The organism is Mycobacterium sp. NPDC051804 (assembly GCF_044452905.1).
Classification (GTDB): Bacteria; Actinomycetota; Actinomycetes; order Mycobacteriales; family Mycobacteriaceae; genus Mycobacterium.
Map to the genome: position 1 here is coordinate 513,166 of NZ_JBITCD010000005.1, position 55,849 is coordinate 569,014.

The window sequence follows — 55,849 nt, forward strand, 5'->3', positions numbered from 1 at the left end:
GCCGAGGCGACCGCGGCCATCGTCGACTATGAGATCCCTGGTCTGGCCGACGCCATCCGTCGCGCAGGTGAAGACAAGGTGCCCACCTCAGTGCTCTCACGGGGCGTCTGCGGCGTCAGGGGGCGTACGTTGATCGTGAACCTGCCCGGCTCGACCGGCGGCGTCAAAGACGGTCTCGCGGTGCTGGACAAGGTGCTCGAGCATGCGCTGGATCAGCTTGCGGGAGGGGACCATCCACGATGACCGTCGTCCTGCGCGCCGAGCTCACCGAGCATTTGATCGAGCTGACCGAACACGAAGCGCTCGTGGCACATGAAGCCGCGGGTGCGGTGGTGGGCTTCGCAGGGGTCGTCCGCGACCACGACGGTGGGCGTGGCGTGACAAGGCTCGAGTACTCGGCGCATCCCACGGCGCAGCAGACACTCGCCGAGGTGGCCGCCGAGATCGCCGCCGACAGTCGGGGAGTGCGGGCCATCGCGGTCAGCCACCGCGTCGGCGTCCTCCACATCGGCGATGCCGCACTCGTCGCAGCCGTGGCCGCAGACCATCGTGGCGCGGCATTCGAAACCTGCCAGCGGTTGGTGGACACCGTCAAGGAACGGCTACCGGTATGGAAGCACCAGTTCTTCTCCGACGGCTCCGAAGAGTGGGTCGGATCGGCCTAGGAGCCGCCCCGGCGGCGACATCGGGCTAGAGCCTGGTCTCAGGCCGGCGGTAGCGGTGCCGGAGGCGGCGGCAGGGGAGCGCCGGGTGGCGGAGGTGCCGCGGGAGCGGGCAGTCCCGGTGCCGGAGGTGGCGGAGGCGCGAGCGCCGGATCCGGCGGGACCTGGCCAGGCAGGTTCGGCGCCTGACCGGTGGCGCGGTCCGGGGTCGTCAGCGGACGCTGAGTCAATGCCAGCAGCGCATCCTTGCCCGTGACGTCCTGGGTCTGGATCGCGTGCCAGATTTCCTTCAGGTACGAGACATTCGGGCTGTCAGTCGTGACGGCGCCACGGTCGGTCGTCGTTCCCGGATTCAGGTTCTCCGGGCTCGACAGGTGCGGAACCTCGGCAGGCACGGGGAGTTCACCGGACACGGCCTGATTGGCCGCGTCCATCGCCGGCTGCGGCAGGCTGACGGGGGCCAGCGGATCCGGCGCGGGGGCCGGGGGAACCGGCGGGGCGGGTTGGAGCGGGGCATCCGCATGCAGCGCCCACACCTGAGGCTGGTCGCCGGGCACGATGCCCTCGGCGACATCCCAGTTGGCCACGGGCTGTACGACGTCGGCAGGCGCCGGAGGCACGGGGGCGGCCAGCGCGTCGATCGGTGCCGGCGGCGGGGGTGCCATCGGGTCGGCGGGCGGCGCCGGAGGCACGGGGGCGGCCAGCGCGTCGATCGGTGCGGGCGGCAGGGGTGCCATCGGGTCGGTAGGCGGTGGAGGCACGGGGGCGGCCAGCGCGTCGATTGGTGGCGGCGGCGGAGCTATCGGGTCGACCGGGGGCGGCGGCGGCACGGGGGCGGCCAGCGCGTCGACGGGAGGCGGTGGAGGTGGCAGCGGGGCAGCCGGGGGCGGCGGCGGAGGCACGGGAGCGGCCAGCGCGTCGGCCGGGGGCGGCGGAGGTGGCAACGGGGCAGCCGGGGGCGGCGGCGGAGGCACGGGAGCGGCCATGGCGTCGACCGGAGCCGGCGGCGGTGGCGGAGCCATGGGGTCGACCGGCGGAGGAACCGGGGCGGCCAGCGCATCGAACGGCGCGGGAGGCGGAGGCGGCGGAGGCGGAGCGAACGGGTTCGGCGGTGGAGGCGGCAGCAGGTTGTTGAGGTTGGCGATTGCGTCGTCGACGACGTTGCGCGGAGTGGGTCCCGACAGTCCGGTGCCGCAGGTCGGCCAGGCGCCCTTGCCCTGGCCCGCGAGCACGCGCTCGGCGACGGCTATCTGCTCTTCCTTGGTGGCGAGGTATGCGGCAGGCGCATATTCGCCGCCGCCGTGGCCCGACCAGGTGCTGGGGGAGAACTGAAGTCCACCGTGATATCCGTTGCCGGTGTTGATCGCCCAGTTACCGCCAGATTCGCAGCTGGCGACCTGATCCCATTCGCCGTCGGTGGCGGCGTTGGCTTGTCCGGCGAGGGCCATGCCCCCGGTGCCGATCACTGCGCCTGTGAAGGCGATCTTCGCGACGTTTACGGCCGATGCAGTGGGCTTACGATGCCGTCCACTCATAGGTGCGCTGGTGTCCTCTCTTCGGCGCCCGCGAGGTCAGCTGTCGGGTTCGGGCTGGAGAGGTTGCCCGGCCGGCGGCGTCGAGACGACGCCGGCTTCACCCCAAGGAGCCGAAATCGGCTCCAGGTCCTTGATGTTCGGTGGACCGGTGGGTCCCCCGCCTCCGTCCAAAGTTGTTCGTTGTTGGCTGGGTCCCGACTGGACGGAGCTCGGCGCGATCGGGGCACAGCGGGTCACCCGATTGAGGTCGAGGGACTTGGAAAGTGACGGTAATGGGTATGCCCGTAGGCGTCATCTTTTGCGGGTAACGGCGTTTTCGCCGCGGGCAAATCCTAAAAGAGCTCTAAACCCGCAGGAGATGCGGCCGTTCTTGCAGGTGTTTGCGACGCTCCACCTGCCCGTAGCCAGTCTGTGACCATTTCGTTATGTGATGCAAATCACCATTACCCGCCGGCGAAGGGCGGAAGAACATCTACGGTCTGGGCGTTGATCAGCGCCACGTCGGCATCCCGCACCGCGATGCCGTCGCGCAGAAACGAGCAGCGCATCAACACTTTTGCGAGATTCTCGTCGCGCGCGCTGAGTTGAGCGACCAGTTCGGCGAGCGTCGTGTCCGGACGAAGCCGGATCGTCTCCACTTCGTTACCGGCGGCTGCCCTCGCGGCGGCGAAAAACCGAACTGTCACCTCGATAGTGGCGGTCTTGGAAGGAGAGGCCATACCTACCCGCCGATTGCGCTCATCGGGCGGTCCGGCTGGACGAAATCGGGGTCGTTGATGCCATGTCCAGCTGCTTTGGCCCACATCGCGGCGCGCCAGGCGGCTTCGAGGGTGTCGTCATCGGCGCCCGTGCGCATCAGGTGGCGCAGATCCGTCTCCTGCGTCGCGAACAGGCAGTTGCGCACCTGGCCGTCGGCGGTCAGACGGGTGCGGTCGCATGCCGCGCAAAACGCGTGCGAGACCGAGGCAATGATGCCCACCAAGCCGCGGTCACCGTCGACCCGCCACAGTTCGGCGGGCGCCGACCCGCGCGGCGCCGTGTTCGGCGTGAGGTCGAAATGCTGGCGCAGGACGGCGAGGACGTCATCGGCACCGACGGCTTTACCGCGCTGCCACTGATGGTCCGCGTCGAGCGGCATCTGCTCGATGATGCGCAGCTGGTAACCGTGCTCGACGCAGAACCGCAACAGTTCTACGGCATCGTCCAGACCTGTCACCGGGTCGAGCACCGCGTTCACCTTGACCGGATTCAGCCCGGCGGCCTTGGCGGCTGCCAGACCCTCGAGCACATCGTTGAGTCGGTCGCGACGGGTGATACGGCTGAACCGCGCGGCGTCGACAGTGTCCAGGGACACGTTGATCCGATCGAGACCGGCGTCCTTCAGCTTCACCGCGCGTTTCGCGAGCCCAACGCCGTTGGTGGTCAACGTTATTTCGGGCCGTGGGCGCAGCCCGGCGGTGGCCGCGACGATGTCGTCGAGGTTCTTGGCGACCAACGGTTCGCCGCCGGTGAAGCGCACGCTGGTGATGCCCAGCCGGGTCACCGCGATGCGCAGCAGCCGGATCAGTTCGGCCGGCGTCAGCAGTTGTTCGCCGGGCAGCCAGTCCAGCCCCTCGGCGGGCATGCAGTAGGTACAGCGCAGGTTGCACCGGTCGGTCAGCGACACTCGCAGGTCGGTAGCGATGCGGCCGAAGGTGTCGACGAGCGGACCGTCCGCGGGTGCCGGATGCACCGGTCCCAGCGACGGCACACCCAGGTCGATGACCGTCATGCCGCGGCCCCGATGGATCGGTTCACTTGATCGACCGGGACGATCTCCTTACCCAAGGGCAGCAACGAGATCGGGATCATCTTGAGGTTGGCCAGCGCCAGCGGAATGCCGATGATCGTGACCGCCATCGCGACCGCAGTGACGACATGGCCGATGGCGAGCCAGATGCCGAACAGGATCACCCAGATGATGTTTCCGATCAGCGCGCCCGGCCGCGTTCCCGGCATATCGACGACGGTACGACCGAACGGCCACAGTGCATAAGACGCGATGCGCAACGACGCGAAGCCGAACGGGATCGTGATGATGAGGATGAAGCAGATCAGCGCGGCCAGCAGATAGCCCAGCGCCAGCCAGAGGCCGCCGAAGACCAACCATATGACGTTCAGGATCAGGCGCATCTTCCCTCCAGCGGTCGTTCCAGCCTACCGAGTAAAGGGGGTGAGGGAGGTTCGAGGGCCGAGTAGGATCACCCGAGACGCGTCCCGACGCACGGGACGCTTTCCTTATGTTGAGCGCATTAGAAGACAAGCAGGTGAGACCAGTGCCGACCGGCCGGGTTAAGTGGTACGACGCCGAGAAGGGCTTCGGCTTTCTATCGCAGGAGGAGGGCGAGGACGTCTACGTCCGGTCCTCCGCGCTGCCGTCGGGTGTCGAGGGACTCAAGGCCGGGCAGAAGGTCGAGTTCGGCATGGCCGCAGGTCGCCGCGGCCCACAGGCGTTGAGTGTGAAGATCCTCGACGCGCCGCCGAGCCTGACGCGCACCCGCCGTGAGGCGGCCGCCGCCGAGCACAAGCACACACCGGACGAACTGCACGGCATGGTCGAGGACATGATCACGCTGCTGGAAGGTGCCGTTCAGCCCGAGCTGCGCAAGGGTCGCTATCCCGACCGTAAGGTCGCGCGACGCGTATCCGAAGTGGTGCGCGCGGTCGCAAGTGAGCTCGACGCTTAAATGGCTTCTGCCGCCGAAACTGAACTTGTGCTCGAAAATTCGACGAAATCTCGTGCATAAGTTCAGGTTCGGGGCCTAGAGCAGGGCACCTGTGGCATGCAGGGCGGCGGCGACACGCTCAACGATGGTGTGGGGTCTGTAGCGGAGTATGTCAGCGCTGACGCGCACGATGCGCCAGCCCAGTGCTTCGAGTTCGGCTTGACGGTCGACGTCTCGCGTGCGGATCTTGGGGTCTGTCCAGTGTTGTTCGCCGTCGTACTCCACGCCGACCCGCCATTCCGGCCAGCCCATATCAATGCGGCCGATGTGATCGCCGGAATCCGCGAACACGTTGATCTGGGTCTGCGTCGGCCGTAGGCCCGCATCGGTGAGCACCAGTCGGGTTCGTGTCTCTTGAGGCGACTCCGCGCCCTCATCAGCGAGCGCGATCACTTCGCGCAGTTGCACGATGCCGCGAGCCCCGCGATGCCGGTCGACCAGTGACTCGACGTCGCAGAGTTTGAGGTTGGTGGCCTGCAACAGCGCGTCGACACGAATGACGCCGAGTGTGCGCCCGTAGCGGCGGCCGAGGTCGAAGGCCGTTCGCGCGGGTGTCGTAACGGGGACGCCGCGCAGCATCATTTTCTCGTCGCCGAGCAGAGCATCACTGTGGAGCACGATCCCTCTCGTCTTGTGCTGACTCCGTTGATTGAGTTCGGCAGGCAATCGGGCGTCGATCCAGCGGCAACCATGCATCGCCGCAGCGGAGACGCTGGCAACAGTCGCTTTTCGGTCAGACCACAGCCACGCGGCAACGGCCTTCTGCACTGGGGTGAGCACATGCCCGCGGGGTACATACACATTGCGGTGTACGGCCTCATATCTGGTGGTAAGCCGATATCGGTTGACAGTCCCGGCTGCGATCGCCTCGGTGCCGATGAACGGTTCGGGTTCCATGGCCGATAAGACGGTGATCGCGCGGCGGCAGTTCCATGCCGAAACTGAAGATATTTTCGAGGATTTGCAGAAATCTCGCGCATATCTTCAGATTCGACGATCAGGCATGCTGGAGACATGAGCTATGTCGCCAGCGGTGGCGATTTCAACCGCGACACGAACTACATCACCACGCGAATCACCGCCGACGGTCGCGACGGGTATCCCGTCGAGGCCGGCCGGTACCGACTGGTGGTCGCGCGCGCCTGCCCGTGGGCCAACCGGACGATCATCGTCCGTCGGCTGCTGGGACTGGAAGACGTTCTGTCCATTGGCTTTTGCGGGCCGACACACGATGAGGACAGCTGGACGTTCGATCTGGACCCCGGCGGCGTCGACCCGGTGTTGAAGATCCCGCGCCTCAAGGATGCCTTCCTCAAGCGGTTCCCCGACTACGAGAAGGGCATCACGGTGCCCTCGATCGTCGACGTGCCGACCGGTGAGGTGGTGACCAACGACTTCGCCCAGATCACGCTGGACTTCTCCACGGAGTGGACGAAGTACCACCGCGAAGGTGCGCCGCAGTTGTATCCCGAAGAACTGCGCGACGAGATCGACGATGTCGCCAAGCGCATCTACACCGAGGTGAACAACGGGGTGTACCGCTGCGGATTCGCCGGCTCGCAGGACGCGTACGACAAGGCCTACGACCGGTTGTTCACCGCGCTGGACTGGCTGTCCGAACGGCTCGAGAATCAGCGATATCTGGTCGGCGACACCTTCACCGAGGCAGACGTGCGATTGTTCACGACGCTGGCCCGCTTCGACCCCGTCTACCACGGCCACTTCAAATGCAACCGGAACAAACTCGCTGAGTCACCGGTCTTGTGGGCCTACGCCCGCGACCTGTTCCAGACGCCCGGCTTCGGTGACACCACCGATTTCGTGCAGATCAAGCAGCACTATTACATCGTGCACAAAGACATCAACCCGACACAGATCGTGCCGAAGGGCCCGGACCTATCCAACTGGTTGACCCCGCACGGCCGGGAGGTGTTGGGTGGCAGGCCGTTTGGCGATGGCACGGCCCCCGGCCCGACGCTCGAAGGCGAGCGAGTTCCGGCCGGTCACGGAGCGGACTGAGGCCAGACGGTCCGTACCGACCACTCCGCGTGCGGGAACGGGAACTCGTTGCCTTCCTGGTCGCGCACCAATGTCGGCAGTTGTACCGCCAGGCCGAACAGGCGGCCCTGGTGCGGATCGAAGGTCGGAATGGTCACCGCAAGCGTGGTGTCCGGCCGGAAGGTCTCGACGACATCGCCGTCCTCGTAGGAGCGCACCAATGCCCACAGTCCGCGCGATATCGCGGGGGGAACCGACAGCTGCACCGGATGATCACGGTCGACGACGAGTTCGCCGTCAGTCTGCGGGGATTCGCACTCGGTCGGGTTGAGGACGTTGCAGTACCGGTACGGCCCGATGCGCACCAGCTGGCCGTCCGTGTACGCGCTGATCTCCGGATGCTTGGACGCCGGATGCTGGGCCAGCCGCCAGATCAATATCCCGGTTGCGGCGGACGCGATGACCACCACGACCGCCAGGATGGCGAGGACGCGTTTCACTCCGGCGCCACCGCCGCATTGTCAGGGCGACGCCCACCCTCCTGCTCGGCCAGTACCGGACGGTTGCCGCCGAGGCCGGGGATCAGAGAGTCGCCGCGATAGCTGACCAACGTTTGGGCCAGACCGAGGATCAGGACCGCGCTGACACCGGTGAAGCCCACCCACAACTCGGTGTAGATCAGCACGCCGATCGCGCCGCCGGCGACCCACGCCAGTTGCAACAACGACTCTGAACGTCCGAAGGCCGATGCGCGTGACCGTTCAGGCAGGTCGTCCTGCAACGACGCGTCGAGCGACGCCTTGGCGATCGCGCTTGCGCCGGATGTGATCAGGGTGGCGATCGCGGCCACCAGAAGATTGCCCGCGACGGCGGTGGCCAGCGCGCTCACGGTGACCGCGATGGTGCAGCGCACGACCATCTGTGCCGGATGGCCGAGTTTCATGCGCGCGCTGGAGAGATTGCCGATGAAGTTACCGATCGCCGCAGCCGCGCCGATCACCCCGAGGATGCGCAACTGTTCCCAACCGCTGGCGTCGTGCGACTTGGCAACGAATGCCGGGTAGAGGAAGAGGAAGCCCACCATCACCTTGATGGTGCAATTGCCCCATAGCGCGGTGATGGTGTTGCGGCCCAACGGTTGTCGGGCGGGTGCCGACTTGCGTGGTTCGGGCTCGCGGCGCAGTTCACCGGTGCGGCCGTGGTAACTCAGTGTCGCGGGCACCTCGCCCGCGGTCACCTCGACCCATTTGGGGATCCGCATCGCCAGTGCCGCGCCGGCAACCGAGACGGCGACGACGACGTACAGCGCGCCGGGCAGTTCCAGTACCCGGAAGGAATACTGCGCCGCCGCGGCCACGGCGCCACCGACCATGGTTCCGCCGAGCAGGCCGAACATCGTCAGCCGCGAGTTCACCCGGACCAGGTCGATCGTCGGCGGCAGCACCCGGGGAGTCACCGCGCTGCGCAAAACGCTGAATGACTTGGACAGCACCATCATTCCCAATGCACATGGGTAGAGCACCCACGGCGGAAAGCTGCCGGTGGCGCCGTCGAAGTTGGCGATCAGCACCACCACCAGCGCTGTGCGCAGGACGAACGACGTCGCAAGGGCGAGGCGGCGACCGTGCTGTAGCCGGTCCAGCGCGGGCCCGATCAGCGGGGCGATAACGGCGAACGGTGCGATGGTGATGAGCAGGTACAGCGCGACCTTGCCCTTGCTTTCGCCGGAGGCCGCCGCGAAGAACAGGGTGTCGGCCAGCGCGACGGCCATTGCGGCGTCGACCGCGAAGTTGGCGACCACCGGCCACGTCAGCGCGGTCAGGCCCGACTTGTCGGCGCCGTCGGCCGTGGCGGCGCGGTGCACCAGGCCGTACATCTTGGAGCCCATCTCGCGGCTGCGTTGCGCGGCCGCTCTGGTCACCGCGACGCGTTCGCCCGCCGCGGCGCCGGCAGAACGCGGCGGCGGTCCGGAGGCACGCGACCGCGCTGAATCGTCGAGCGGCGGCAGCCACCGGTTGGCGCTGGGCGTGGGGTTGGATCGCGTCCGGCGGTAACCGCCACCATGGTCACCGCCGGGGTTTGTGGGGTAATTCGCCATCCCCGGGTGTTCCTGGCCGCCCCCGGCGGGAGGGCGCGGCGGAAAATAGCCGGGCGGGTTGGGCGGGAGACCGCCGGACTCACGCGAACCTGCCGAATCCCTGTCGTCTCGACGCGGTCCGGTCACAGAAAAGATTCTCCCCTATCAAGGCGACAGCGCACGTGCAGCCGACCGGTGTGGCTACTTGCACGCGGCTACGGCAAAATCAGTAGCGATGGACAGCGTGACGGAATCTGCCGAGAACGGCGTGGGGTCCCCCGGAGGGGATGCCGCGCCCCGGCCTGACCTGGAGACGGTGCTGCTTGGCTCCGTCGACGACGCGCGCGCGGCGATCGTCGAGTTCAGTGGTGAGGACACCGTCGGGGAGTACCTCGGCGCCGGCCTCGACGATCCGACCGCGGCCACCCACCGATTCCTCGCCGACATGCCCGGCTACCGCGGCTGGCAGTGGGCCGTCGTCATGGCCGCGTGCCCAGGCGCCGATCACGCGACCATCAGCGAAGTCGTCCTGGTGCCAGGTCCGACGGCGTTGCTCGCGCCGAAGTGGGTGCCGTGGACTGAGCGAGTCAAGCCCGGCGACCTGAGCCCTGGCGATCTGCTCGCCCCATCCGCCGATGACCCTCGGCTCGTACCGGGCTTCATGTCCAGCGGGGACCCCGAGGTCGACGAGGTAGCCGCCGAGGTGGGTTTCGGGCGTAAGCAGGTGCTCGGTCCGTGGGGCCGCGCCGACGCCGCGCAACGTTGGCACGACGGTGAGTACGGTCCCGGTTCGGCGATGGCGCGGTCGACGCGCCGGGTCTGCCGCGACTGCGGGTTCTATCTTCCGGTGTCAGGTTCGCTCGGACTGATGTTCGGCGTGTGCGCCAATGAGATGTCGGCCGACGGTCACGTCGTCGACGCCGAATACGGCTGCGGCGCGCATTCGGACACCCCGCAGCCGCCCGGCAGCGGCTCGCCGCTGTTCGATCCCTACGACGACGGCGTACTCGAACTCACTGAACCCGCCGACTAGTTTTCGGCCTAGTTTTCGGCCGCGGCCTTGATCCGCGACAGCGACTCGTTCATTCCCTCGACGAGTTCGCGTTCGAAACTGGGCACTCCACCCATCAACGCGTTCACCGTGATGTTGGATATGGCCGTAGTGCCGTTCTCGGCGTGGCGGCTTTCTGTCAGCCGGGTGCCGGTCGCGGTCGGTTCGAGTTCGTAGCTCCAGATTGTCCGATTCAAATCGACCTTGAAGGCCAGCTTCTTGTCGGGGATGAACTCGGTGATGCGGCTGGTGGTCGGCCACACGAGGAACTTGCGCCGGTTGAGGTTGATCGTCCGGCTACCCTGGCGCAGCGGACCGCCGAGTGTCTTCATCAGCCGGCACTGCGGGCTCCACTGCGGCATCCGGCTCAGGTCGGAGACCAACGACCAGACTTTCGTCACCGGGGCGTCGATCTCGATCTGTGCTTGCAACAGAGGCTCTGCCATCGCTACCTCCTTGGTATACGGGCGAATTCAGTCGAGTCCGCTCTGGGCGCCGCGCGATCCGCGACGCACCGCCCGACGCTGCCACAGAAAGATCGATGTGCCAAGCACGCCGACCCCCAGACCGGCGATCGCGAACGGCCGGTAGCCGTGCAAGGCGGGCACCGTGAAAGCCAACAACGTCGCGACTAGCCAGCCCGCTGTGATCACGGCGATCACCGGCCACGGCTTGAGTAAGCCGGGCGGAAGGGCCGGGGGTTGCGGAGTCATCAAATGAGAACCTAATCCATACCCTTCCGTTTGTTCACTCCTGCTCTGTACTCTTTGCCTCGTGAAAGAACCCGACGGTCGCTTGGCGAGCGATTTGTCGCTCGCCGTCATCCGCCTGGCCCGTCAATTGCGCTTCCGACGTCACGATTCGCACGTATCGCTCTCTCAGCTGTCGGCGCTGTCGACACTCGCCAAGGAGGGCGCTATGACACCGGGCGTGTTAGCCGAGAGGGAACGCGTACGTCCTCCTTCTATGACGCGGGTGATCGGCTCGCTGTGCGAATTGGGTCTCGTCGTGCGCATGGCACACCCGGATGACCGTCGTCAGGTCCTGGTGTCGGTGTCACCGGCAGGTGTCGAACTGCTCGACGCCGAACGCCGCGCGAGCCAGGAATGGCTGTCGCAACGGCTGGCCAAACTCGATCCCGAGCAACGCGAGGCCCTCCTGACCGCCGCTGACCTGATGTCGGCGATAGTCGACGAAAGCGCGTGACAGAAGTACTCGACGTCTCCGACCCCGCAGACCCGCGGCTGGACGACTTCCGCGATCTCAACAGCGTGGACCGCAGGCCTGACCTGCCGACCGGCAAGGGCCTGGTCATCGCCGAGGGCGTATTGGTGGTGCAGCGCATGCTGATATCGCGGTTCACGCCACGAGCCCTGATGGGCACGGACCGTCGCCTGGCAGAGCTCGCCGGCGACCTGGATGGCGTCGCCGCGCCCTACTATCGCGTGGCCCCCGACGTGATGGCCGACGTCGTGGGTTTTCATCTGAACCGCGGAGTCCTGGCTTCGGCATCGCGCCCACGCGAACTGACGGTGCCACAGGTGATCGAGACCGCCAGGACAATCGCCGTCTTGGAAGGCGTCAACGATCACGAGAACCTCGGATCGATCTTCCGCAATGCCGCAGGCCTCGATGTCGACGCGATCGTATTCGGCAGTGGATGCGCGGATCCGCTGTACCGGCGCGCGGTCCGGGTGTCGATGGGCCACGCCCTGCTGGTGCCCTACGCATGGGCGGCCGACTGGCCCGGTGACTTGGAGATGCTGCGGGACAGTCGCTTTCGTCTGCTGGCGATGACGCCCGACCCGGCGGCCCGCACTCTTGCCGACGCGATGACCGACGTGGCCGATCAACGGCTGGCGGTGCTCGTCGGCGCTGAGGGCCCCGGGCTGTCCGAACGTGTGATGCGGGCCAGCGACATGCGGGTGCGCATCGCGATGTCGCGAGGCACCGACTCGCTCAACGTCGCCACCGCTGCGGCGCTTGCCTTCTACGAACGGGCTAGGTTGAACGGGTGACCGACGAATCCACCCCGTGGGCGATGGGCCTGACGGTTTCCGGCTTCGTCGCCGCGGTCGTCGGCGCCGCCATCGTCGTGCTGAGCGTGGGACTGATGAAGGTGCACCCCATGTTGGCCGTCGGACTCAATCTGGTCGCCGTCGGCGGTTTGGCTCCGACCGTATGGGAGTGGCGTAAGCGGCCGGTGTGGCGCTGGTTTGTGTTGGGCGCCGCCGTTGGCGTGGCCTGCGCATGGCTCGCCGTCATCGGCATCGCCATTGCGGGATAACCAAGACGGCACGCCTCGACACCTGCGCTCACGACCGATATTCGCTATTGGTAGCAAGGCTTCTCAAGGTTGTAGTCCTTCGCGGTCGGTCCCGTGAAGAACGGCTCCAGCTGGCTTATCCCTGACGGCGCTGCCTCGTCGGGCCGCTGGATCTCGCTCTGTCTGAACACGTTCTCGTTCGGGGTGCCGCTGTAGTTGCCTGCCCCCTCCGGCAGCATGCCCTCGTAGTCCACGGACGTCAGTGAGTTCGCCGCCGCCAAGAGGCCGGCGCGGGTGAGATCCTTGTTCTCCGCCGCTTTCTCCAAGGCAGCTTTCAACGGGTACGACAGCACCCAACCCCCGGTGTGCCCCTCGTTGGGTTGCACATTGCCGAGCGCGGCGCGCATCGCTTCGTGACCGGGCGTGTTCGCGCCGAAAGGCGCGACCGGCGCAGACCGCAGGTACTGCGACAGGATCGCCGATTTTGCCGGGCCTTCGAGCAGCCCGGGGTTCCAGGTCGGGTTGGTGCCGATGAACGTGCCCTGGTATCCCCGTGCACTCGTCTGGCCGATGATCACGGCTGCGTCGGTCGGGCCGTTGGTCAGGATCACCACGTCTGGTTTGCCGCTAACGATCGCCTCGATCGCACCCGCCTGATTGTCCTGTCCGGACGCTGTTTTCACATCGGTGAACTGCAGTCCCCTTTTCTCCGCGGCGGTCCTGGCACCGGCCGCCGCGTCGTCACCGTAGTCGCCGGGCAGATGCACAGCCATGACGCTCTTCGCGCCGAGCTTGTCGGCCGCGTAGTCGACCGAATTCATCGCCTCCAAGCAGTACGGCGTTCCTGACTCGACCACCACGTCCTCGAACGCCCATAACGACGTCCATGAGGCGGGTGCCGCAACGATTTTGCTGGTCTCGAGATCCGGCAGGATGGCCGCTGTCTGCGGCGAGCCCAGCGTCTGCGCGAGTGCCACGATCTTCGGCTTGATCTCCTGATACACCTGATTTTGGATTTGCGGGTTGTACTTGTTGTCCTTGACATAGGTCGACACGTCGATTTCGTAACCGCCGATGCCGCCCTGCTCGTTCACCCGGCGCCAAAAGGCTGCCTGCGCTTCGGTAATCGGCACCCCGAGCGTCTTGAAGGGACCTTCGGTGAGATCCGAAATCGTGCCGAGGTAGATGCAGCCCTTGCTGGTGTCGATCGCTTTTGGGCAGGGCTCAGCGGTGACGCCGAAATCCACCTTGTTGCCCTCCTTGTCCGTCTGCGTCGTGGTGGACTCCTGGGACCGGCAGCCACCGGCCAACAAGGCCGCCACAGATGCGACCGTCAGCACGGCTGTTGCTGCTCGCCGAATTGTCATGGAACCCTCGCTTTCCGGCTGCCTCAGTGCGAGAACGGCCACGTCTTCCAGTAATTGCGCACCCGAATCCATATGCCGAATAACCCTTTCGGCTCGAAGAGCAGAAACACGATGATCAGCAGGCCGTACAAGATCGATTCGACCTGAACCACGGTGATCCCCCCACCGGTTGCCTTGGTGCTGATGAAGGGCAGTACGGCGGGCAGCTCGGCGGTGATACGCGGCAACAGTGTGATGAAGAATGCGCCCATGATCGCGCCGGAAATCGTTGCCACTCCGCCGATCAGAATCATCGCGATGAACTGGATGGACATCAGCAGATTGAAGTTGCCTGCGGTGAACGTCTGCGGGATGACATACAACAGCGCTCCGGCAACGCCGGCATAGAACGAGGACACCGCGAAAGCGATGACCTTGTACCTCGTCAGGTTCACCCCGATCACCGCGGCGGCGATGTCTCGGTCGCGGACCGCTGCGAACGCACGGCCGATGCGCGAGCGCACCAGGTTTCGGGCAAGCAGTGCGAAGATGACCAGGAGCGCGAGCATCAACAGATACAGGTGCTGAATACGGGTCATCGACGGGCCGTCGACATCAATGCGGGCACCGAACAGCGTGGCGATCGGGGCAGGGCGTCCGATGTCCGGTGGGCCCGCCATCTCGGTCCATTCGCGAAACACGTACTGCCCAATGAAGACCAGACCAAGCGTGACGATCGCCAGGTACAGCCCCCGCAGGCGGACCGCCAACGGCGCCACCAGCGCGCCTGCCAGCGCCGAAACCCCGCCCGCGGCAAGCAACCAGACCGGTACTTCGGTGATGCCGAAACCCAGCACCTGACCGTCGGGATCACCCGACAACACCGCTGCGGTGTACGCACCGATTGCCACGAAGAAGGCGTGGCCCAAAGACACCTGGCCGGCGTAGCCGGTGACGATGTTCAAGCCGATGGCCCCGATCGCTGCCGCGCAGGCCGTCGCCAGTAGCTGCAGCATCCCGTCGTCGACCGAAAATGTCATGGCCAGAGCCAGCAGCAGCATCACGGCGACGAACACCTTCTTCGAGGTGGTGTTCAACAGCGCCATGTCCTGCGCGTAAGACGTGTACAACTCGGGCCGCCCGAACCGGGTTCGCATTGAGGTCATATCCGCACCACCTCGCGGGTACCGAACAACCCGTACGGGCGGACAAGTAGCACGACCATCATCACCAGATACGGTGTTACAAGTGCGAATTCGCCGCCCAGCCAGGGCGCCAGATCGGACCCATACGTCGCCACCAGCGACTCGATGACGCCGATCGTCAGACCGGCGATCACCGCGCCGCCCAACGAGTCCAGTCCGCCCAGGATGATCACCGGCAGCGCCTTCAATGCGATGAGCCACAACTGCTGATCGACTCCGGCGCCGGTCGATACGAAAACCCCGGCAACGGCGGCGAGGGCGCCGGCGATCGCCCACGAGAGAGTGAACACCAGTCCGACGGAAATCCCCTGCGCGAGTGAGACTTCCTGATCGAAGGCCACTGCCCTCATCGCCAGACCCATCCGGGAGTACCGGAAGAAGGCGAACAGTATGGCGACGAGGACCATCGTGGTGAGAAACATGACGAGGTGACGTTGCTGCACTTCGATACCGAGCACGCGCGACGTCGCCAGTCCCCACGGCGCGCCCACCGGGCGCACGTCGAGGCCGATGTAGGCGTTGACGACCACCCTGATGACGATGTCGACGCCGAGCGTGATGATCGAGATGACGAACACGGGCTTGCCGATCATGGGGCGCAACACCGTCCGCTCCACGCCCATCGCCAACAGCGCCACCGCCGCGGCGGCCACCAGCACCGCAAGGTAGAAGTTCATGGTCGAGACCAGATATGTCACCAGTACCGCACCTGCCATCATCAACGATGGCTGAGCGAAGCTGATCACGCCCATCGACTTGTAGATGATGACGAAGCCGAACGCCAACAACGCGTAGACCGACCCGTCGCCCAATCCGCGCACCAGACATTGCACCAGTTCGGTCATCGGTACATATCCTCGACCAAGTCGGCAAACATCGTTGCGATCGCCTTGCGCTTCACCTTCTGAGTTGCGGTGAGCTCGCCGTCTTCATGGTCCAATTCCTTTGGCAGCATGGTGAATTTCTTCAACTGCTCGACGCGGGCGAATCGTTCGTTGACGTCGTCCACAATGGACTGGACCAGCGCGAGGACCTCTTTCTTCTCGCCGAGATCCCGGTACGTCGTATATGGCAGCTTGCGCGACTGAGCCCAGTGACCGACCGTATCCAGCTCGATCCCGATCAGGGCGGTGAGGTACGGTCGCCGGTCGCCGATCACGATGGCTTCCTTGATGTATGGCGAGGCCTTCAGCGAGTTCTCGATCTCCGACGGAGCCAGGTTCTTGCCGCCCGCGGTGATCATGATGTCCTTCATCCGGTCGGTGATCTTCACGTAGGTGCCGTCCGCCCACTCGCCGACGTCGCCGGTGTGCAGCCAGCCGTCGGGATCGATGGTGTCGGCCGTGGCTTCTGGGTTCTTCCAGTACCCGGCGAAAGTGCCTGGGTGCCTGGTGAGAATTTCGCCGGTGTCCTCATCGATGCGCAGTTCGATGCCGGCACGCGGCTCGCCCACTGTGCCGAGCTTCACCCTGCCCGGCCGGTTCGCGGTCGCGATCGCGGTGTTCTCGGTCATCCCGTACAGCTCGTGCATCGGCAGGCCGATGCCCATGAAGAACCGCAACACTTCGGGCGCGATTGGCGCGGAACCCGCTGAGGCGTAACGGACTTTGCGCATACCGATCCGGTCCCGTAACGCGCGGTAGAAGCACAGCCAACCGACCGCATAGCGCACCCGAGTGCCCATCGTGTGGCTGCCACCGTTGCGGACGAGATCGTCGGCGATGCCCTCGGCCACCCGCAACCAGAAGCGGCCAAACAGACGCTTCAACCAAGAGGCCTGGTCGATCCGGATCCGCACTGCTGCGAGCATTTTCTCCCAGATGCGCGGCACGCCAAAGAAAATCGTCGGCTGAACCTCGCGCAGATTCGCCTGGACAGTCTCGATCGACTCGGCGAAATGAACCTGGATGCCGGCGCATGCCGAGAACCAGGTGGTGAAAATACGCTCCGCGACGTGGCACAGCGGCAAGTAGGACAGCGTGACGTCGGCGGGTGACGGTGGCGGGTTACTGAACCCGCCGTCCTCGACCAAAACCTTGAGGCAGAACTCGACATTCGACACGGACAGCATGGCGCCCTTGGGCGGCCCGGTGGTGCCCGAGGTGTAAACGAGCGTCAGTATGTCGCGCGCGGTGGCCTCGGCCATCCGCCGGTTCACCGCGTCCGGGTCGGAATCGCGATGTTGGGCGCCGAGCGAGAGGAAGTCTTCCCAGGACATCAGCTTCGGATCGCTGTAGCGATACCGGATTCCCCGCGGCTCCAGATAGATGATCTTTTCGAGGTCCGGTACTTGGTCGAGCACCTCGAGCGCCTTGTCCACCTGCTCCTGGTCCTCGGCGATCAGCACCCGGGCGCCGGAGTGGGAAAGCAGGTAGGCCACCTCGGCAGGCGGATTCGTCGGATACAGGCCGACAGTGGTGGCCCGCACCGACATTGCGCCGACGTCGGTGTAGAGCCATTCGCGGCGATTCTCAGAATGCACCGCTACGCGATCGCCCGGTTCGATGCCGAGTGCAAGAAGCGCGTGTCCGACCAACTCGGCGCTGTCCCAGTAGTTGGCCCAGCTTACTTCTTGCCAGATGCCGAAGTCTTTCTCCCGCATCGCGATTCGCGCGGGCATCTGGCGGCTGTGCTCGCGGACCCGGCTCGCGATCGTTGTGACCTTGGTGCTGGTGTGTTGGACTACAGCCGTCACGTCGCACCCCCGGATGTTCGGTGTTCCTGTCCCAGGTACGCCCGGATCACGTCCGGGTTGGTCGAGACCTCATGCGGGGTGCCGGTGCAGATCGGCTTGCCGAAGTCAACGACGAGCACTCGGTCGGCGAGATCCATCACCAGTCCCATGTCGTGTTCGACCATGACGATCGGAAGGTGCAGTTCATCGCACACGTCGAGGATGAAGCGCGCCGTGTCCTCGGTCTCTTCGAGGTTCATGCCGGCTACCGGTTCATCGAGCAGCAAGAGCTTGGGCTCCATGGCCAGTGCGCGGCCAAGCTCCACACGCTTTTGCACGCCGTAGGGCAGTTGGCCCACGAGAGATCGCCGCCACTGCTCCAGTTCGAGAAAGTCGATGATGTCCTCGACGGCTGCCCGATTGAGCAGCTCGCTGCGGCGGGCCTTGCCGAGCCAGACCAGCGACGACATCACGCCGTATCCATGATGGTGGTGGCGACCCAACATGAGGTTGTCCAGCACGGTCAGATTGGCGAACAACTCGATGTTTTGAAAGGTGCGCGCGACGCCGAGTTGGGCGATCTCGTCGGGCCGCCGGCCTAGTAAATCGTTACCGCCGAAGGTGACCCGGCCGGACTGCGGGCGGTACACCCCGGACAGCACGTTGAAGATCGAGGTCTTGCCTGCGCCGTTGGGGCCGATGATGGCAAACAGTTCGCTTCCGCCGACAGTGAACGAGACCCCGTCGATCGCCTTCACCCCGGCGAAGGACAACACCACATCGGTGAATTCGAGCATCGGTGTCTCGGACGACGCCTGCGCATCTGCGCGCTCCTGTGTCACGGTCATGACAGCCACCTCTTGCGGCGCTTGTAATGCTTTACGTCGCGGAAGGATTTGGCAGCACCTTCGGCTCCCAGTCCGAGGTAGAACTCGCGAATATCGGAGTCCTGCAGGAGCTCGGTCGCGGGCTTGTCCATCACGATCTTCCCGTTTTCCATGACGTACCCGTGGTCGGCGATCGACAGCGCCATCGTCGCGTTTTGCTCGACCAGCAACACAGTCATCCCGCTGGCATTGATCTCGACGATGAGATCCCTGATCTGTTGCACGATGAGCGGAGCGAGACCGAGGCTGGGCTCGTCGAGAAGCAGACAGCGCGGCCGCGACATCAGCGCGCGACCCATCGCCAGCATCTGCTGTTCACCGCCCGACAGATAGCCGGCGATGCGCTTTCCGCGCTGCGCGAGCACCGGGAATGTGCTGTAGGCCTGTTCGAGGTTGTCGCGCAACTCTTTTCGTGCCACGTGCCCTCCGACGCGGAGGTTTTCCTCGACGGTCAGTTCGGCGAAGATGCGCCGCCCCTCAAGCACCTGTTTGATTCCCAGTGCAACGATTTTGTTCGGGGACAGGGAGTGGATGGGCCGCCCGCCGAACTCCACTGAGCCCTTCGTGATTTCGCCGTCGTGTACGTCGAGCAGACCAGTGATCGCGCGCAGCAGCGTGGTTTTACCCGCTCCATTGGCACCGAGCAATGCGACTATTTTGCCTTCTGGCACAACCAAGCTGACGCCGCTGAGCACTTGGATCACGTCGTCGTAGACGACCTCGACGTTGTTCACCGACAAAATAGGGCAGGTATCGTCCACACCGGAATGCATGGCGGCTCCCCCTTGCGCGAACCGGATGCGGATGATGATTCCACTCGATCGCGAGCAGATGGGGGAAACGCCCTATTTGCCGACTTAGGTTTTGGCTACTGACGATTCAGTCAATTGATGGAATTAGCGATGGCCGCTGGACCGCACGCCCAGCAGCACGTCCTCCCATGCGGGAACAGCTGGCTTGCCTTTGCGTGCGCGCGGCTTCGGCGCGACAGGCGGTGCCGGCTCTGGTTCCGGCTCCGGCCTGAGGTCGAGCTCCGGTTCGGCCACCGGCTCCGGCTCGTCGTGCAACTCGAAGTGCGGGACCACCGCTACGGGTCGTAGCGGACGCGCGAAGTTCGGGTCGATCAGCTCGGATGCCGCATCGTCGACCGCTGTCACCGTGCCGCCGTGCGCGCCTGGCGTGAACCGGAAGTGCGCCACGTTATCGGACAAGCCGGCCTGCCATGCCATCTGCACGGTCCAGCGCCCGTCTTCGTTACGCCACGCGTCCCAGTTGGTCGCCTCGGCGCCCAGACCGCGTGCAATCAACGACGTCGTCACCGTTTCCAACAGCGTCAGCACCGAGGGACCGTCGGTCAGTACGGGGTGCGCCGCGGTTGCCAACTCGGCCGCCCTCGAACGCTCCAGCAGGACCGGATGAGCGAAACGCTCGACGCGGGCCAAGTCGACCCCGAAGGCTGCGGCGACCTGCTCGACTGACGCACCTGCGCGGATTTTTGCCTGAATCTCTTTGGGACGCAGCACGCTTTGACCCTCGTCGTTGGTTTGAGGTGTTTCTCGAGCGGCCGTGGAACCGGTCTTGTCGCCACGCACGGCAGCGCGCAACCGGTCGTCGTGGACCAATAGAAACTTCTCGCCGGAGTCGTCGGCTTCGCAGATGATCTGTCTGCCGTCGACGTCGAGTCCAACGACTTTGAGTTTCCGCATGTCGACCTCCTCCGGGCGCCTACGATGCCCGATCCCGCGACCCTACTGCGTTATCGGCCTGTTACCCGGTAGACACGCGGGCAGGTCAGAGGCGTTCTACGACCCAGTCGATGCACGCGGTCAACGCGCTCACATCATCAGGATCGACGGCCGGGAACATGCCGACCCGCAACTGGTTGCGGCCGAGCTTGCGGTAGGGCTCGGTGTCGACGATTCCGTTGGCCCGAAGCGCCTTGGCTATCGCCGCGGCGTCGACATCGTCGGCGAAATCGACGGTGCCGACGACCTGCGACCGCAAATCGGGGTCGGCGACGAACGGGGTGGCGACCTGCGAGGCCTCCGCCCAGCTGTACAGCCGTTGCGACGAGTCCGCGGTGCGCTTGACGGCCCAGTCCAGCCCGCCGTTGCCCAGCATCCAGTCGAGCTGATCGGCGAACATCACCAGCGTGCCGATGGCTGGGGTGTTGTAGGTCTGGTTCTTGAGGCTGTTCTCGATCGCGATCGGCAGCGACAGGAACTCGGGCACCCAGCGGCCCGACGCCGCGATGGCCTCGACGCGGGCGAGCGCGGCGGGGGAGAGGATCGCGATCCACAGGCCGCCGTCGCTGGCGAAGTTCTTCTGCGGGGCGAAGTAGTAGGCGTCGGAATCGGCGATGTCAACGGGCAGACCGCCGGCCGCCGAGGTGGCGTCAATGGCGATCAGCGCGCCGTCGGAGCCTTCGGGCCGCTGCACGGGAACCGCTACGCCCGTTGATGTTTCGTTGTGTGCCCAGCCGATGAGGTCCACCGACGGGTCCGACTGCGGCTTGGGCGCACCGCCCGGATCGGCCTTGACGACGATCGGGTCGCCGACGAACGGGTTCTTGCCCACCGCTGAGGCGAACTTGCTGCTGAACTCCCCGTAGGTCAGGTGCAGCGAGCGCTTGTCGATCAATCCAAATGCGGCGGCATCCCAGAAGGCGGTGGTGCCGCCGTTGCCGAGGATGACCTCGTAGCCGTCGGGCACCGAGAACAGCTGGCGCAGCCCGTCACGCACCCGGCCGACAAGGTTCTTGACCGGGGCCTGCCGATGTGACGTTCCGAAAACGTCGCCCGCGGCGGCCAGTGCCTGCAGTTGTTCGGGGCGCACCTTGGACGGTCCACAGCCGAAGCGGCCGTCGCGCGGTTTGAGGTCGGCGGGAATCGTGAGGTCGGCCATGGAGACAAGAGTAGTGACCGCCGCTGCGCGGTTTCAGCGGGGAGGGCATGCAGAAGATGCTGAAAAAGTGGGTAAAGAACACACAGTGGAACCAATTTGTATCCATAATGTGATGTGTCGGGGACTGAGCCCATTGGGGGGCACATGATCAGTCATGGGAAAGTTTCGACGTTCATCCCGGTGTGTGCAGCTGCGATGATGGCGTGCGGTGCGGTGGTCACGGCGGCGCCGGCCTTCGGTGACGAGGGCGGCGCGGTGCTGAGTCAGATCAACGCGACGCGCGCGGCCACCGGGTGCGGTCCGGTGGCACCCAATCCGCAGCTGACGGCGTCGGCGGCGCGTCACGCGAACGACATGCTCAGGACCGGGGTGCAGGCCCACACCGGTTCCGACGGCTCGTCGGTCGTCCAACGCGTGACGGACGCCGGTTATACCTCGTTCGAGGATCTCGGCGAGATCGTGTTCTGGGCGAACGGCCCCGGCGGTTCTCCGGCCGCCGCCGTGAACTGGTGGATGAACAGTCCGGGCCACCGTGCGGTCATCACCGACTGCGGTATGACCGATGCCGGGTTCTCGGCGGTGCGAAGCGGCAGCATGCTGACGGTGACAGGCGATTTCGCGAAGCGGTAACAGCCGCTAGTTGGTGAGGATGCGGGCACCGTCGGGAGTGACGGCGACGGTGTGTTCGCTGTGCGCGGCGCGGGCCCCCGACAAACTCCGCAGCGTCCACCCGTCGGCGTCGTGGCGATATTCGTCGGTGCCATCGCCGATCAGCATCGGCTCGATCGCGATGACCAGACCGGGCCGCAACTTCATGCCCTTGCCGGGTCGGCCTTCGTTGGGCACGTCCGGGTCTTCGTGCATCGTGCGGCCGATGCCGTGCCCGCCGTGGTCGGCGAGCAGGCCGAAGCCCGCCTCGTGAACGGTCGACGAGATCGCATGTCCGATGTCGCCGAGTCTGTTGCCCGGCCGTACCGCAGCGATGCCCGCCGCGAGAGCGGCGTCCGCAGCCTCGATCAAGGCGGCGTCCCCGGCGCGGGGGGTACCGACGATGAAGCTGCGCGCCGCATCTCCGGTCCAGCCGCGCAGGGTTGCGCCGAAGTCGACCGACACCAGATCGCCATCGGCAAGCACGTAGTCATTGGGGATGCCGTGCACGACGGCGTCGTTGACGCTGACGCACAGCACCCCGGGGAACGGGGTCGGCGCCCACCGCGGGTGGTAGTTGAGGAACGGCGAGGACGCGCCATGGCGCGCCAGCACGTCGGCGGCGATCCGGTCGAGCTCGAGGGTGGTCATCCCCGGTTTCGCCTGGTCGATCACGGTGTGCAGCGCCTCGGCGACGACGGCGCCGGCGTCGGCCATCGAATCGATTTCGGTGTGCGTCTTCAGCTCGACCATGTGGTCTCCGTCACAAAAGTCGGCGGCTGGCCTGGTGTGCCACATGCCAGAAAGGGGTATTCCCGGTATGCGATACCTGCGGTACCGTGTTTGGCAATCAAGGCTCGTAAACCTCACCGAGGAGGTGTCGAATGGCAGTCAAGGAAGCCCGGACGCGCATGGTCAGGCGCTGGCGCCGCAATATGGACGTCGGTGATGACACCCAGTACGTCGACATGCTCACCACATTGTCCGAGGGGTCGGTGCGACGCAACTTCAATCCGTACACCGATATCGACTGGGACTCCCCGGAGTTCAAGGTGGTCGAGAACGACGAACGCTGGATCCTGCCCGCGACGGATCCGATCGGCAAGCACTGGTGGTATCAGTCGCAGTCGAAGGAGCGGCAGATCGAGATCGGTATGTGGCGTCAGTCGAACGTCGCCAAGGTCGGTCTGCACTTCGAGTCGATCCTGATCCGCGGACTCATGGAGTACGCCTTCTGGACGCCAAACGGCTCACCGGAGTACCGGTACTGCCTGCACGAGGCGGTCGAGGAGTGCAACCACACGTTGATGTTCCAGGAGATGGTGAACCGCATCGGCGCCGATGTGCCCGGAATGCCGCGGATGCTGAAGTGGATTCAGCCGGTCATCCCACTGGTCGCGGGGCCGCTTCCGATTCCGTTCTGGTTTGGCATTCTCGCCGGCGAGGAGCCCATCGATCACACGCAGAAAAACGTGCTGCGCGAGGGCAAGACGCTGCATCCGATCATGGAGCGCGTCATGGCCATTCACGTGGCCGAGGAGGCGCGGCACATCTCGTTCGCGCACGAGTACCTGCGCAAGCGGGTGCCGGACTTGCCGCGGCGCAAGCGGTTCTGGCTGTCGCTCTACGTTCCGGTGGTGATGCGCGTGCTGTGCTCGGCGATCATCGTGCCGCCGCGCGCGTTCTGGAAGGAATTCGACATCCCGCGGTCGGTCCGCAAGGAGATCTTCTTCAAGTCGCCCGAATCGCGGCAGATGCTGCGCGACATGTTCGGCGACGTCCGCATGCTGGCTCACGACACCGGTCTGATGAATCCGCTCGCGAAGTTGATGTGGCGTATCTGCCGGATCAGCGGACGGCCCAGCCGGTATCGCAGCGAGCCGGCCCGTGAGCACCTGGTGTCGGCCGCCTAGGGTCCCCATGCCTCACGTGATCACCCAGTCGTGTTGCAGCGACGGGTCCTGTGTCTACGCCTGTCCGGTGAACTGCATCCACCCGTCACCGGATGAGCCCGGCTTCGCCACCGCGGAGATGCTCTACATCGACCCGGTCGCATGCGTCGACTGTGGCGCGTGTGTGTCGGCGTGCCCCGTCGGCGCCATCGCGCCCGACACCCGACTCGAACCCAAGCAGCTGCCGTTCATCGAGTTGAACGCGTCCTTCTATCCCAAGCCCGAGGGCAAGCTGCCGCCGACGTCCAAGCTCGCTCCCGTGATCGAGGCGCCGATGGTCCGCCCGCGGTCCGGAGGGCCGTTGACGGTCGCGATCGTCGGGTCGGGCCCGGCGGCGATGTATGCCGCCGACGAACTGCTGACGCAGCGCGGTGTGCGGGTCAATGTCTTCGAGCGGCTGCCGACCCCGTACGGGCTGGTGCGCGCCGGGGTGGCTCCGGACCACCAGAGCACCAAACGGGTGACGCGATTGTTCGACAAGGTCACGAAGCTGCCGGGGTTCACGTTCTACCTGAACGTCGAGGTCGGTTCGGACCTGACGCACGCCGATCTGCAGGCCCATCATCACGCGGTGCTCTACGCCGTCGGCGCGCCCAACGACCGCCGGCTGGACATCGACGGAATGGGCCTGCCCGGTACGGCGACTGCCACCGAAATGGTGGCATGGATCAACGGCCATCCTGAATTCACCGATCTGCCAATCGATTTGAGCCACGAGCGGGTGGTCGTCGTCGGCAACGGCAACGTGGCGTTCGACGTGGCGCGCATCCTGACCACCGATCCCGACGTGCTTGCGCTCACGGACATCTCCGGCCACGCGTTGGCCGCGCTGCGCGGGTCAAAGGTCAACGAGGTCATCGTTGCCGCCCGCCGCGGCCCGGTGCACTCGGCGTTCACGCTGCCGGAACTGATCGGGCTGACGTCGGTGTGCGATGTGGTGCTGGACGGCGCGGACCATGATCGGGTCATCAGTGACCTGGCAACGGCCACCGATCCGTTGACACGCAACAAACTCGAGATCCTGTCGAAGTTGGGTGACGCATCAGCACCGGCGACCCGCCCCCGGATCCGGCTGGCCTATCAGCTGACGCCGACGCGCATTCTCGGCGAGCAGCGCGTGGACGGTGTGGAGTTCGTCGTGACTGGGACCGACGAGGTTCGTCGCATCGACGCCGGTCTTGTACTGACCTCAATCGGCTACCGCGGCAAGCCGATTCGCGACCTTCCATTCGACGACGATGCCGCGGTGGTGCCCAACGACGGCGGCCGGGTCATCGACCCCGCGTCGGGTGAAACCGTGCCCGGCAGTTACGTCGCGGGCTGGATCAAGCGCGGTCCCACCGGCTTCATCGGCACCAACAAGTCGTGTGCCGGCGAGACGGTGCACAACCTGGTGGCCGACTACAACGCGGGCGTGCTCGCGAATCCGTCGAACAAGCTGGCCGCGCTGGACAAGCTGGTGCGAAGCAAGCGGTCCAACGTGGTCGACGCCGCGGGGTGGAAGGCCATCGACGACGCGGAGGTTGCGCGCGGCGGCGAACACCGGCCCCGCGACAAGTTCACGACGATCGCCGAGATGCTTGCCGCGGCGGCCGACGCACCCGCGCCGTCGATGCGCAGTCGCGTGCTCGCCGGCTTGCGCCGCTAGCCCCTACTGATGCTGCTTGATCGCGTCGTCGATCTCGTCCTGACTCACTTCGCGCATCGGCTGGCCCATCGACCAGAGGTGGCCGAACGGATCGCGTAGTTCGCCGTAGCGGTCGCCCCAGAACATGTCGTCGAGCGGCATCACGACCGTCGCGCCGGCGTCGATCGCCTTCTGAAACTTCGCGTCCACGTCCGTCACGGTCAGATGAACGGTGACCGGCGACCCACCCAACGCCTCCGGCGTCACCGACTTGCCGTCATTCATCTCGGGGAAGTCGTCGTTGAGCATCACCAAGGCCCCGTTGATCCGCAGCGCGGCGTGAAACAGCTTCTTGCCGTCGGGTCCTGGCACCCGGCCCAGTTCCTCGGCGTCGAACGCCTTGACGTAGAAGTCGATGGCTGCCGCACCGTCACTGACGGTGAGCATCGGGGACACGGCGGGCTGGACGTCGATTGCCATTGCAGTCTCCTAGCGAGTTGGGTTTTTCCCTTGCGGGCTACGAGTACGACTTGTCGGGCGGACCAAACTCATCGCACCGGTCCCCATGCAAGCATCGGGCACCGACAAGTGCGTCTGGCAACATAGCGGCGTGCTTGGGCAGGAAGTCCCGACGAAGTCGAGGGTGGCGGTATTCGACCCCCTCATCGTCGGAGTCCTTGCCGCCGCGGTCAGCCTCATCGGCGCCGGCCGCCCGTCGTTCTGGTACGACGAAGCCGCGACGATCTCGGCGTCGTACAGCCGCTCGCTCGGCCAGCTGTGGCACATGATGGGCAATGTCGACGTCGTCCACGGCCTCTATTACGTGCTCATGCACGGCTGGTTCACGGTCTTCCCGCCGACGGAGTTCTGGTCGCGTGTGCCCAGCGGTCTGGCGGTCGGCGGTGCGGCGGCCGGCGTCGTCGTGCTGGGCACGCAGTTCTCGACGCGCACCGTCGCACTGAGCGCCGGAGTCCTGTGCGCGATCCTGCCGCGCGCGACGTGGGCGGGTATCGAGGCCCGGCCGTACGCACTGACGATGCTGGCCGCTACGTGGTCAACCGTCCTGTTGGTGCACGCAGTGCGCCGCAACGATGGTTGGATCTGGCTCTGCTACGCGGCCGCGATGGCGGCGTCGATCCTGCTCGACGTGTACCTCGCGCTGATTTTCCTCGCGCACGCCGTGTTCCTGTGCTTCTACCGGCCGGGCCGCACAGTGGTCGTGCGGTTTGTCGTGACCATGGTGGGTACGTGTCTGGCGGTGGCGCCGTTCGTCCGGCTGGCCGCCGGTCAAGCGCACCAGATCATCTGGATCTCACGGGTCGGCCGCCGCACCATCGAGGACGTCGCCGTCCAGCAGTACTTCGAGAGGAGCCCGCTGTTCCTGATCGCCTCGGCGTGCGTCATCGTCGCGGCTATCGTCTTGTGGCGCTTCACATCTGTGCGACTGGCAGAGGGAGATCGCCAGTTGTTGGCCATCGCGATCGCGTGGCTGGTGGTGCCCACCGCGTTGATCCTCGGTTGGTCGGCGCTGGTGCATCCGATATACACGCCGCGGTACCTGTGCTTCACCGCGCCTGCGATGGCACTCGCGCTGGGCGTGTGTGTCGGCGCGTTGGCGGTGCGGCCGTGGATTGCAGCCGTCGCGCTCGTGGTCTTCACTGCAGCTGCGGTGCCCAATTATCTTCTGGTGCAACGAAGTCCGTATGCGAAGTACGGGATGGACTACAGCCAGGTAGCCGACCTGATCGCCGCGAAGTCACGGGGTGAGCCGGGTGAGTGCCTGCTGGTGAACGACACCGTGACTTTCATGCCCGCCCCGATGCGTCCGCTGCTGGCGGCCCGCCCCGATGCCTACGACAAAGTGGTCGACATCAGCCTGTGGCAGACGGCGGTCGACCGCGACGACGTCTTCGACACCAACCTCGTACCGGAGGCATCGGTCGGACCCCTGAACGTCTGCCGAGTTCTGTGGATCATCACCCAGGCCGACCCGACAAGGCCTGCCCAGGAACAGAATCCGGCAATGGAGCCGGGCCCGCTGTTCGGTGGCACCCCCGCGTTCGCGGTGACGCGCGAAACCGGCTACCGGCTAGTGGAGCGTTGGCAGTTCAACCTGGTTCAGGTGATCAAAGCCGAGCGATGAGCTACCAGACGCGGAGGTAGTCGACGAGCATGGCCGCCGGGAACACCCCTGCCGCAGGGTCGCCGCCGCCGGGTCCGCCGATCGCGAGGGTGAACATCGGCTGCATCCAGTAGCCGGGGATGCTGAAGGGCCACCGGAGGTCACCGGGCCTGCCAGACACGGGGATCGGGTTGGGCGGCACGTGGAAGTACGGTTCGGCGCCGTCGACGTAGTCGCGCCAGAACGAGAAACCGTCTTCGCCCCAGTGCATCCGCCAGGTGTGCCAGGCGTTGTCGACCATGCCGGGGATCGACTTGCCCTCCCACGTCTTGCCGTTGGAGGCCGCGTGCACCGTCGTGCCGGGAGGCCAGCTGTTGTTGCCGTACCACTCGAAGACGTCGACTTCGCCGTCAGGCAGCGGATCCTCGTTGACCGCCCAGAACGCCGGCCAACAGCCGGGAGTGAGGCAGTCGAGCTTGATCCGCGCTTCCCACGTCTGGTTGATCATGCCGCGCCAGATGCCTCGCAACTTGGCGCCGTAGTAGGTGTTCATGTCGCGGGTGGCCATCATCACCAGGTTGGAATTGCCGTCCTGGAAGATATTCCGGCGATCATCGCGGTAGATGCCCGCCACCGGCGGGTAAACCTCGTCCTGCCAGGTCTGGATCAGCCACTTGGACGGATCGGGGGCCGACCCAGCCGGACCGTCGAACTCGTCGTGGAAGATGTAGCTTCCCGGGTCGGCGCTCTGCGGCTGCGTCGGTATCGGGGCGCGATTCGTCGGGCTGGCCTGAGCCTGAGCTAGAGGCATCGTGGCTGCGATCAAGCCAAGACCCGACATCATCATCATGTTGCGGCGATCCATCTGAGGCACCCGCCCACCCTAGAAGGAACTTCACAGATTTAGGTTCATTTCGGGGGTCGTACGTGTTGCATCTAACGTTGCTCACACCACGGAGAAGGACGGCGGCAACGTCGACCGTCCCGTCAGTGCCAGCAGCACCGTTTCCCCGTTTCCGGTCGCAACGGCCGTGCGCGTTGCGAGCTCCAGCGCCTCGGCGAGCACGGCATTGGGAAGCTGAAACGGGATGTCGACCGCCCCTGCGATGTCCATTCCGTGCACAGCCATTTCGAACACCCTGGTCGGCAGGTAGGTGTGCAATCGAATGCCCAGGCCGCCAATCACGTTGATCAGTGGGTCATCGACCGAAGCGAGGTCCTCCAGCACGCCTGCCACCAGCTCGTCGACGGTTGCCGCGGGGTCATCGCCGAGATCCCTGCCCGCCTGCCTGCCGCGCTCGGCCACATCGGCGGGGTCGATGCCCAGCGCCGAAGGAGTCACCCGCACGTAGTACTCCTGCGGTGTCGCAATGTCCTCACGGTCCGCAGGGGATTGCAGGTAGTTGCGCACCGTGGTCAGCGAGCGCGAGGTATGACCCACCAGCGAGCGGACGTCCCATTCGCCCAGTCCGGGTCGGTCCCATGCGTCGGCCGGGATCTCGTGCACCAGCGCGGCGAAACTCGTCGCCGCCAAGCTGTAGGTCGCGATGGTCACGACCGGGAAACGCGGTCCCAACCCTCGACGGACTCCGGGCTGCGGGGCTCGGGTCCGACGTAGATGGCGGCTGGCCGGACCAGCTTGCCGAGCCGCTTCTGCTCGAGGATGTGGGCACACCAGCCGGCGGTGCGGCCGCAGGTGAACATCGCGGGCATCATCTGGGTGGGTACCTGCGCGAAGTCCAGGATCACCGCGGCCCAGAACTCGACATTGGTCTCGATCGCGCGGTCGGGGCGACGTTCCCGCAACTCGGCGAGTGCGGCCTGCTCCAGTTCGGAGGCCACCTCGTAGCGGGGTGCCTCCAACCGCTTGGCGGTGGCCCGCAGCACCCGCGCCCGCGGATCCTCGGCGCGGTAGACGCGGTGGCCGAAGCCCATCAGTTTTTCCTTGCGGTCGAGGATGCCTTTGACGACAGCGCGCGCGTCGCCGATCTTCTCGACTTCTTCGATCATCGGGAGCACGCGCGCAGGTGCGCCGCCGTGCAGCGGGCCGCTCATGGCGCCGATGGCGCCCGATAGCGCCGCCGCGACGTCCGCGCCAGTCGACGCGATCACGCGGGCGGTGAACGTCGAGGCGTTCATGCCGTGTTCGGCAGCCGACACCCAGTAGGCGTCGATCGCCTCGATGTGCTTGGGATCCGGCTCGCCCTGCCAGCGGGTCATGAATCGTGCTGTCACGGTGGAACATTCGTCGACAACCCGCTGGGGGACCGCGGGCTGATAGATGCCGCGCGCAGACTGGGCGACGTAGGAGAGCGCCATCACCGATGCTCGGGCCAGCTGGTCGCGCGCGGTTTGATCGTCGATGTCGAGCAGCGGCGCGTAGCCCCAGATCGGGGCGAGCATGGCGAGCCCGGCCTGGACGTCGACACGGACATCGCCGCTGTGAATCGGCAGGGGGAACGGCTCCGCGGGTGGCAGACCGTGGCCGAACTTGCCGTCGACCAGCAAGGCCCACACATCGCCGAAGGTGACATGCTGATCGACCAGATCCTCGATGTCGACGCCGCGATATCGCAGCGCGCCGCCGTCCTTGTCCGGTTCGGCGATCTCGGTGGTGAAGGCGACGACGCCCTCGAGTCCGGGTACGAAATCCTCAGGAACCGCTGACACCGTAGTCATGGGCGAATTCTCGCACCCGGCCCCGCGTCGTTTCCTACCGGTCGGTAACAGAGTCGACGATCAGCCGAGGCGTAGCGTGAGCGCGTGGCCCCCCAGGACGACGACCATCTAGCGAGAATGCGGGTCGAGTATGGCTCGGTGGAGAAGGACGGCAGCAGCGATCTCGATGCGGACTGGCTCGCTGATGGCTGGGTTGCGCTGCTGCACAACTGGTTAGCCGACGCCGAGCGCGCTGGGGTGGCAGAACCGAACGCGATGGTGGTTGGCACCGTCGATGCGCGCGGACGCCCTTCCACCCGCTCGGTGCTGTGCAAGAGCGTCGACGCCGACGGCATCACCTTCTTCACGAACTACGACTCCGCCAAGGGTGCGGAGCTGGCCGGGGCGCCCTACGCCTCCGCGACGTTCCCGTGGTTCCTGCTCGGCCGCCAGGTGCACGTCCGCGGCCTGGTCACCAAGGTTTCTGCCGAGCAGACGGCCGACTACTGGTCCAAGCGTCCGCGTGGTTCGCAGCTGGGCGCCTGGGCGTCACGGCAGTCCAGGCCGATTGCTTCGCGTGCCGCGCTGCTCGATCAGCTGGCCGACGTGACCCAGCGGTTCGCCGACCTCGACGAGGTGCCGGTGCCGCCGAATTGGGGCGGGTACCTCATCGCGCCCGAGGTCGTCGAGTTCTGGCAGGGCCGGGAGAACAGGGTGCACAACAGGATCCGTGTCGTCACCGACCCTGAGCTGCCGGTGAGCATGCACAACAGCCGCATCGAGCGGTTACAGCCGTAAGTGGGGCGGTTCTTCGCCGACACCACACCGCTTCGCACACCGGACTTCCGTCGGTTGTGGCTCGCGGGGGTCGTCACCGTCATCGGCGCCAACCTGACGATTTTCGCGGTACCCGTGCAGCTGTATGCGCTCACCCAGAGCTCGGCATACGTGGGTCTGTCGGGAGTGTTCGCACTCGTGCCGCTGATCGTGTTCGGCCTGTGGGGTGGCGCATGGGCGGACGCGATGGACCGTCGCCTGCTGTTGATCATCGCGTCCATCGGATTGGCACTGGCGTCGGTGCTGTTGTGGCTGCAAGCCGCGCTGCAGCTCAACAACGTTTGGGTGGTGCTGTGCCTGCTGTCGGTGCAGCAGGCGTTCTACGCGATCAATTCGCCGACCAGGGCCGCTGCGATACCGCGGATGCTGCCCGGCGACCAACTGGCGGCCGCGAACTCGCTGAACATGACGGTCATGCAGTTCGGTGCCATCGTCGGACCGCTGCTGGCCGGGGTCATGCTGCACTGGGTTGACCTGTCCACGCTCTATCTCATCGACGCGGTCCTGTGCATCGCACCGATCTGGGCGACGTTCCGCCTTGCGCGGATGCCGCCTGCCGACGGCGGGCCGCGCGGCGGGGGTATCCGCTCAGTCCTTGAAGGCTTCCGCTACCTGGCCGGCAATCAGGTCGTGTTGATGTCATTCGTCGTCGACCTCATCGCGATGATTTTCGGCATGCCGCGCGCACTGTTCCCGCAAATGGCGCACGAGAGCTTCGGCGGTCCGGTCGAGGGAGGACTGACAATGGCGCTGTTGGCCGCGGCGATGTCGGTGGGCGCGGTGGCGGGCGGGGTGTTCTCGGGCTGGCTGCCGAGGGTTCGCCGCCAGGGCTTGACCGTCGTCTGGGCGATCGTTGTGTGGGGGGTCGCGATGATCGGCTTTGGTCTCGCGGGCGGGTACGCGCACGGCAGGGCGGGTCTCCTCCTCTGGATTGCCCTGGGCTGCTTGGCGATTGGCGGTGCCGCGGACATGGTGTCGGCAGCGTTCCGTTCGACGATCCTGCAGCAGGCGGCATCCGACGACTTGCGCGGCCGACTGCAGGGGGTGTTCACGGTGGTCGTCGCTGGGGGGCCGAGACTGGCGGATGCCGCGCACGGAGCGACCGCCGCGGCCGTCGGCACCACGGTGGCCGCGGCCGGCGGGGGAGCGCTGGTGGTGATCGGCATGGTGGCGTGCACGCTGTTGGTTCCCGCCTTCGTCCGGTACCGAGTGACCGGCGACAATCGCGGCGGCAAAGTGTGACCTAGGGGGCCAATTGTCGGAGGGTGCCACTTTTCTCAGCGGCCTCTTACGTTGGCTGGCTAGCATCCGAATTCGTGTCTGATGTGAGCGGGGAGGCCAACCTCGGGCTGCGGGAACGCAAAAAGCAACGAACGCGCGCCACGCTCATCGATGCGGCGGTCGATCTCTGTGAACGCCAGGGGTTCGATCGCACCACCGTCGACCAGATCGCCGCCATCGCCGATGTGTCACCACGTACCTTCAGCCGCTATTTCGCCACCAAGGACGCCATTGCGCTGGCGCTCATCGACGAAGTGCTGGAGAAGACGGCCGTCGAACTCGCCCGGCAACCGCTCGACCTCAACCATTTCGAAGCGCTGCTCAGGGCGTATCTCGCGATGGCCGCGGCCGCGAAGGCCGCCGTGGCCGGCGAGCTGTCGGCGGACCGGGTGATGTGCATCGTGCGGATCATCTTGTCGTCGTCCGCGCTGCGGCAGTCCGCGCTGGAGTACCGCGGCAATGCCATTGACGTGGAACTCGCCAGGCGAATGGGAACCGACATCGGCGATCGCGCCCCACGGCTGGTGTCCGCGGTGTGGGGATCCATGCTCATGACGGCGCTGACCGGTTTGACCGCGGGCGGCCGCGACGGTGTCCCGCTGACCATCGACGATGTGGTCGCCTATCTGGAGGACACATTCGCCGAGTTCACCGCCCTCATGATGAGCAATCGACAGCCTGTCTGACCGTCTGGCAGGCCCCCCTCGGGCGGGATCGCTGGAATGGGACTACCTTTTGAGGGACAGACACGAGATGTTCTCGATATTCCTTGCAACGTAGAAGGGATCCCCGCGTGGCCGAAAAAGACGAGCACGCCACTCTCAATTACCCCGGTGGCGAGCTTGAATTGGACGTCGTCAAGGCCACCGAGGGCTCCGACGGCATCGCCCTGGGTTCGCTGCTGGCCAAGACCGGCTACACCACGTACGACGACGGGTTCGTCAACACCGCGTCGACCAAGAGCGCCATCACCTACATCGACGGTGACGCCGGGATCCTGCGCTATCGCGGCTATCCCATCGAACAGCTCGCGGAGAAGTCGAACTTCATCGAGGTCAGCTACCTGCTGATCTACGGCGAACTGCCGACGCCGGACCAGCTCGAGGCGTTCACCACCCAGATTCAGCGACACACGCTGCTGCACGAGGACCTCAAGCGATTCTTCGACGGCTTCCCGCGCAACGCGCACCCGATGCCGGTGCTGTCCAGCGCGGCGAATGCGCTGAGTGCCTACTACCAGGACTCGCTGGATCCGTTCGACGACGAGCAGGTCGAGCTGTCGACGATCCGTTTACTGGCCAAGATGCCGACGATCGCGGCGTATGCGTACAAGAAGTCGGTCGGCCAGCCGTTCCTCTACCCGGACAACTCGATGAGCCTCGTCGAGAACTTCCTACGGATGACGTTCGGCCTGCCTGCCGAGCCCTACGAGGTCGACCCTGAACTGGTCCGCGCACTCGACATGCTCTTCATCCTGCACGCCGACCACGAGCAGAACTGCTCGACGTCGACGGTGCGGCTGGTCGGCTCGTCACAGGCCAACCTGTTCACGTCGATCTCCGGCGGCATCAATGCGCTCTGGGGTCCCCTGCACGGCGGCGCCAATCAGGCGGTGCTCGAGATGCTGGAGAAGATCCGCGTCGGCGAGAATGACGTTCAAACCTTCGTCAAGAAGGTGAAGAACAAAGAAGAAGGCGTCAAGCTGATGGGCTTCGGCCATCGGGTCTACAAGAACTACGACCCGCGGGCACGCATCGTCAAGGAGCAGGCCGACAAGATCCTCGGCAAGCTCGGTGGCGACGACGAGCTGCTGGACATCGCCAAGGAGCTCGAAGAGATCGCGCTGACCGACGAGTTCTTCATCGAGCGCAAGTTGTACCCCAACGTCGACTACTACACCGGCGTGATCTACCGGGCGATGGGCTTCCCGACCCGCATGTTCACCGTGCTGTTCGCTCTGGGCCGGCTGCCCGGGTGGATCGCGCACTGGCGGGAGATGCACGACGAGGGTGGCGGCAAGATCGGCCGTCCGCGCCAGATCTACACCGGGTACACCGAGCGCGACTACGTCGGCACCAAGTCCCGCTGAGGCTTCGTTTCCCGCCGAACGTGGATTACCCGCACACTCCGGGCAGCTGGAGCGTGACATAAGCCCACACTCGGCCCGGTAATCCATTTCACAGGCGGTCGGGCTTGCCATCGCAACAGTTGTAGTTTCACAATAGTTGTGTGAATGAAAGTGTCGTCCGCTCACTGAGCCCTAGGCGCAAGGCCATCATCCTGGTGTCTTGCTGCCTGAGCCTGCTGATCGTGTCGATGGACGCGACGATCGTCAACGTCGCGATTCCCAATATTCGTCGGGACCTCGGCGCGACGGCATCGCAGCTGCAGTGGGTCATCGACATCTACACGCTGGTGCTGGCCTCGCTGTTACTACTGGCGGGTGCGGCGGGTGACAGGTTCGGCCGTAGGCGCACATTCCAGATCGGGTTGACGGTGTTCGCGGTCGGCTCGCTGCTCTGCAGCCTCGCACCGAACATCCAGACGCTGATCGCCGCGCGCTTCGTGCAGGCCATCGGCGGTTCGATGATGAACCCGGTGGCGATGTCGATCATCACTCAGGTGTTCACCGGCCGTGTCGAGCGCGCCCGCGCTATCGGAGTCTGGGGTGGCGTCGTCGGTATCTCGATGGCGCTCGGCCCGATCGTCGGCGGTGCGCTCATCGAGTTCGTGAATTGGCGCTCGGTGTTCTGGATCAACCTGCCGATCTGCGCTCTGGCGATCCTGCTGACCGCGATCTTCGTGCCCGAGTCCAAGTCGGTCACGATGCGCGACGTCGACCCGATCGGTCAGGGCCTCGGAATGGCTTTCCTGTTCGGCACCGTGTTCGTGCTCATCGAAGGCCCGAACTTCGGCTGGGCGGACGTGCGCACACTCGCCGTCGCCGCGGTCGCGGCCATTGCGCTCATCGCCTTCCTGGCCTTCGAGTCACGACGCCACGACCCGTTCATCGATCTCCGGTTCTTCCGCAGCATTCCGTTCGCATCTGCGACCATGATCGCGGTGTGTTCGTTCGCCGCGTGGGGCGCGTTCCTGTTCATGATGTCGCTGTACCTGCAGGACGAGCGTGGCTTCTCGGCGATGGAAACCGGGCTGATCTATCTACCGGTAGCCATTGGCGCGCTGGTGTTCTCGCCGCTGTCCGGTCGGATGGTCGGCCGATGGGGTAGCCGGCCGTCGTTGGTCATCGCGGGGGTCTTGATCACCGCAGCCACGATGATGCTCACTACGCTGTCCGCGACCACGCCGGTGTGGCAATTGCTCGTGATCTTCGCGGTGTTCGGTGTCGGCTTCTCGATGGTCAACGCGCCGATCACCACGGCGGCGGTCAGTGGCATGCCCACGGACCGGGCAGGCGCGGCGTCGGCTGTCGCGAGCACCAGTCGCCAGGTCGGCGTCAGTCTCGGTGTGGCGGTGTGTGGTTCGATCGCCGGGTCGGCACTCGCGACCATGGGTGCGGACTTCGCGGTGGCGGCGCGCCCGCTGTGGATCATCTGCGCGGCGCTGGGGGTCACGATCATCGCGCTCGGCATCTACTCGACCTCACCGCGCGCGCTGCGTTCCGCCGACCGGCTGGCACCGCTGATCGCGGGAACCGATGCGCGGCTGGAGGTCGCTGATGTCCGGTAATCCGTTGGCCGACGAGGTCTGGCGCACCATGGCCGCGGTGGTGATCGACAACCGTGACTCCTGGCGACGCGCGGTGGTCGAGCGATCGGGCCTGCCGTTCAGCAGAATTCGTATCCTCCGGCGGTTGGCACGCCGGTCGATGTCGGTCAAGGAGCTGGCGCACGCGGCGACGATCGATGCGCCCGCGGCGACGGTGGCTGTCAACGACCTCGAAGAGCGCGGACTGGTGATACGTGAGATCGATCCATCGAATCGACGCTGCAAGATTGTGTCGCTCACCGAGGCCGGTCAGGAAATGCTCCGCACCATCGATTCGACGGAAGACCCGGCGCCCGAGGCGCTGGCATCGCTCGACGACGCCGAACTTCATTCGCTCAAGGCGATTGTCGGCAAACTCGTCTCGGATTAGCTCTCCAGCAGCGCCATCGCGGCATTGTGCCCGCCGACCCCGGACACCGCTCCTCCTCGGCGTGACCCCGAGCCGCACAACAGAATCCGGTCATGGGCGGTTTCCACACCCCATCGCTGCGCCGGGGTGTCCAGCGGCTCGTCATCCTCGGCGAACGGCCACGACAGGCCGCCGTGGAAGATGTTGCCCGCCGTCATGCCGAGCGAGTGCTCGAGGTCGGCGGTCGTCTTCGCCTCGATGCACAGCCGCCCCGCCGAATCCTGCATCAGAACATCTTGAATGGGTTCGGCCAGAACGGAGTTCAGCGAGTTGAGTACCGCCGAGGTCAACGTATCGCGCATTCGGTCGGGGTCACCGGCCGAAACCAGCTTATGCGGTGTGTGCAGGCCGAAGACGGTCAGCGTCTGTGCACCAGCGGCGCGAAGGCCATCGGACAGAATCGTGGGATCGGTCAGTGAGTGGCAGTAAATCTCGCACGGCAGTGGGTCGGGCACCACGCCGTGGTCCGCCCGCGTGTACGCCGTATCGAGTTGACGGTAGGTCTCATTGATGTGGAAGGTCCCGCCGAAAGCCTGCTCCGGCGAGACGGTTTCGTCATGCAGGCGTGGTAGCCGCTGCAGCATCAGGTTGACCTTCACCTGCGCGCCGGGGGCCTGGGCGGGCGCGGGCTCGCCGAGCAGGGTGGCCAGCACGGACGGCGTCACGTTCGACAGGATGTGGCCGGCGTGGACGCGGTGGTCGCGGCCGTCTTTGCGGTAGCACACTTCGCCATCGGGGTCGATCGCGTAAACCTCGGCGTCACAGATGATCTCGGCGCCATATCCGGTGGCCGCGGCGGCCAGTGCGCCACTGACCGCGCCCATACCGCCGATCGGGACGTCCCAGTCGCCGGTGCCGCCGCCGAGCAGGTGGTAGAGGAAGCAGATGTTCTGCGTCAGCGAAGGATCGTCGAGGCGGGCGAACGTACCGATCAGCGCGTCGGTGGCCATCACGCCGCGCACGAGGTCGTTCGACACGGCGTCGGTGATGGCGTGCCCGATCGGCTCCTCGACCATCAGGCGCCACGCTGCGTCATCACCGACGTGCTTGCGAGCATCTGCGCGGGTGCACAACGGCCGCAGCAGCGTCGGCCACATTCGCGATGTCAGCCCGCGACATCGTCGGTAGAACTCATCGAAGCCTTCCTCATCCGATGCCGCGCCCACCATGCCGAACGTCGACGGCGACCCGATCAGCAACCCGGTCCGGCCGCCCGTCTCCGGGTCAGGCGTGTACGACGAATGCCGTCGGCGCACCAGTCGCACCCGGGCGCCCAGATCCTCGACGATGCGCTGGGGTAGCAGGCTCACCAGATACGAGTAGCGGGACAATCGCGCGTCGACACCCTCGAAGGCGTGGGCGGACACCGCCGCACCGCCGACGTGGTCGAGCCGCTCGAGCACCTGCACACGCCGGCCCGCCCGGGCCAGATATGCGGCGGCCACCAGACCGTTGTGCCCGCCACCGACGATGGCGACGTCGGATGTCGCCGACCGGGCCGCTCCGGTGTCAGATGTCGTCACAGCTCAGCCGAGGTAGCCCTCGACCTCGTCCGCAGGCCGAACGTTCGCCGCCCCCGGATCGCCGCCGGTCTCGCGCAACGCCCGTCGTTGACGCAGCAGGTCCCAGCACTGGTCCAGCTGCACCTCCAGCGCACGCAGCCGTTGATGCTCTTCGGACTCGTCGATCTCGCGGTGCTGCAGCTGAGCTCGCAGCTCTTTCTCCTCGGCGACCAGCTTGTGGACCTGATCGAGAATGTCTTGGTCTCTCGCCATTGCTTCAGTGTGCCCGACTACGGTGGACACGGTGACTTCCAATTCAGGACAGAAGCCCGAGATCGAGTTCATTGACGGTCCCCCTCCGACCGAGCTGGTCATCAAGGACCTGGTGGTCGGCGACGGTGCCGAGGCGGTGCCCGGTGGCAACGTCGAGGTGCACTACGTCGGCGTCGAGTTCGACACCGGCGAGGAGTTCGACAGCTCGTGGGCGCGCAACGAGTCGATTGAATTCCCGCTGCGCGGTCTGATTCAGGGCTGGCAGGACGGCATCCCCGGCATGAAGGTCGGCGGCAGGCGACAGCTCGTCATTCCGCCTGAGCTGGCCTATGGCCCCGCCGGCGGCGGGCACCGGCTGTCCGGCAAGACTTTGATTTTCGTTATCGACCTGATCGGCGCCCGCTAGCTCGGGCCGGGCAGCCTCAGCAGAAGGCGGGCGCCGCCGAGCGGACTCTCCTCCAGAGCGGCTGTGCCGCCGTGCAATTCGGCCTGCTGCGCGACCAGCGCCAGCCCGAGCCCCGACCCCGAGACCGACGCGGTCGAGCCGCGGGAGAACCGGTCGAACACGATCTTGCGTTCTTCGTCGGGAACCCCGACGCCGTCGTCGTCGATCGCGATTTCCACACCCGCGCGTGAACTGACCGCCGACAGCTGCACCCGCGACGCCCCGCCGTGTTTGACGGCGTTGGCGATCGCGTTGTCGACCGCCAGCCGCAGCCCGGCGGGCAGGCCGACGATGATCACCGTCGGCGCGGGCACCAACGACACATCCAGCTCCGGATATACGCGCATCGCGTCGTGCGCGGCACGGTCCAGCAATTCGGTGATGTCGACGGGTACGTGGTCGTCGGCCGTCGACAGCTCGCCCTGGGCCAGCCGCTCCAGCGCCCCGAGCGTGGCCTCGATGCGCGACTGCGTGCGGATGACGTCGTTGACGACCTCCTTGCGCTGTTCCTCCGGCAGATCCAAGGTGGCCAGCACTTCGAGGTTGGTCCGCATCGCGGTCAGCGGCGTCCGTAGCTCATGCGCCGACACCGACGCGAAGTCGCGGGCCGAGGTCAACGCGGCCTTGGTCTTGTCCTGCTCGGTCCACACGCGTTCGACCAGACCCTGCACCGCCTCGGCGATCTCGACAGCTTCGGTGGCGCCGGCGACGTCGATGTCGGGATCCTCGTCGCCGGCCTCGATCTGTCGGGTCTGCTGGGCGAGGCGTTTGAACGGGCGCACCGCGAACGCGGCCAGCACCCATCCGCCGACCGTCGCGGCCCCGATCGCCAGGGTGCAGATGATGATCACCCGGCGATGCAGGTTGTTGATGTCGGCGACGGTGCCTTCATATGTCGCGCCGACGGCGACCGACATCGGTTCGGGCAGCCGGATGTCGACGGTGCGGACCCGGTAGCGCACCCCGTCGATGTAGGTGTCGGCGTAACCCGGCTCCATCTGCGGCAGGACGACATCCGAGTTCGACGTGACCTGTCCGCCCTTGCGCACGGTGATGATTGCGTCTTGATCGTTGGGTGATTTCGGGATCTCGTCGAGCCCCCGCGGCAGGAACGGGATCGCGAAGCCGGCCGCCTCGTCGAGCCTGCGGTCCAGTCGCTCGTTCCACGCGTCGGTGATGCCGAACCACACCACGGTGCCTGCGATGACGACGACGATCGCCCCGGCGATGGCGCTGGTGAACGCCACTCGCTGTCGAAGTGAGGGGGTCCGCCGAAAGACTCGCGTCAGGATGCTCATCGGACTACTGCGTGCGCAGGACGAATCCCACTCCACGCACCGTGTGCAGCAGCCTCGGTGCGCCGCCCGCCTCGAGCTTGCGGCGCAGATAGCCGATAAAGACATCGACGACGTTGGTGTCGGCGGCGAAGTCGTACCCCCACACCAGCTCGAGCAGCTGAGCCCGCGACAGCACCGCGGTCTTGTGCTCGGCCAGCACGGCGAGCAAGTCGAACTCGCGCTTGGTGAGATCGACGTCGACGCCGTTGACGCGGGCGCGGCGGCCGGGGATGTCGACCTCCAGCGGGCCGACTTGGATGGTCTCCGAGGAGAACGTCGCCGTCGAACCGCGCCGGCGCAGCAGCGCCTTCACCCGGGCCACCAGTTCCTGCAGCACAAAAGGTTTGACGAGGTAGTCGTCAGCCCCGGCTTCCAGGCCTGCCACCCGGTCGTCCACCGAACTGCGTGCCGACAGGACGCAAACGGGCACGTCGTTGTCCATCGCGCGCAGCGCGGTCACCACGCTGACGCCGTCGAGCACCGGCATGTTGATGTCGAGCACGATGGCGTCCGGGCGAGTCTCGGTCGCACTGCGCAGCGCCTCGGCGCCGTCGATCGCGGTGGACACGTCGAAACCGGACAGCCGCAGTCCGCGCTCGAGTGAGGCGAGCACGTCGGGGTCGTCGTCGACCACGAGCACCCGGGGTGAGGCAGCGCCACTCTCCATGGCTCCAATCTTGCCTGATGGCCCCCCCGCCATGTGTCAGGCGCGTAAGGACGACGGTCTCGCCGTTGCGACGGTCTTGTCACTGCCGTGTCACGGCGCTCGAAACGATCGGCTGATAGCAAAGCGAGCAAACTCGCACGCTGCTAGCATCCGGAACTTGTGCCAGCTCCTTCTCCCCGGTTGATCGTCGAGCCCGATGACGGTGTCGAACCGGTCCGCGAACTGATCCTCTCGGCACAGAATTCTCTGCTGATCAAACAATTCACCTTCACTGAAGAGTTCTTGATCCAGGCCGTCATCGACCGGCGAAACGCGGGTGTCGACGTGCGCGTCATGCTCAATCCCGCGCGCTCGGGTGGCGACCGAGCCAACGACGAGACGTTCCAGAGGTTCGCCGACGCCGGCATCACCGTCCGCTGGTCCAACCCGAAGTTCTATGTCACGCATGAGAAGTCGATCGTCGCCGACGAGCGAGCCGCTCTCGTCGCGACCTTCAACCTGTGCACGAAGTACTTCACCATGACCCGTGACTATGGCGTCATCACCCATGACCCCGTGCACGTCGCGCAGATCATTGAAGTATTCAACGCCGATTGGCAGGAGCAGGATTGGACCTGCTCGGCGTACGAGGGCCTGCTCTGGAGCAATTCGAATTCACGTCTGCACATGGCTCAGTTCATCGACACGGCTACGCGTCGGCTCGACATCCAGCACCCCAAATATGTCGATGCCGTCATCCTCGAGCGAATCGCGGCCGCGGCCGATCGCGGGGTGAAGGTGCACGTGCTCTGCGGCGGCAAGCATGGCATCAGCGAATGGGACATCCTCGACACTTTCGCTTCGCTGCGCACGCTGCGCCGCTTCGGCGTGAAGGTGCACAAGCAGAAGAATCTGCGGGTGCACGCGAAGCTGCTGGTGGTCGACGACGAACGCGCGCTCGTCGGCTCGATGAACATCGATCGCAGCGCCTTCGATCTGCGCCGTGAGCTCGGCATTCTGGTGTCGGACGCGCCGACCGTGGCACGGTTGAAGCAGGTGTTCGACGAGGACTGGGCGCTGTCGCATCACTATGAGCCGCCGGACCCGCTGGAGACGGCCCGCCATCACGAGGACGACTTCCCGCACGATCACGAACTCATGCATGAGTGAGCCCGAGGCAGGGCTCGAGAAGGTCTCGTTGGCCGAGCTGGCGTGGACGTTCAACCACATCGCGCTGGCGTCGTTCGGAGGCGGTCTGTCGGCGTGGTCCCGTGAGGTGCTCGTCGTCGAGAAGCAGTGGCTCGGCGAAGAGGAGTTCCTCTCCGCGATGACGATGTGCCGGATCCTGCCCGGCGCGAATCAGGTGAACATGGCGGTCTTCGCCGGTAGCAAAGTGCGCGGGTTGACGGGTGTGCTCGCGGCGCTGTTCGGTCTGTGCTTCCTGCCGGTGGTCATCGTTCTCGTGATGGCGTTCCTGTACTTCCGCTTCAAGGAGCAGGCCGCGGTCAAGGGTGTGCTGCACGGTGCATCGGCGGCGGCTGTCGCGCTGACGATCGCCATGGTGATCCAGACGGGTAAGAAGTGCCTGACCGGCCTCGTGCCGGTCGCGCTGTTCTTGGCGGCGTTCGTGCTGAATGGAATTGTGCGGCTGCCGTTGCCGCTGACGCTGTTGATCGTCGCGCCGCTCGCGCTGTTGTGGGCGTGGCCGAGAAAGCGTGCCGCGTAGTCGTCATGGACACCTACCTCCAGCTCGCTGGCATGTTCGCGGGGCTGTCGCTGCTGTCGATCGGCGGCGGCAACGCGGTTCTTCCCGACATGCACCGGCAGGCGGTCAACGGCCATCACTGGATGTCCAATGCGCAGTTCGCCGACATCTTTTCGATCTCGCAGACCGCGCCGGGTCCGAGCATCCTGATCGTCACCCTTGTCGGTTACGGTGCCGGACTGTCAGTCGGCGGCGTGCCCGGGGCGATTGTCGGGGGACTCATCGCCACGGTCGCGATGATCATCCCCGCGGCCTCGCTGATGTACGCGGTGACGCTGTTCTGGCAGAAGGCGCAGAAGTCGAGATGGCGGGTCGCGGTCGAGAAGGGTTTCGCGCCGCTGACCGTCGGTCTGATCATGGCGTCCTCGTTGGTGATGAGCCGGACCGCCGACCATGACTGGCGGGCCTACCTGCTGACCGCGGTCTGCACAGCGATTTTCATCTTCACCAAGACCAATCCGTTGATCGTGGTGGCCGCAGCCGGTGTCATCGGCTATTTCGGGATTGTTTGACGCGGGCGAAAAAAACTGCGCGGTTCGTCCAGCGGATAGGCGTACGGACTGCTATCTACATAGGGTGACGGTCAAATCTCCCGACGCTGTCGGGGCACCGCCGCCTGAACAGGCGCCGGATCCACAGTCGACTTCGCGCTCGATCCCCGATCTCTGCCGCGCGCTGATCAACAACCGCACCTTCGAGCTCGCGATTGTCGCCGTGATCGTTGTGAACGCGATCGTGCTGGGGATGGGGACGTACGCGGATATCGCGAACCGGCACGAACCCCTGTTCAGCACCATCTACAACGTCATCCTGGGCATCTACGTCGTCGAGTTGCTCATCCGGCTGACGGCATATCGGTGGAACCCGCGGGAATTCGTCAAGGACGGCTGGAACGTCTTCGACTTCATCGTCGTCGTCGCATCTTTTGTGCCGTCGCTGCGGGCGAACGCCATGTTGCTGCGGCTCGTGCGGCTGCTGCGCATCGTCCGTCTGGTTCGCTTCCTGCCGGACCTGCGCGTGCTCGTGTCCGCGGCGGGCCGAAGCGTGCCGGGCATCGCATCGTTGGCGGCCGCGACTTTCGTGCTGATCTTCATCTACGGAATGCTCGGCTGGGTGCTGTTCAGCGGGCACGATCCGGCCAACTACGGCAACGTGGGCCAGGCGATGCTGACGATGTTCGTCATGCTCACGTTGGAGAACTTCCCCGACAATGTCGCGATGGGCCAAGCGGTTTCGCAGTGGTCGATCGTGTACTTCATCAGCTACGTGCTGCTGGCCAGCTTCCTGATCTTCAACCTGTTCATCGGGATCGTGCTGAACGCCATGGAGGAAGCACGTGGCGCCGACCGCAAGGAACACGAGACAGATGACCTGCTGGCTCGGCTGCGAGCCGCGCGTGAAGCATTGGAGCAGGCTGAAGAGGAGCTGCAGAAGACGCATCGCGACGACCGCTAGACACGTCACACTCTCCGTAGCTCCGCTCGCCCCGCGACCTAACCCCGTCGCTCGCCGCCGGGGACCACGTCCTACGTGCCAACCTCCGAGCGACTTTGTCGCGCTTCTACGTCGGCCCGTAGTAGGTGAGCGACTTTGTCGCTCAGAGGTTGGCACCAGGTGCCTATACCTCCCTGACGCCGTGCCGGCGCCAGGTAGCCGGCCAGGAAGCATTTGACCTCAATGTTTGTTGAGGTTTTACGGTGCCTCCAGCACGTTAACAGTTTGCACGCAATGGGAAGATCTACTAAGTGACCACGTCCTCCTCGAACGCGCTCCGCGCGGCGCCAGCGATCGCGCCGCCGGCCAAGCGCGCGAGAGCCAGCTCGGATCTGTGGCGCATGCTGCCCTACCTCATGCCCTATCGCGTCCGCTGGATCGCAATGGTGGCGACCGCACTTCTTTCCCTCGTTGCCACCGTGGCGATCCCCCTGATGACCAAGGCCGTCATCGACGGCCCGGTGCGGCACCAGGATCAGCAGGGCCTGTGGCTGCTCGGCGCCGCGGCGATGGGTGTCGGCATCTCCGAGGCGGTGCTGTGGTTCATCCGGCGGTGGCTCGTCGCGCGCGCCACCATGGGCGTGGAGGCCGACATCCGCAAGGACCTCTACGCGCGACTGCAGATCCTGCCGATGAGCTTCCACGGCCGCTGGCAATCCGGTCAGTTGCTGTCACGAATCATGAACGATCTCGGCACGATTCGCCGATTCATGTCCTTCGGCATGGTCTTCCTGATGCTGTCAACGATCCAGATCACCGCGGTGACCATCATCCTGTTGACGATGTACTGGCCACTCGGGGTGGTGGTGCTGCTGTCGATCGTGCCGATCGCCGCGACCGTGCTGCATTTTCAACAGGAGTACGTGCGGCTGTCACGGCTGGCCCAGGACCAGTCGGGACACGTCGCCACCCACGTCGAGGAATCCGCCCTGGGCCTGCGGGTGGTGAAGTCGTTCGGCCGTGAAGAGTACGTCTACGACCGTTTCGACGAACAGGTCAAAGATCTCTATGAAACCCAGGTCACCAGGGTGTCGGTGTCCGCGAAGTTCTGGACGCTGCTCGAGGTCATCCCGAACCTGACGCTGATCGTGGTGCTCGGCTTCGGCGCCTACGCCGCCGGGCACGGTCTGGTCACCATGGGCACGCTCGTCGCGTTCATCACGATGATGCTGTCGTTGGTCTGGCCGATCGCGTCGCTGGGATTCCTGCTGTCGATGACGCAGGAGTCATTCACCGCCGCCAATCGCATCGCCGAGATCTTCGATGCACCAATGGACATCGTCGACGGACCCGATGCCGTCCCGCCGTCGCGCGGGCGGCTCGAACTCGTCGACGTCGGGTTCCGGTTTCCGGACGCCAAGGACGACGACTGGGCGCTTCGGCACGTCACCGTCACCGTGGAACCCGGCGAGACGCTGGCGCTGGTCGGCGCGACCGGGTCGGGCAAGTCCGTGTTGGCATCACTGGTGTCGCGGCTTTACGACGTCACCGAGGGCTCGATCCGCATCGACGGCACCGACATTCGCGATCTGACGCTGCCCGCGCTGCGCACGACCGTGGCCACCGCGTTCGAGGATCCGACGCTGTTCTCCATGTCCGTCGCCGAGAACCTGAGGCTGGGCGCACCGGATGCGACCAACGAACAGATGGCGCAGGCGATCGACGTCGCCGCCGCACAGTTCGTCTACGATCTGCCGTTCGGTCTGGACACCCGCATCGGTGAGCAGGGGATGAGCCTGTCCGGCGGTCAGCGGCAACGGCTTTCGCTCGCGCGCGCCATCCTCGCGGCGCCGCGAATCCTCGTCCTCGACGACACGCTGTCTGCACTGGACGTGCACACCGAGGCCGTAGTCGAGGAGGCGTTGCGTCGGGTGCTGCACGCGGTGACCGGCATCGTGGTCGCCCACCGGGCGTCGACCGTATTGCTCGCCGACAAGGTCGCACTGCTGGACGACGGTGTCATCACCCACGTCGGCACCCACGCCGAATTGCTTGCCTCCGTACCGCAGTACCGCTATCTGCTCGCCGCCGACGACGAACTCGACGACGGCTGCGAACGTGCCTGCGACTGGCAGGAGGACGACGACCGTCACCGTCTCGATCACACGTACAGCGAGCAGGAAGCGCTGGAGAGCGAACGCGTCGATCGGCGATTCGTCACCTCGGAGGCTGAGGGCCGATGAGTACCACCGAGTGGCGCGGCCGGTTCGACGAGGCCCAGGACGACGACCTGCCGATCGACGAGAGCCTGCCGCGGCGGCGCGAGGCCCGGGCGCTGCTCGGCTCGCTGCTGCGGCCGTACAGCAGGACGGTGGCGTTGCTCGCGCTCGTCGTCGTGGTGGAAAACGCTGCGCGCCTTTCCGTTCCGATTCTGGTGCAGCGAGGCATCGACCGCGGTATCCCGCCGATCGTCGACGGCGGTTCGGCGCACACCCTCATGCTTGTCGTGGCGAGCCTGGCTGCGGTGGTGCTGGTGCAGGCCGTCAGCAGAATCTTCTTCCTGCGGCGTTCGGGTCGTATCGGACAGAAGGTCCTGACGGAACTGCGGCGCCGGGTGTTCCGGCACTTTCAGCGACTCGACGTCAGATTCCACGACCGCTACACCTCGGGCCGGGTGGTGAGTCGGTCCACGAACGACATTGAGGCCATCCAGGACATGCTGGAGACAGGTTTCGACAGCATGATCACCGCGGCGCTGACTCTGGTTGGCACATCCATTTTGCTTGTGACGCTGGATGTTCGGCTCGGCCTGATGTGTTTGATCGCGTTCCCGATCCTGGTCGCGCTGGTGTGGTGGTTCCGCAACGAGTCGGCCAAGGTCTACCGCAAGGTGCGCGAAAGCGCGGCGCTGGTGATCGTGCAGTTCGTCGAGACGATGACCGGTATCAAGGCGGTGCACGCGTACCGGCGCGAACCCCGCAACCAGGAGATCTTCGAGGACATCGCCGACGACTACCGCGAGATCAACGAGAAGACCTTTCGCTTGCTCGCGATTTTCATGCCCGGCGTGAAACTCGTCGGCAACTTGACCACCAGTGTCGTGCTGCTCTACGGCGGCTACCGGGTGCTGCACGGTGAGATGACCATCGGCACTCTGGCCGCGTTCTTGCTCTACCTGCGGATGTTCTTCGAGCCGATGCAAGAGATCTCGCAGTTCTTCAACACCTTCCAGTCCGCGTCGTCTGCGCTGGAGAAGCTCGCGGGTGTGCTCGCCGAGGAGCCGGGCATCCGCGATCCAGAGCAGCCCGTCGAACTCGACACGGTGCAGGGTGACATCGCGTTCCACGACGTGCAGTTCTCGTATGTCGAGGGACGTCCCGTCTTGCCGGATCTGGACTTCGCGGTGCCCGCGGGTCAGACGGTCGCACTCGTCGGCACCACAGGTGCGGGCAAGACAACGATCGCGAAACTCATTGCGCGCTTCTACGATCCGTCGTCGGGCGCGGTGACACTCGACGGCGTCGACCTACGCGATCTCGCCCAGACCGATCTGCGTCGCCACGTCGTCATGGTCACGCAGGAGAACTTCATGTTCGAAGGCACCGTGGCCGACAACATCCGATTCGGCAGGCCCGACGCTACTGACGAGGAGATCGTCGCGGCGGCCACCGCCGTCGGCGCGGACCGGTTCATCTCCGCGCTGCCCGACGGTTATGACACCGACGTAGCCAAGCGCGGCGGCCGCTTGTCGGCGGGCCAGCGGCAATTGGTGGCGTTCGCCAGGGCGTTCCTCGCCGACCCGGCGGTACTGATCCTCGACGAGGCGACGTCGTCGCTGGACATTCCGAGCGAGCGGATGGTGCAGCGGGCACTGGAGACGGTGCTGGCGGACCGGACCGCACTCGTCATCGCACACCGGCTGTCTACCGTTCAGGTCGCCGACCGGGTGCTGGTGCTCGAGCACGGCCGCATCATCGAGGACGGCGCGCCGGACGAGCTGATCGGCCGCAGCGACGGTAAGTACGCGGCGCTGCACCGCGCCTGGGAAGACTCACTGGCCTAAAACCTCCGTTGACTCTGCTACCAGGGCGCCGGAATCCGCGATTTCAGGGCCCTGGGCGCAGAGTCAACCCAGAACTGGGCCAGCGACGTCGTTGCTTCCTTGGGGGATAGCAGACCCTTACTCCACGGACCCGAAAACTGGCCTTCCGACTATTCCGGCATAGCCACCCGAAGCGCGACGATTCGTTCACCTCCACGGGTACCCGCCGAACGGGTCCTGACAGCCGAAAGGTACATCCTGTGAACATTGCGCACGAACTCAGGACGACGGACTCCGCTCGCACGCGGACACAGAAGCTGGCGGGCGCGTTTGTCGCGGCCAGCGCCATTGCGGCAGCGATGCTGCTGACAACTTTGGCCGACCATGCCAAGCCACCGTCCAACGCCCATGTCGTCATCCTTGCCGATGATGACGACGAAGTTCCGACCCTCAAACCATTCCCGACGGACGAACTGCCGGAACCGACCCTGAAGCCGTTCCCGACTGAGTCCACGACGCCGCCGGCCCCTCAGCGGGGTGGTTCCGGTGGCATCCACGTGCCTGAGCGCGCCGGAGGGGGTTTGGCTGTCGGATAGCAGGGCTCTTAACCCTCCTGCGCGATCAGCTTCTCCAGCTTGTCGTTGATGACGGGCATATTGGAGTTCAGCACCGAGATGATCTTCTCGCGGGCACGCTCGCTGACGCCGGCCGACACGTGGTGTAACACATTGAGCCGAGACGCGTCGACCCATGCCATCATGTCCGCGTCGGAAAACCATTGCAGCTGATTCTTGTTGAATGCGAGCATCATTCGCAGCCAGTCGATGGGATCGGACGGATACGGCACCGGGTTGCAGTACGCGTTCTTCGTCTCGTCATCGGGGTAGGTCGCTTCGACGTGGCCTATGACGGCGGCGCTGAACGCCGGCTGACAGGTCCGCACCGCTTGCAACGCAATGCCCTCGTCGGTGAAGATCGTCGCCGGGGCGATGCGTGCGAAACCGTCTGCGCTGCAGTCGATGTACAGTGCCGAACCGTCGACGTCGAGGGTCCCGTCCTCGAGCGTGATACGGCCCGGCTCGATGGACTGGACGTGTCCCATCCGCACGACGTCGGAGATGCGTCGCAGCTCCTCGAGTTCGGCCTTCGACAGGATCGCGCACCGGTACATCGTCGGCTCCACGGAGGTGTCGATGCGCTGCAGGCACCCCTTGGCCTCCAGGATGGAGAACAGGTCCGGTATCGACTCGGCCTCCAGCACCGCGTTCAGCTGATTGGAGAAGTCGCGCAACACGCCACGCGCGAATTGCGAGCCGGGTTGGATCGCCGCACGATCGAGCATCCACGAGTCGCGCGGCTTGATCCACGTCAGCCGCGCCGGCTCCACGCCGTGCCGCAACAGCCACAGGCACGCATCCATCGCGGTCTTGCCCGCACCGACGATCACATACTGGTCGCGGGCCTCCCGGATGCGCGGCAGTGCGTTTGGCGGCACACACTCGACACCTGGAGCGACGGCGTAGGACGGTCCCCGCATCGACGGCACGACGATCTCGACGTGCGTGGTGACGACGCGTCGCGCGGTCACTTCGATCTCCTCGCCGCCGAGCGTGCGCACGCGCCCGTCGCCGAGGTATTCGCTCATCGGCAGATACGTCACCCGACCCGTCGGCAGCAGCTGCTGGCGCATCACGGCATCGAAGTAGGCGCAGACCTCGCCGCCGCTGGCCAATTCGAAGTAGCCGGCGTTGAGGCCGCTGTGGTCGATCGTGTCGCTGCCGAGGTTCCGCGAGTTCACGCCGTAGTAGGCCGACGGCTGATGGAGCCGCACGAATGGATACGACGTCGTCCAGTGACCGCCCGGTTGGTCGTTGCGGTCGACCACGACGACCGTCGCGTCCGTTTCGGCCACCAGCGTGTCGGTGAACGCGAGCCCCATCGCGCCCGCGCCGACGACGAGGTAGTCCGCCTCGATCGTTCGCATAAATCTCCTAGCGCAGCGTGTCGAAGAACTTCTGCACGTCGTCGACGTAGAGCTCGGGTTGCTCGAACGCCGCGAAGTGACCCCCGCGCGGCATGTCCGTCCAGTGGGTGATGTTGTACCCACCTTCGCACCAACTACGCGGCGCCTTGAGGATCTCCCTGGGGAACGCCGCGATGCCGGTGGGCAGTTCGACGCGGTCGAAGCTGCCGAAGGCGTTGAAACTCTCCCAGTACAGCCGCGCCGATGACGCTCCGGACGCGGTCAGCCAGTACAGCATCACATTGTCGAGCATTTCGTCCTTGGTCAGCACGTTCTCGGGATCGCCGTCGCTGTCTGTCCACGACCAGAACTTCTCGACGATCCACGCCAGCTGGCCGACAGGGGAGTCCACCAACCCGTAGCCGACGGTCTGCGGCCGCGTCGACTGCTGTTTGGAATAGCCGGAATCCCACTTCTGGTAGTACTGCCCGCGTTCGAGCGCCGCCTTCTCATCGTCGGTCGGATTGTCGAGTTTGCCCGGCGGAAAGCCCAGCGGCATGTTCAGGTGGATGCCCACACAGCGGCCCTGATTGCGACCGATCTGGGTGGTGACGGCCGCACCCCAGTCGCCGCCCTGCGCTCCGAAGCGTTCATAGCCGAGCCTGCCCATCAGGGTGTCCCACGCCGTCGCGATCTTCTCGACGCCCCAGCCCGTCGTAGTCGGTTTCGCGGAGAAGCCGTATCCCGGCAGCGACGGGCACACCACGTCGAACCCCCGCTCGGTGAGCGGCTCGATGACCTTTGCGAACTCGACGATCGAGCCCGGCCAGCCGTGGGTGATCAGCAGCGGAAACGCGTTCTCCTGTCCCGATCGCTGATGGATGAAATGGATGTCGAGACCGTCGATTTCGGTGGTGAAGTGGTCGAAACGGTTCAGCGCTGCCTCGCGTGCCCGCCAGTCGTAGTCGTTGGCCCAGTAGTCGGCCAGCCTGCGGGTGTACTCCAGTGGGATGCCCTGGTTCCAGTCGTCGACGCATTCGGCATCCGGCCAGCGGGTGCGGGCCAGCCTGGCCTTCAGGTCGTCGAGGTCGGCGTCGGGTATCGCGATTCGGAATTCAGAGACCTGGCCCATGGCCCCCATCCTTACCGACTCTTACGCCGAGCCTGCGGACAGATCGCGAATTTCCGCCGATTCGCGATCTCTGCGCAGTTTCGACGCAACGATGAGGGCCATGAAGTCGCAAGACGCGGGCCCGACCGACATCCCGATTCTCGAGGAGACCATCGGGCAGAACTTCGAACGCATCGTCGCGGCCAACTCCGACGGCGATGCGTTGGTTGACATGGCAAGTAGTCGGCGATGGACGTACGCCGAACTGAACGACGACGTCGACGTGATCGCGCGCGGGCTCATGGCGCTGGGCATCGATCGCGGTGAGCGCGTCGGTATCTGGGCGCCCAACTGCCCCGAGTGGACGATCGTGCAGTACGCGACCGCGAAAATCGGCGCAATCCTCGTCAACATCAATCCCGCCTACCGCACACACGAACTCGCGTACGTGTTGAAGCAGTCTGGTATCCGGACCCTGATCTCCGCCACGTCGTTCAAGTCCTCGGACTACGTGAGCATGGTCGACGAGGTGCGAGCCGACGCACCCGACCTGCGAGACGTGCTGTACCTCGGTGAGGACTGGCAAGCGCTCGTCGACAAATCCCATGAGGTCGACGTCGACGACCTACGGGCGAGGATGGACTCGCTGGAGAACACCCAGCCGATCAACATCCAATACACCTCGGGCACAACGGGTTTTCCCAAGGGTGCCACGCTGTCGCATCGCAATATCCTCAACAACGGGTACTTCACCACCGAGCTCATCAACTTCGGCCCGAACGACCGCTTGTGCATCCCGGTGCCCTTCTACCACTGCTTCGGCATGGTCATGGGCAATCTGGGCTGCACCAGCCACGGCGCCACCATGGTGATCCCGGCTCCGGCGTTCGATCCGGCGCTCACGCTGGATGCCATCGAAAAAGAAAGGTGCACAGGCGTTTACGGGGTGCCGACGATGTTCATCGCGATGCTCGGCCAGCCCGACCTGGCACAACGAGATCTGTCCTCACTGAGGACGGGCATCATGGCCGGATCGGTCTGCCCCGTCGAGGTCATGAAGCGCTGCGTCAACGACATGCACATGACCGAGCTCGCCATCGCCTACGGGATGACCGAGACGTCGCCCGTGTCGTGCCAGACGCTCATCGACGACGACCTCGAACGGCGCACCAGTTCGATCGGGCGGGCCCATCCGCACGTCGAGATCAAAATCGTCGACCCTGAAAACGGCGAGGTCGTCGAGCGCGGTCAGCCCGGCGAATTCTGCACGCGCGGTTACTCGGTGATGCTCGGCTATTGGGAGGACGCGGCCAAGACGGAGGAGGCCATCGACACCGACGGCTGGATGCACACCGGCGATCTCGCCGTCATGCGTGACGACGGGTACTGCAACGTCGTCGGCCGCATCAAGGACATGGTGATCCGCGGCGGCGAGAACATCTACCCGCGTGAGATCGAGGAGTTCCTCTACACCCATCCCGATGTCGATGACGCACAGGTGATCGGCGTCCCCGACGCGAAGTACGGCGAGGAAGTCTGCGCGTGGGTGCGGATGAAGCCGGGCAAGGACCCGCTGGACGCTCGAGCCCTGCGGGACTTCGCCAGCGGGAAGCTGGCCCACTACAAGATCCCGCGCTACGTGCACGTCGTCGACGAGTTCCCGATGACGGTCACCGGCAAGGTGCGAAAAGTCGAGATGCGTGCCGAAACAGTGAAAATTCTCGGCCTGGAGGGATGAGTTCTGGTCGCCGCCGAAGTCTTTACCGATGTGACTTCACCATCGACGGTTGCGCGACGGGCGTGCGCAGCGCTCGCGGCCACGTCGGCCGGACTGCATGCGGTGATGCTCGGCCATGCGTCCGGCTTGATCGTGACCGGTCTGCTCGCGACGATGATCGTGGCGTGCCTGTACTGCGCCCGCGAGCTGTGGCGCGCAGGCACGGCGCGGGCCTGGGTGGTCGTCGCCCTGATGAACCTCGCCATGATCGCGTTGCACCTGCCTGCTCCCGCACATCATCACGGTGCGCCTCACGTCGCGGCGCCGACGCCGTCGACGCTCATGACGGTGGCGACTCTGCTGGCGTTCGTCGAGATCGTCGCCGCGACTGCGGCGTTGTACGTCGGCAGCCGCGGCCGCATGGTCGCGCTCAGCGGTACACGAGACCGCTGAGCCTGCGGGCCAGCGCCAGCCGAACCCGTGGCACCCGCCCGAGCACACCGATGACGGCATTGCGTATCGGGCGTGCCGCGCGCGGCGCCGTGGCCAGCCGGGTGAGCCGATCCGTCATCGTCACAACATCTTTCGCGATCGGCCGCCGGACGTCGCTGTAGTCGTCGAGCAGGCTGTCCGGCGCGCCACCGAGCACGGCGGCGAGCGCATCGGCCAACGCAATGGCGTCCTGGATACCCAGATTCATACCCTGTCCGCCTGCCGGGCTGTGTACGTGCGCGGCGTCACCGGCGAGCAGCAGTCGGCCGGCGCGGAAGGTGTCGGCGACGCGGTGGTGGACGCGGAATCGCGAACCCCAGATCACGTCGGTGACGACCAACCGGTCCGCACCCACGCGGGTGTCGAGAATCTGTTGGACAAATTGCGCTGACGGTTCCTCAGGCGCGTCGGCGACCGGCGCGACGATTCGGTAGGTGCCGTCGGGCAACGGTGCTACCACCGTCAGGCCCGCAGTGGCCCAGTAGAGGATGACCTCCTCGTGGGGCGCGTCGCCGGACAGCCTGACATCGGCGAGCATGAAGGATTCGTCGTACACGCTGCCTTCGAAGTCGATCCCGGCCTGTTGGCGCACGATGCTGCGAATGCCGTCCGCGCCGACGACGTAGCGCGCGCGGATGACGTCGCCGTCCTCGAACGTCGCCGTCACGCCGTCGGCATCCTGGTTGATCGCGGTGACGGTCCTCGGACGCTGCACGGATCCGCCGAGTTCTTGAAGACGTTCGAGCAGCAGCCGCTCGGTGGTCGACTGCGGCACCATCAGCGAGTACGGATAGTCGGTGGGCAACCCGCTGAAATCGATCGGAATCAGCGTGCGACCCCGGTCGCGGATCGTGAACAACGGTGCTTCGACGCCCTCTTTGACCAGTCGCCTAGCCACGTCTACGTGTTCCAGGACCTCGAGCGTGCGGGCGTTGACCACGGCGGCGCGCGAGGTGTTGGCCCCCGCGGTCTGCTGGTCGACGACAGTGGCCGACACCCCGCGGGCGGCCAGTGAGGCGGCCAGTGCCAAACCGGTCGGACCTGCGCCGATGACCAATACTTGAGTGTCGTACATCGTTTTCTCCTTCACTCTGAAGTGCTATGCCAACACTTGTTGGCATAACTATGCGCGCACCAATGCGCTATGTCAACACTTGTTGGCCTACAATCGTTGGCATGCGGAGATCGTCGGAACAGACCAAAGCCGAGATCTTGGCGGCGGCGAGGGAGCAATTCGCCAAAGTCGGGTTCGAACGCGCGACCATCAGGGCCATCGCGGCGGATGCCAACATCGACCCGTCGATGGTGATGCGGTACTTCGGGAACAAGGATCAGCTGTTCGCCGCGGCGGCCGATTTCGACCTGGAGATGCCCGACCTCAGCGCCGTCGGCCGCGACCAGCTTGGGGCCGCGCTCGTCGATCACTTCATGAACCGGTGGGAACGTGACGAGGTCCTCATCGTGCTGCTGCGGGCCAGCGCCACCAATGCCGAAGCGGCGCAACGCATGCGAGTGATGTTCGCAAGTCAGCTGCTGCCCGTGATCGCGAAGATCAACCCCGACGAGCCGGAACGGCGAGCGGCATTGATCGCCACGCAGACGCTCGGACTGGCGCTGTGCCGGTATGTCCTGCAGTTGCCCCCAATCGTGGCCATGCCGCACGACGAGGCGGTCGCGTGGCTCGGACCCACCCTTCAGCGGTATCTCGAGGCGCCCTAGATAATCGGCGGTGATGTGGACTCCGACGCTCGTCCTGATCGCCACCAGTACCCTCGTCGCCTGCGTTCTTCTCGGCGGCGGCCTCTATGAAACCGTCGTCGTCGATCCCGCCTGGCCCAAGCGCCCCGGCATCATCCAGGCGCACAACGGCGGCATCTCGCGGCGCCGATTCTGGATTCCCGCGCACACCCTGTTCGAGGTGCTGTTGGTCGTCGCGCTGATCGCCTCCTGGGGCGACGCCGACGTCCGTCTCGCGCTGCTGGTGGCGCTGGTCAGCCATGCCGTGATGCGGGTGTGGTCGTTCGTCGACTTCGTGCCGAAGGCGGTGCAATTCGAGAAAGCGGACCCAGCCGGTGTCGACGAGGCGGCTGCGGTGGCATGGACCCGCCGCAGCCTGTTGCGACTGCCGCTGGACCTCGTCACGTGCGCCGCGTTGCTTTGGGCGCTGGCGGGGTATGGCTAACCATGTCTGCGGAGAAGGGAGCCGCTCGTGATCACACCCGACGATTTGCGCCGGCTGTTGGGAGCCACTGAGAAAGACGCCATCCTCGTCTTGGTCGAAGGACGTATCGACGTGATCGGAGCCGGCCAACTCGCGTCCGACCAGTACCGAGGTGCGTTGGAAGTGATCTCACGCGACGATCTCGCCAAGCGTCTCGGCGACGCGCCGTCTGAACACGACTTCGCCGAGCAGGCGGGTGCTCTCGACGCCCTGATATCAGATCTGGGTGCCTAGGCTTCGATCTCGCCTGCGATCTTGCGTTCGATGC

The 55,849-nt window shown here is 65.5% G+C and carries 61 protein-coding genes and 1 riboswitch (2 of these 62 running past the window's edge); of the genes, 31 read left to right on the forward strand and 30 right to left on the reverse strand.

The window, feature by feature from the left end:
* Together ACIA48_RS22235 and ACIA48_RS22240 are read left to right on the forward strand one after the other, a co-directional pair.
* Positions 1–243 carry the end of a molybdenum cofactor biosynthesis protein B gene (locus ACIA48_RS22235; protein ID WP_396736415.1) on the forward strand. Its footprint begins 249 nt before the window's first position, so only the last 243 of its 492 coding nucleotides appear in the window; its start codon lies beyond the left edge, outside the window; the stop codon is at positions 241–243.
* Positions 240–665, forward strand: coding sequence for a molybdenum cofactor biosynthesis protein MoaE (locus tag ACIA48_RS22240; RefSeq protein ID WP_396736417.1), 426 nt, complete (start codon positions 240–242; stop codon positions 663–665). Before ACIA48_RS22235 ends, ACIA48_RS22240 begins: the two co-directional genes overlap by 4 nt.
* Positions 666–703: 38 nt before the next feature.
* On the opposite strand, the gene ACIA48_RS22245 is transcribed toward ACIA48_RS22240, so the two are convergent.
* From ACIA48_RS22245 to ACIA48_RS22260, 4 genes are all read right to left on the reverse strand, one after another.
* Positions 704–2,197, reverse strand: coding sequence for a transglycosylase family protein (locus tag ACIA48_RS22245; RefSeq protein WP_396736420.1), 1,494 nt, complete (start codon positions 2,195–2,197; stop codon positions 704–706).
* A 10-nt stretch (positions 2,198–2,207) separates the two neighbouring features.
* A riboswitch (cyclic di-AMP (ydaO/yuaA leader) is annotated at positions 2,208–2,387 on the reverse strand.
* Between the two features lie 253 nt (positions 2,388–2,640).
* Positions 2,641–2,916: a MoaD/ThiS family protein gene (locus ACIA48_RS22250; protein ID WP_396736423.1), complete on the reverse strand. Its 276-nt coding sequence runs from the start codon at positions 2,914–2,916 to the stop codon at positions 2,641–2,643.
* A gap of 2 nt (positions 2,917–2,918) precedes the next feature.
* The gene (gene moaA, locus ACIA48_RS22255; protein WP_396736426.1) at positions 2,919–3,968 is read right to left on the reverse strand and encodes a GTP 3',8-cyclase MoaA; all 1,050 of its coding nucleotides are present in this window, start codon (positions 3,966–3,968) and stop codon (positions 2,919–2,921) included.
* Positions 3,965–4,369: a YccF domain-containing protein gene (locus ACIA48_RS22260; RefSeq protein ID WP_396736429.1), complete on the reverse strand. Its 405-nt coding sequence runs from the start codon at positions 4,367–4,369 to the stop codon at positions 3,965–3,967. Before ACIA48_RS22260 ends, moaA begins: the two co-directional genes overlap by 4 nt.
* Before the next feature lie 143 nt (positions 4,370–4,512).
* On the opposite strand from ACIA48_RS22260, the gene ACIA48_RS22265 reads away from it, so the two are divergent.
* Positions 4,513–4,923 (forward strand): cold-shock protein, encoded by a 411-nt coding sequence (locus tag ACIA48_RS22265; RefSeq protein WP_396736432.1) that lies wholly within the window; start codon positions 4,513–4,515, stop codon positions 4,921–4,923.
* A gap of 75 nt (positions 4,924–4,998) precedes the next feature.
* On the opposite strand, the gene ACIA48_RS22270 is transcribed toward ACIA48_RS22265, so the two are convergent.
* On the reverse strand, positions 4,999–5,859 hold the full coding sequence (locus tag ACIA48_RS22270) for an endonuclease domain-containing protein (RefSeq protein ID WP_396736434.1): 861 nt from the start codon (positions 5,857–5,859) through the stop codon (positions 4,999–5,001).
* 117 nt (positions 5,860–5,976) lie between these two features.
* On the opposite strand from ACIA48_RS22270, the gene ACIA48_RS22275 reads away from it, so the two are divergent.
* Positions 5,977–6,981, forward strand: coding sequence for a glutathione S-transferase family protein (locus tag ACIA48_RS22275; RefSeq protein WP_396736437.1), 1,005 nt, complete (start codon positions 5,977–5,979; stop codon positions 6,979–6,981).
* Here ACIA48_RS22275 and ACIA48_RS22280 read toward each other — a convergent pair.
* Positions 6,966–7,460 carry a DUF2771 domain-containing protein gene (locus ACIA48_RS22280; protein WP_396736440.1) on the reverse strand — a complete coding sequence of 165 codons (495 nt, stop codon included), beginning with the start codon at positions 7,458–7,460 and terminating at the stop codon, positions 6,966–6,968. The two genes, ACIA48_RS22275 and ACIA48_RS22280, sit on opposite strands and share 16 nt — an antisense overlap.
* The gene (locus ACIA48_RS22285; protein WP_396736863.1) at positions 7,457–9,058 is read right to left on the reverse strand and encodes an MFS transporter; all 1,602 of its coding nucleotides are present in this window, start codon (positions 9,056–9,058) and stop codon (positions 7,457–7,459) included. The genes ACIA48_RS22280 and ACIA48_RS22285 overlap by 4 nt, the downstream gene beginning before the upstream one ends.
* A 214-nt stretch (positions 9,059–9,272) precedes the next feature.
* Here ACIA48_RS22285 and ACIA48_RS22290 point away from each other — a divergent pair, with 214 nt between their 5' ends.
* A complete protein-coding gene (locus tag ACIA48_RS22290) occupies positions 9,273–10,070 on the forward strand; it encodes a DUF3027 domain-containing protein (protein ID WP_396736443.1) in 798 nt (265 codons plus the stop codon).
* An 8-nt stretch (positions 10,071–10,078) separates the two neighbouring features.
* Here ACIA48_RS22290 and ACIA48_RS22295 read toward each other — a convergent pair whose 3' ends face one another.
* Positions 10,079–10,534 carry an SRPBCC family protein gene (locus ACIA48_RS22295; protein WP_396736446.1) on the reverse strand — a complete coding sequence of 152 codons (456 nt, stop codon included), beginning with the start codon at positions 10,532–10,534 and terminating at the stop codon, positions 10,079–10,081.
* Between the two features lie 27 nt (positions 10,535–10,561).
* Entirely contained in the window at positions 10,562–10,801 is a 240-nt protein-coding gene (locus ACIA48_RS22300) for a DUF2530 domain-containing protein (protein ID WP_396736449.1), read from the reverse strand.
* 61 nt (positions 10,802–10,862) lie between these two features.
* On the opposite strand from ACIA48_RS22300, the gene ACIA48_RS22305 reads away from it, so the two are divergent.
* The 3 genes from ACIA48_RS22305 to ACIA48_RS22315 are packed head-to-tail and all read left to right on the forward strand — an operon-like array spanning position 10,863 to position 12,375.
* A complete protein-coding gene (locus ACIA48_RS22305) occupies positions 10,863–11,294 on the forward strand; it encodes a MarR family winged helix-turn-helix transcriptional regulator (protein WP_396736452.1) in 432 nt (143 codons plus the stop codon).
* A complete protein-coding gene (locus ACIA48_RS22310; protein ID WP_396736455.1) occupies positions 11,291–12,106 on the forward strand; it encodes a TrmH family RNA methyltransferase in 816 nt (271 codons plus the stop codon). Before ACIA48_RS22305 ends, ACIA48_RS22310 begins: the two co-directional genes overlap by 4 nt.
* Positions 12,103–12,375: a DUF2537 domain-containing protein gene (locus tag ACIA48_RS22315; protein ID WP_396736457.1), complete on the forward strand. Its 273-nt coding sequence runs from the start codon at positions 12,103–12,105 to the stop codon at positions 12,373–12,375. Before ACIA48_RS22310 ends, ACIA48_RS22315 begins: the two co-directional genes overlap by 4 nt.
* A gap of 44 nt (positions 12,376–12,419) precedes the next feature.
* Here the strand turns inward: ACIA48_RS22315 and ACIA48_RS22320 are convergent, their stop codons facing one another.
* From ACIA48_RS22320 to serC, 8 genes are all read right to left on the reverse strand, one after another.
* On the reverse strand, positions 12,420–13,721 hold the full coding sequence (locus tag ACIA48_RS22320; RefSeq protein WP_396736460.1) for an ABC transporter substrate-binding protein: 1,302 nt from the start codon (positions 13,719–13,721) through the stop codon (positions 12,420–12,422).
* 23 nt (positions 13,722–13,744) lie between these two features.
* Positions 13,745–14,866, reverse strand: a complete 1,122-nt coding sequence (locus tag ACIA48_RS22325) for a branched-chain amino acid ABC transporter permease (protein ID WP_396736463.1) — start codon at positions 14,864–14,866, stop codon at positions 13,745–13,747.
* Complete coding sequence (locus ACIA48_RS22330; RefSeq protein WP_396736465.1) at positions 14,863–15,750, reverse strand: branched-chain amino acid ABC transporter permease; 888 nt, start codon at positions 15,748–15,750, stop codon at positions 14,863–14,865. Before ACIA48_RS22330 ends, ACIA48_RS22325 begins: the two co-directional genes overlap by 4 nt.
* Positions 15,747–17,600, reverse strand: a complete 1,854-nt coding sequence (locus ACIA48_RS22335) for an AMP-dependent synthetase/ligase (protein WP_396736468.1) — start codon at positions 17,598–17,600, stop codon at positions 15,747–15,749. The genes ACIA48_RS22330 and ACIA48_RS22335 overlap by 4 nt, the downstream gene beginning before the upstream one ends.
* Positions 17,597–18,427, reverse strand: coding sequence for an ABC transporter ATP-binding protein (locus tag ACIA48_RS22340; RefSeq protein WP_396736471.1), 831 nt, complete (start codon positions 18,425–18,427; stop codon positions 17,597–17,599). The genes ACIA48_RS22335 and ACIA48_RS22340 overlap by 4 nt, the downstream gene beginning before the upstream one ends.
* On the reverse strand, positions 18,424–19,209 hold the full coding sequence (locus tag ACIA48_RS22345; RefSeq protein ID WP_396736866.1) for an ABC transporter ATP-binding protein: 786 nt from the start codon (positions 19,207–19,209) through the stop codon (positions 18,424–18,426). Before ACIA48_RS22345 ends, ACIA48_RS22340 begins: the two co-directional genes overlap by 4 nt.
* A gap of 153 nt (positions 19,210–19,362) precedes the next feature.
* Entirely contained in the window at positions 19,363–20,172 is an 810-nt protein-coding gene (gene sepH, locus ACIA48_RS22350; protein WP_396736473.1) for a septation protein SepH, read from the reverse strand.
* Between the two features lie 85 nt (positions 20,173–20,257).
* Positions 20,258–21,370 carry a phosphoserine transaminase gene (serC, locus tag ACIA48_RS22355; RefSeq protein ID WP_396736476.1) on the reverse strand — a complete coding sequence of 371 codons (1,113 nt, stop codon included), beginning with the start codon at positions 21,368–21,370 and terminating at the stop codon, positions 20,258–20,260.
* Between the two features lie 144 nt (positions 21,371–21,514).
* Here serC and ACIA48_RS22360 point away from each other — a divergent pair, with 144 nt between their 5' ends.
* Positions 21,515–22,000, forward strand: a complete 486-nt coding sequence (locus tag ACIA48_RS22360) for a CAP domain-containing protein (protein WP_396736479.1) — start codon at positions 21,515–21,517, stop codon at positions 21,998–22,000.
* Between the two features lie 6 nt (positions 22,001–22,006).
* Here ACIA48_RS22360 and map read toward each other — a convergent pair whose 3' ends face one another.
* Positions 22,007–22,771, reverse strand: a complete 765-nt coding sequence (gene map, locus ACIA48_RS22365) for a type I methionyl aminopeptidase (protein WP_396736482.1) — start codon at positions 22,769–22,771, stop codon at positions 22,007–22,009.
* Between the two features lie 131 nt (positions 22,772–22,902).
* On the opposite strand from map, the gene ACIA48_RS22370 reads away from it, so the two are divergent.
* Positions 22,903–23,931, forward strand: coding sequence for a diiron oxygenase (locus tag ACIA48_RS22370; RefSeq protein ID WP_396736485.1), 1,029 nt, complete (start codon positions 22,903–22,905; stop codon positions 23,929–23,931).
* Between the two features lie 7 nt (positions 23,932–23,938).
* Entirely contained in the window at positions 23,939–25,618 is a 1,680-nt protein-coding gene (locus ACIA48_RS22375; RefSeq protein WP_396736488.1) for an FAD-dependent oxidoreductase, read from the forward strand.
* 3 nt (positions 25,619–25,621) lie between these two features.
* Here ACIA48_RS22375 and ACIA48_RS22380 read toward each other — a convergent pair whose 3' ends face one another.
* On the reverse strand, positions 25,622–26,077 hold the full coding sequence (locus ACIA48_RS22380) for a VOC family protein (protein WP_396736490.1): 456 nt from the start codon (positions 26,075–26,077) through the stop codon (positions 25,622–25,624).
* Between the two features lie 85 nt (positions 26,078–26,162).
* On the opposite strand from ACIA48_RS22380, the gene ACIA48_RS22385 reads away from it, so the two are divergent.
* Entirely contained in the window at positions 26,163–27,740 is a 1,578-nt protein-coding gene (locus ACIA48_RS22385) for a hypothetical protein (RefSeq protein WP_396736492.1), read from the forward strand.
* A 1-nt stretch (position 27,741) separates the two neighbouring features.
* On the opposite strand, the gene ACIA48_RS22390 is transcribed toward ACIA48_RS22385, so the two are convergent.
* The 3 genes from ACIA48_RS22390 to ACIA48_RS22400 all read right to left on the reverse strand — a co-directional run bounded on the left by ACIA48_RS22390 (position 27,742) and on the right by ACIA48_RS22400 (position 30,389).
* Positions 27,742–28,584, reverse strand: a complete 843-nt coding sequence (locus ACIA48_RS22390) for a family 16 glycosylhydrolase (RefSeq protein ID WP_396736869.1) — start codon at positions 28,582–28,584, stop codon at positions 27,742–27,744.
* Between the two features lie 81 nt (positions 28,585–28,665).
* Positions 28,666–29,274: a maleylpyruvate isomerase family mycothiol-dependent enzyme gene (locus ACIA48_RS22395; RefSeq protein ID WP_396736495.1), complete on the reverse strand. Its 609-nt coding sequence runs from the start codon at positions 29,272–29,274 to the stop codon at positions 28,666–28,668.
* Positions 29,271–30,389, reverse strand: coding sequence for a citrate synthase 2 (locus ACIA48_RS22400; RefSeq protein WP_396736872.1), 1,119 nt, complete (start codon positions 30,387–30,389; stop codon positions 29,271–29,273). The genes ACIA48_RS22395 and ACIA48_RS22400 overlap by 4 nt, the downstream gene beginning before the upstream one ends.
* A gap of 126 nt (positions 30,390–30,515) precedes the next feature.
* Here ACIA48_RS22400 and pdxH point away from each other — a divergent pair, with 126 nt between their 5' ends.
* The 6 genes from pdxH to ACIA48_RS22430 all read left to right on the forward strand — a co-directional run bounded on the left by pdxH (position 30,516) and on the right by ACIA48_RS22430 (position 36,594).
* Positions 30,516–31,175, forward strand: coding sequence for a pyridoxamine 5'-phosphate oxidase (gene pdxH / locus ACIA48_RS22405; protein WP_396736875.1), 660 nt, complete (start codon positions 30,516–30,518; stop codon positions 31,173–31,175).
* Positions 31,176–32,456 (forward strand): MFS transporter, encoded by a 1,281-nt coding sequence (locus ACIA48_RS22410; RefSeq protein ID WP_396736498.1) that lies wholly within the window; start codon positions 31,176–31,178, stop codon positions 32,454–32,456.
* A 74-nt stretch (positions 32,457–32,530) separates the two neighbouring features.
* Positions 32,531–33,181, forward strand: coding sequence for a TetR/AcrR family transcriptional regulator (locus tag ACIA48_RS22415; RefSeq protein ID WP_396736501.1), 651 nt, complete (start codon positions 32,531–32,533; stop codon positions 33,179–33,181).
* 107 nt (positions 33,182–33,288) lie between these two features.
* Positions 33,289–34,584, forward strand: a complete 1,296-nt coding sequence (locus tag ACIA48_RS22420; RefSeq protein ID WP_396736503.1) for a citrate synthase — start codon at positions 33,289–33,291, stop codon at positions 34,582–34,584.
* A gap of 140 nt (positions 34,585–34,724) precedes the next feature.
* Positions 34,725–36,185 (forward strand): MFS transporter, encoded by a 1,461-nt coding sequence (locus ACIA48_RS22425; RefSeq protein ID WP_396736506.1) that lies wholly within the window; start codon positions 34,725–34,727, stop codon positions 36,183–36,185.
* Complete coding sequence (locus tag ACIA48_RS22430) at positions 36,175–36,594, forward strand: MarR family winged helix-turn-helix transcriptional regulator (RefSeq protein ID WP_396736509.1); 420 nt, start codon at positions 36,175–36,177, stop codon at positions 36,592–36,594. Before ACIA48_RS22425 ends, ACIA48_RS22430 begins: the two co-directional genes overlap by 11 nt.
* Here ACIA48_RS22430 and ACIA48_RS22435 read toward each other — a convergent pair.
* Positions 36,591–38,156 (reverse strand): phytoene desaturase family protein, encoded by a 1,566-nt coding sequence (locus ACIA48_RS22435; protein ID WP_396736512.1) that lies wholly within the window; start codon positions 38,154–38,156, stop codon positions 36,591–36,593. The two genes, ACIA48_RS22430 and ACIA48_RS22435, sit on opposite strands and share 4 nt — an antisense overlap.
* Before the next feature lie 3 nt (positions 38,157–38,159).
* Positions 38,160–38,408 carry a DUF2630 family protein gene (locus ACIA48_RS22440; RefSeq protein WP_396736515.1) on the reverse strand — a complete coding sequence of 83 codons (249 nt, stop codon included), beginning with the start codon at positions 38,406–38,408 and terminating at the stop codon, positions 38,160–38,162.
* 22 nt (positions 38,409–38,430) lie between these two features.
* Between ACIA48_RS22440 and ACIA48_RS22445 the strand changes: the two genes are divergently transcribed.
* A complete protein-coding gene (locus ACIA48_RS22445; RefSeq protein WP_396736518.1) occupies positions 38,431–38,814 on the forward strand; it encodes an FKBP-type peptidyl-prolyl cis-trans isomerase in 384 nt (127 codons plus the stop codon).
* On the opposite strand, the gene ACIA48_RS22450 is transcribed toward ACIA48_RS22445, so the two are convergent.
* Positions 38,811–40,151 carry an ATP-binding protein gene (locus tag ACIA48_RS22450; RefSeq protein WP_396736521.1) on the reverse strand — a complete coding sequence of 447 codons (1,341 nt, stop codon included), beginning with the start codon at positions 40,149–40,151 and terminating at the stop codon, positions 38,811–38,813. The genes ACIA48_RS22445 and ACIA48_RS22450 overlap by 4 nt on opposite strands.
* Before the next feature lie 4 nt (positions 40,152–40,155).
* Positions 40,156–40,857: a response regulator transcription factor gene (locus tag ACIA48_RS22455; RefSeq protein WP_396736524.1), complete on the reverse strand. Its 702-nt coding sequence runs from the start codon at positions 40,855–40,857 to the stop codon at positions 40,156–40,158.
* 159 nt (positions 40,858–41,016) lie between these two features.
* On the opposite strand from ACIA48_RS22455, the gene ACIA48_RS22460 reads away from it, so the two are divergent.
* From ACIA48_RS22460 to ACIA48_RS22490, 7 genes are all read left to right on the forward strand, one after another.
* A complete protein-coding gene (locus ACIA48_RS22460; RefSeq protein ID WP_396736526.1) occupies positions 41,017–42,006 on the forward strand; it encodes a phosphatidylserine/phosphatidylglycerophosphate/cardiolipin synthase family protein in 990 nt (329 codons plus the stop codon).
* Positions 41,999–42,562 carry a chromate transporter gene (locus tag ACIA48_RS22465; RefSeq protein WP_396736529.1) on the forward strand — a complete coding sequence of 188 codons (564 nt, stop codon included), beginning with the start codon at positions 41,999–42,001 and terminating at the stop codon, positions 42,560–42,562. The genes ACIA48_RS22460 and ACIA48_RS22465 overlap by 8 nt, the downstream gene beginning before the upstream one ends.
* 5 nt (positions 42,563–42,567) lie before the next feature.
* Positions 42,568–43,113, forward strand: a complete 546-nt coding sequence (locus ACIA48_RS22470) for a chromate transporter (RefSeq protein WP_396736531.1) — start codon at positions 42,568–42,570, stop codon at positions 43,111–43,113.
* 64 nt (positions 43,114–43,177) lie between these two features.
* Positions 43,178–44,056, forward strand: coding sequence for an ion transporter (locus tag ACIA48_RS22475; RefSeq protein ID WP_396736534.1), 879 nt, complete (start codon positions 43,178–43,180; stop codon positions 44,054–44,056).
* A gap of 290 nt (positions 44,057–44,346) precedes the next feature.
* Positions 44,347–46,278 (forward strand): ABC transporter ATP-binding protein, encoded by a 1,932-nt coding sequence (locus tag ACIA48_RS22480; protein WP_396736537.1) that lies wholly within the window; start codon positions 44,347–44,349, stop codon positions 46,276–46,278.
* Positions 46,275–48,098: an ABC transporter ATP-binding protein gene (locus ACIA48_RS22485; protein ID WP_396736539.1), complete on the forward strand. Its 1,824-nt coding sequence runs from the start codon at positions 46,275–46,277 to the stop codon at positions 48,096–48,098. The genes ACIA48_RS22480 and ACIA48_RS22485 overlap by 4 nt, the downstream gene beginning before the upstream one ends.
* A gap of 239 nt (positions 48,099–48,337) precedes the next feature.
* Positions 48,338–48,673 (forward strand): hypothetical protein, encoded by a 336-nt coding sequence (locus ACIA48_RS22490; protein ID WP_396736542.1) that lies wholly within the window; start codon positions 48,338–48,340, stop codon positions 48,671–48,673.
* 8 nt (positions 48,674–48,681) lie between these two features.
* Here the strand turns inward: ACIA48_RS22490 and ACIA48_RS22495 are convergent, their stop codons facing one another.
* A complete protein-coding gene (locus tag ACIA48_RS22495) occupies positions 48,682–50,061 on the reverse strand; it encodes an NAD(P)-binding protein (protein ID WP_396736544.1) in 1,380 nt (459 codons plus the stop codon).
* 7 nt (positions 50,062–50,068) lie between these two features.
* Positions 50,069–51,172, reverse strand: coding sequence for an epoxide hydrolase family protein (locus ACIA48_RS22500; RefSeq protein ID WP_396736547.1), 1,104 nt, complete (start codon positions 51,170–51,172; stop codon positions 50,069–50,071).
* A 100-nt stretch (positions 51,173–51,272) separates the two neighbouring features.
* Between ACIA48_RS22500 and ACIA48_RS22505 the strand changes: the two genes are divergently transcribed.
* A complete protein-coding gene (locus tag ACIA48_RS22505; RefSeq protein WP_396736550.1) occupies positions 51,273–52,889 on the forward strand; it encodes an AMP-binding protein in 1,617 nt (538 codons plus the stop codon).
* A 30-nt stretch (positions 52,890–52,919) separates the two neighbouring features.
* Entirely contained in the window at positions 52,920–53,321 is a 402-nt protein-coding gene (locus ACIA48_RS22510; RefSeq protein ID WP_396736552.1) for a hypothetical protein, read from the forward strand.
* Here ACIA48_RS22510 and ACIA48_RS22515 read toward each other — a convergent pair.
* A complete protein-coding gene (locus ACIA48_RS22515) occupies positions 53,299–54,435 on the reverse strand; it encodes an FAD-dependent oxidoreductase (RefSeq protein WP_396736555.1) in 1,137 nt (378 codons plus the stop codon). The two genes, ACIA48_RS22510 and ACIA48_RS22515, sit on opposite strands and share 23 nt — an antisense overlap.
* Before the next feature lie 101 nt (positions 54,436–54,536).
* Between ACIA48_RS22515 and ACIA48_RS22520 the strand changes: the two genes are divergently transcribed.
* From ACIA48_RS22520 to ACIA48_RS22530, 3 genes are read left to right on the forward strand one after another with little or no spacing between them, the layout of a single operon-like run.
* Positions 54,537–55,079, forward strand: coding sequence for a TetR family transcriptional regulator (locus tag ACIA48_RS22520; RefSeq protein WP_396736558.1), 543 nt, complete (start codon positions 54,537–54,539; stop codon positions 55,077–55,079).
* A gap of 13 nt (positions 55,080–55,092) precedes the next feature.
* Complete coding sequence (locus tag ACIA48_RS22525) at positions 55,093–55,542, forward strand: hypothetical protein (protein ID WP_396736561.1); 450 nt, start codon at positions 55,093–55,095, stop codon at positions 55,540–55,542.
* Positions 55,543–55,569: 27 nt separating this feature from the next.
* Positions 55,570–55,815, forward strand: a complete 246-nt coding sequence (locus ACIA48_RS22530; protein WP_396736564.1) for a hypothetical protein — start codon at positions 55,570–55,572, stop codon at positions 55,813–55,815.
* Here the strand turns inward: ACIA48_RS22530 and ACIA48_RS22535 are convergent.
* Positions 55,812–55,849, reverse strand: partial view of a hypothetical protein gene (locus ACIA48_RS22535; RefSeq protein WP_396736567.1) — the 3' portion only. Its footprint extends 655 nt past the window's final position; the window shows 38 of its 693 coding nt (coding positions 656–693); the start codon falls outside the window, past its right edge — the gene reads right to left on this strand; it ends in the stop codon at positions 55,812–55,814. The two genes, ACIA48_RS22530 and ACIA48_RS22535, sit on opposite strands and share 4 nt — an antisense overlap.

Coding starts and splice junctions, on each gene's coding strand:
- sepH (WP_396736473.1), bottom strand. CDS start 20,172: ATGCGGAAACTCAAAGTCGTTGGACTCGACGTCGACGGCAGACAGATC.
- ACIA48_RS22505 (WP_396736550.1), top strand. CDS start 51,273: ATGAAGTCGCAAGACGCGGGCCCGACCGACATCCCGATTCTCGAGGAG.
- ACIA48_RS22275 (WP_396736437.1), top strand. CDS start 5,977: ATGAGCTATGTCGCCAGCGGTGGCGATTTCAACCGCGACACGAACTAC.
- ACIA48_RS22430 (WP_396736509.1), top strand. CDS start 36,175: ATGTCCGGTAATCCGTTGGCCGACGAGGTCTGGCGCACCATGGCCGCG.
- ACIA48_RS22330 (WP_396736465.1), bottom strand. CDS start 15,750: ATGACCGAACTGGTGCAATGTCTGGTGCGCGGATTGGGCGACGGGTCG.
- ACIA48_RS22455 (WP_396736524.1), bottom strand. CDS start 40,857: ATGGAGAGTGGCGCTGCCTCACCCCGGGTGCTCGTGGTCGACGACGAC.
- ACIA48_RS22250 (WP_396736423.1), bottom strand. CDS start 2,916: ATGGCCTCTCCTTCCAAGACCGCCACTATCGAGGTGACAGTTCGGTTT.
- serC (WP_396736476.1), bottom strand. CDS start 21,370: ATGGCCGACCTCACGATTCCCGCCGACCTCAAACCGCGCGACGGCCGC.
- ACIA48_RS22375 (WP_396736488.1), top strand. CDS start 23,939: ATGCCTCACGTGATCACCCAGTCGTGTTGCAGCGACGGGTCCTGTGTC.
- ACIA48_RS22450 (WP_396736521.1), bottom strand. CDS start 40,151: ATGAGCATCCTGACGCGAGTCTTTCGGCGGACCCCCTCACTTCGACAG.
- ACIA48_RS22385 (WP_396736492.1), top strand. CDS start 26,163: ATGCAAGCATCGGGCACCGACAAGTGCGTCTGGCAACATAGCGGCGTG.
- ACIA48_RS22520 (WP_396736558.1), top strand. CDS start 54,537: ATGCGGAGATCGTCGGAACAGACCAAAGCCGAGATCTTGGCGGCGGCG.
- ACIA48_RS22285 (WP_396736863.1), bottom strand. CDS start 9,058: ATGGCGAATTACCCCACAAACCCCGGCGGTGACCATGGTGGCGGTTAC.
- map (WP_396736482.1), bottom strand. CDS start 22,771: ATGGTCGAGCTGAAGACGCACACCGAAATCGATTCGATGGCCGACGCC.
- ACIA48_RS22495 (WP_396736544.1), bottom strand. CDS start 50,061: ATGCGAACGATCGAGGCGGACTACCTCGTCGTCGGCGCGGGCGCGATG.
- ACIA48_RS22380 (WP_396736490.1), bottom strand. CDS start 26,077: ATGGCAATCGACGTCCAGCCCGCCGTGTCCCCGATGCTCACCGTCAGT.
- ACIA48_RS22485 (WP_396736539.1), top strand. CDS start 46,275: ATGAGTACCACCGAGTGGCGCGGCCGGTTCGACGAGGCCCAGGACGAC.
- ACIA48_RS22500 (WP_396736547.1), bottom strand. CDS start 51,172: ATGGGCCAGGTCTCTGAATTCCGAATCGCGATACCCGACGCCGACCTC.
- ACIA48_RS22390 (WP_396736869.1), bottom strand. CDS start 28,584: ATGGATCGCCGCAACATGATGATGATGTCGGGTCTTGGCTTGATCGCA.
- ACIA48_RS22325 (WP_396736463.1), bottom strand. CDS start 14,866: ATGACCTCAATGCGAACCCGGTTCGGGCGGCCCGAGTTGTACACGTCT.
- ACIA48_RS22470 (WP_396736531.1), top strand. CDS start 42,568: ATGGACACCTACCTCCAGCTCGCTGGCATGTTCGCGGGGCTGTCGCTG.
- ACIA48_RS22260 (WP_396736429.1), bottom strand. CDS start 4,369: ATGCGCCTGATCCTGAACGTCATATGGTTGGTCTTCGGCGGCCTCTGG.
- ACIA48_RS22290 (WP_396736443.1), top strand. CDS start 9,273: ATGGACAGCGTGACGGAATCTGCCGAGAACGGCGTGGGGTCCCCCGGA.
- ACIA48_RS22360 (WP_396736479.1), top strand. CDS start 21,515: ATGATCAGTCATGGGAAAGTTTCGACGTTCATCCCGGTGTGTGCAGCT.
- ACIA48_RS22300 (WP_396736449.1), bottom strand. CDS start 10,801: ATGACTCCGCAACCCCCGGCCCTTCCGCCCGGCTTACTCAAGCCGTGG.
- ACIA48_RS22340 (WP_396736471.1), bottom strand. CDS start 18,427: ATGACCGTGACACAGGAGCGCGCAGATGCGCAGGCGTCGTCCGAGACA.
- ACIA48_RS22240 (WP_396736417.1), top strand. CDS start 240: ATGACCGTCGTCCTGCGCGCCGAGCTCACCGAGCATTTGATCGAGCTG.
- ACIA48_RS22320 (WP_396736460.1), bottom strand. CDS start 13,721: ATGACAATTCGGCGAGCAGCAACAGCCGTGCTGACGGTCGCATCTGTG.
- ACIA48_RS22525 (WP_396736561.1), top strand. CDS start 55,093: ATGTGGACTCCGACGCTCGTCCTGATCGCCACCAGTACCCTCGTCGCC.
- ACIA48_RS22465 (WP_396736529.1), top strand. CDS start 41,999: ATGAGTGAGCCCGAGGCAGGGCTCGAGAAGGTCTCGTTGGCCGAGCTG.
- ACIA48_RS22515 (WP_396736555.1), bottom strand. CDS start 54,435: ATGTACGACACTCAAGTATTGGTCATCGGCGCAGGTCCGACCGGTTTG.
- moaA (WP_396736426.1), bottom strand. CDS start 3,968: ATGACGGTCATCGACCTGGGTGTGCCGTCGCTGGGACCGGTGCATCCG.
- ACIA48_RS22270 (WP_396736434.1), bottom strand. CDS start 5,859: ATGGAACCCGAACCGTTCATCGGCACCGAGGCGATCGCAGCCGGGACT.
- ACIA48_RS22370 (WP_396736485.1), top strand. CDS start 22,903: ATGGCAGTCAAGGAAGCCCGGACGCGCATGGTCAGGCGCTGGCGCCGC.
- pdxH (WP_396736875.1), top strand. CDS start 30,516: ATGCGGGTCGAGTATGGCTCGGTGGAGAAGGACGGCAGCAGCGATCTC.
- ACIA48_RS22295 (WP_396736446.1), bottom strand. CDS start 10,534: ATGGCAGAGCCTCTGTTGCAAGCACAGATCGAGATCGACGCCCCGGTG.
- ACIA48_RS22245 (WP_396736420.1), bottom strand. CDS start 2,197: ATGAGTGGACGGCATCGTAAGCCCACTGCATCGGCCGTAAACGTCGCG.
- ACIA48_RS22440 (WP_396736515.1), bottom strand. CDS start 38,408: ATGGCGAGAGACCAAGACATTCTCGATCAGGTCCACAAGCTGGTCGCC.